The organism is Aliiroseovarius zhejiangensis (assembly GCF_014656375.1).
Lineage (GTDB): Bacteria > Pseudomonadota > Alphaproteobacteria > Rhodobacterales > Rhodobacteraceae > Aliiroseovarius > Aliiroseovarius zhejiangensis.
The window spans coordinates 1-57,671 of sequence record NZ_BNCH01000006.1; the positions used below are offsets into that span (position 1 = coordinate 1).

At 60.6% G+C, this 57,671-nt stretch carries 47 protein-coding genes and 1 pseudogene (1 of these 48 running past the window's edge); 13 read left to right on the forward strand and 35 right to left on the reverse strand.

The genetic code is table 11. The features are described from left to right. Nucleotides 1-157: 157 nt before the first annotated feature. From IE188_RS12875 to IE188_RS12885, 3 genes and pseudogenes are all read right to left on the reverse strand, one after another. Nucleotides 158-346 (reverse strand): annotated as a pseudogene (locus IE188_RS12875) (integrase core domain-containing protein); the annotation flags it as partial. Between the two features lie 89 nt (nucleotides 347-435). Next, nucleotides 436-1,107: an SDR family NAD(P)-dependent oxidoreductase gene (locus IE188_RS12880; protein ID WP_191286922.1), complete on the reverse strand. Its 672-nt coding sequence runs from the start codon at nucleotides 1,105-1,107 to the stop codon at nucleotides 436-438. An 86-nt stretch (nucleotides 1,108-1,193) separates the two neighbouring features. Beyond that, nucleotides 1,194-2,453, reverse strand: a complete 1,260-nt coding sequence (locus IE188_RS12885) for a urate hydroxylase PuuD (protein WP_191286923.1) — start codon at nucleotides 2,451-2,453, stop codon at nucleotides 1,194-1,196. A 103-nt stretch (nucleotides 2,454-2,556) separates the two neighbouring features. On the opposite strand from IE188_RS12885, the gene IE188_RS12890 reads away from it, so the two are divergent. Beyond that, nucleotides 2,557-3,462: a LysR family transcriptional regulator gene (locus IE188_RS12890; RefSeq protein WP_191286924.1), complete on the forward strand. Its 906-nt coding sequence runs from the start codon at nucleotides 2,557-2,559 to the stop codon at nucleotides 3,460-3,462. A 9-nt stretch (nucleotides 3,463-3,471) separates the two neighbouring features. Here the strand turns inward: IE188_RS12890 and uraH are convergent, their stop codons facing one another. Next, nucleotides 3,472-3,825 carry a hydroxyisourate hydrolase gene (uraH, locus tag IE188_RS12895; RefSeq protein WP_191286925.1) on the reverse strand — a complete coding sequence of 118 codons (354 nt, stop codon included), beginning with the start codon at nucleotides 3,823-3,825 and terminating at the stop codon, nucleotides 3,472-3,474. A gap of 145 nt (nucleotides 3,826-3,970) precedes the next feature. Here uraH and puuE point away from each other — a divergent pair, with 145 nt between their 5' ends. The 7 genes from puuE (at nucleotide 3,971) to IE188_RS12930 (ending at nucleotide 14,166) form a co-directional block, all read left to right on the forward strand. Beyond that, on the forward strand, nucleotides 3,971-5,386 hold the full coding sequence (gene puuE, locus IE188_RS12900) for an allantoinase PuuE (RefSeq protein ID WP_191286926.1): 1,416 nt from the start codon (nucleotides 3,971-3,973) through the stop codon (nucleotides 5,384-5,386). Next, nucleotides 5,383-5,871, forward strand: a complete 489-nt coding sequence (locus IE188_RS12905; protein WP_191286927.1) for an ureidoglycolate lyase — start codon at nucleotides 5,383-5,385, stop codon at nucleotides 5,869-5,871. Before puuE ends, IE188_RS12905 begins: the two co-directional genes overlap by 4 nt. Before the next feature lie 61 nt (nucleotides 5,872-5,932). Next, nucleotides 5,933-7,369, forward strand: coding sequence for a uracil-xanthine permease family protein (locus IE188_RS12910; RefSeq protein WP_191286928.1), 1,437 nt, complete (start codon nucleotides 5,933-5,935; stop codon nucleotides 7,367-7,369). A gap of 212 nt (nucleotides 7,370-7,581) precedes the next feature. Then, complete coding sequence (aceE, locus tag IE188_RS12915; protein WP_191286929.1) at nucleotides 7,582-10,239, forward strand: pyruvate dehydrogenase (acetyl-transferring), homodimeric type; 2,658 nt, start codon at nucleotides 7,582-7,584, stop codon at nucleotides 10,237-10,239. 24 nt (nucleotides 10,240-10,263) lie between these two features. Beyond that, nucleotides 10,264-11,535, forward strand: a complete 1,272-nt coding sequence (gene aceF / locus IE188_RS12920) for a dihydrolipoyllysine-residue acetyltransferase (RefSeq protein WP_191286930.1) — start codon at nucleotides 10,264-10,266, stop codon at nucleotides 11,533-11,535. A gap of 13 nt (nucleotides 11,536-11,548) precedes the next feature. Continuing rightward, nucleotides 11,549-13,291, forward strand: coding sequence for a dihydrolipoyl dehydrogenase (gene lpdA, locus IE188_RS12925; RefSeq protein ID WP_191286931.1), 1,743 nt, complete (start codon nucleotides 11,549-11,551; stop codon nucleotides 13,289-13,291). Nucleotides 13,292-13,413: 122 nt separating this feature from the next. Beyond that, nucleotides 13,414-14,166 (forward strand): sulfite exporter TauE/SafE family protein, encoded by a 753-nt coding sequence (locus IE188_RS12930; RefSeq protein WP_191286932.1) that lies wholly within the window; start codon nucleotides 13,414-13,416, stop codon nucleotides 14,164-14,166. Nucleotides 14,167-14,209: 43 nt separating this feature from the next. On the opposite strand, the gene IE188_RS12935 is transcribed toward IE188_RS12930, so the two are convergent. The 8 genes from IE188_RS12935 to bhcA all read right to left on the reverse strand — a co-directional run bounded on the left by IE188_RS12935 (nucleotide 14,210) and on the right by bhcA (nucleotide 23,572). Beyond that, the gene (locus IE188_RS12935; protein WP_191286933.1) at nucleotides 14,210-14,581 is read right to left on the reverse strand and encodes a VOC family protein; all 372 of its coding nucleotides are present in this window, start codon (nucleotides 14,579-14,581) and stop codon (nucleotides 14,210-14,212) included. A 37-nt stretch (nucleotides 14,582-14,618) separates the two neighbouring features. After that, nucleotides 14,619-15,125 (reverse strand): AmiS/UreI family transporter, encoded by a 507-nt coding sequence (locus IE188_RS12940; RefSeq protein WP_191286934.1) that lies wholly within the window; start codon nucleotides 15,123-15,125, stop codon nucleotides 14,619-14,621. A 78-nt stretch (nucleotides 15,126-15,203) separates the two neighbouring features. Beyond that, nucleotides 15,204-16,670 (reverse strand): nucleobase:cation symporter-2 family protein, encoded by a 1,467-nt coding sequence (locus IE188_RS12945; protein WP_308442456.1) that lies wholly within the window; start codon nucleotides 16,668-16,670, stop codon nucleotides 15,204-15,206. 117 nt (nucleotides 16,671-16,787) lie between these two features. After that, the gene (locus tag IE188_RS12950; RefSeq protein WP_191286935.1) at nucleotides 16,788-19,064 is read right to left on the reverse strand and encodes an NADP-dependent malic enzyme; all 2,277 of its coding nucleotides are present in this window, start codon (nucleotides 19,062-19,064) and stop codon (nucleotides 16,788-16,790) included. Between the two features lie 158 nt (nucleotides 19,065-19,222). Further along, nucleotides 19,223-20,188, reverse strand: a complete 966-nt coding sequence (gene bhcD / locus IE188_RS12955) for an iminosuccinate reductase BhcD (protein WP_191286936.1) — start codon at nucleotides 20,186-20,188, stop codon at nucleotides 19,223-19,225. 58 nt (nucleotides 20,189-20,246) lie between these two features. Next, nucleotides 20,247-21,413, reverse strand: a complete 1,167-nt coding sequence (bhcC, locus tag IE188_RS12960; protein WP_191286937.1) for a 3-hydroxy-D-aspartate aldolase BhcC — start codon at nucleotides 21,411-21,413, stop codon at nucleotides 20,247-20,249. Between the two features lie 15 nt (nucleotides 21,414-21,428). After that, a complete protein-coding gene (gene bhcB, locus IE188_RS12965; RefSeq protein ID WP_191286938.1) occupies nucleotides 21,429-22,382 on the reverse strand; it encodes a beta-hydroxyaspartate dehydratase BhcB in 954 nt (317 codons plus the stop codon). A gap of 20 nt (nucleotides 22,383-22,402) precedes the next feature. Beyond that, complete coding sequence (gene bhcA / locus IE188_RS12970) at nucleotides 22,403-23,572, reverse strand: L-aspartate--glyoxylate aminotransferase BhcA (RefSeq protein WP_191286939.1); 1,170 nt, start codon at nucleotides 23,570-23,572, stop codon at nucleotides 22,403-22,405. 200 nt (nucleotides 23,573-23,772) lie between these two features. On the opposite strand from bhcA, the gene bhcR reads away from it, so the two are divergent. Then, entirely contained in the window at nucleotides 23,773-24,582 is an 810-nt protein-coding gene (gene bhcR, locus IE188_RS12975) for an HTH-type transcriptional regulator BhcR (protein ID WP_191286940.1), read from the forward strand. A gap of 10 nt (nucleotides 24,583-24,592) precedes the next feature. Here the strand turns inward: bhcR and IE188_RS12980 are convergent, their stop codons facing one another. The 8 genes from IE188_RS12980 to IE188_RS13015 all read right to left on the reverse strand — a co-directional run bounded on the left by IE188_RS12980 (nucleotide 24,593) and on the right by IE188_RS13015 (nucleotide 33,956). Beyond that, complete coding sequence (locus tag IE188_RS12980; RefSeq protein WP_191286941.1) at nucleotides 24,593-25,426, reverse strand: bifunctional allantoicase/(S)-ureidoglycine aminohydrolase; 834 nt, start codon at nucleotides 25,424-25,426, stop codon at nucleotides 24,593-24,595. 117 nt (nucleotides 25,427-25,543) lie between these two features. Next, entirely contained in the window at nucleotides 25,544-27,859 is a 2,316-nt protein-coding gene (locus tag IE188_RS12985; protein WP_191286942.1) for a sulfatase-like hydrolase/transferase, read from the reverse strand. Next, complete coding sequence (locus IE188_RS12990) at nucleotides 27,856-28,629, reverse strand: hypothetical protein (protein ID WP_191286943.1); 774 nt, start codon at nucleotides 28,627-28,629, stop codon at nucleotides 27,856-27,858. Before IE188_RS12990 ends, IE188_RS12985 begins: the two co-directional genes overlap by 4 nt. After that, complete coding sequence (locus IE188_RS12995; RefSeq protein WP_191286944.1) at nucleotides 28,629-30,068, reverse strand: hypothetical protein; 1,440 nt, start codon at nucleotides 30,066-30,068, stop codon at nucleotides 28,629-28,631. The genes IE188_RS12990 and IE188_RS12995 overlap by 1 nt, the downstream gene beginning before the upstream one ends. Before the next feature lie 82 nt (nucleotides 30,069-30,150). Next, the gene (locus IE188_RS13000; RefSeq protein WP_191286945.1) at nucleotides 30,151-31,017 is read right to left on the reverse strand and encodes a hypothetical protein; all 867 of its coding nucleotides are present in this window, start codon (nucleotides 31,015-31,017) and stop codon (nucleotides 30,151-30,153) included. Continuing rightward, complete coding sequence (locus tag IE188_RS13005) at nucleotides 31,004-31,891, reverse strand: hypothetical protein (RefSeq protein ID WP_191286946.1); 888 nt, start codon at nucleotides 31,889-31,891, stop codon at nucleotides 31,004-31,006. The genes IE188_RS13000 and IE188_RS13005 overlap by 14 nt, the downstream gene beginning before the upstream one ends. A 31-nt stretch (nucleotides 31,892-31,922) precedes the next feature. Then, entirely contained in the window at nucleotides 31,923-32,651 is a 729-nt protein-coding gene (locus IE188_RS13010) for a class I SAM-dependent methyltransferase (RefSeq protein ID WP_191286947.1), read from the reverse strand. A gap of 93 nt (nucleotides 32,652-32,744) precedes the next feature. After that, entirely contained in the window at nucleotides 32,745-33,956 is a 1,212-nt protein-coding gene (locus tag IE188_RS13015; protein WP_191286948.1) for a glycosyl transferase family 90, read from the reverse strand. A 69-nt stretch (nucleotides 33,957-34,025) separates the two neighbouring features. Here IE188_RS13015 and IE188_RS13020 point away from each other — a divergent pair, with 69 nt between their 5' ends. After that, on the forward strand, nucleotides 34,026-35,033 hold the full coding sequence (locus IE188_RS13020; RefSeq protein ID WP_191286949.1) for a glycosyltransferase family 2 protein: 1,008 nt from the start codon (nucleotides 34,026-34,028) through the stop codon (nucleotides 35,031-35,033). Here IE188_RS13020 and IE188_RS13025 read toward each other — a convergent pair. Together IE188_RS13025 and IE188_RS13030 are read right to left on the reverse strand one after the other, a co-directional pair. Next, nucleotides 35,030-36,769 carry a glycosyltransferase family 2 protein gene (locus IE188_RS13025; protein WP_229836812.1) on the reverse strand — a complete coding sequence of 580 codons (1,740 nt, stop codon included), beginning with the start codon at nucleotides 36,767-36,769 and terminating at the stop codon, nucleotides 35,030-35,032. The two genes, IE188_RS13020 and IE188_RS13025, sit on opposite strands and share 4 nt — an antisense overlap. Nucleotides 36,770-36,830: 61 nt before the next feature. Next, nucleotides 36,831-37,637 (reverse strand): glycosyltransferase family 32 protein, encoded by an 807-nt coding sequence (locus tag IE188_RS13030; protein WP_191286951.1) that lies wholly within the window; start codon nucleotides 37,635-37,637, stop codon nucleotides 36,831-36,833. Between the two features lie 308 nt (nucleotides 37,638-37,945). Here IE188_RS13030 and IE188_RS13035 point away from each other — a divergent pair, with 308 nt between their 5' ends. Together IE188_RS13035 and IE188_RS13040 are read left to right on the forward strand one after the other, a co-directional pair. Continuing rightward, nucleotides 37,946-39,676, forward strand: coding sequence for an autotransporter assembly complex protein TamA (locus IE188_RS13035; RefSeq protein ID WP_191286952.1), 1,731 nt, complete (start codon nucleotides 37,946-37,948; stop codon nucleotides 39,674-39,676). Then, nucleotides 39,673-43,473, forward strand: a complete 3,801-nt coding sequence (locus tag IE188_RS13040) for a translocation/assembly module TamB domain-containing protein (RefSeq protein ID WP_191286953.1) — start codon at nucleotides 39,673-39,675, stop codon at nucleotides 43,471-43,473. The genes IE188_RS13035 and IE188_RS13040 overlap by 4 nt, the downstream gene beginning before the upstream one ends. A gap of 6 nt (nucleotides 43,474-43,479) precedes the next feature. Here the strand turns inward: IE188_RS13040 and IE188_RS13045 are convergent, their stop codons facing one another. From IE188_RS13045 to IE188_RS13090, 10 genes are all read right to left on the reverse strand, one after another. Further along, nucleotides 43,480-44,376 (reverse strand): FAD:protein FMN transferase, encoded by an 897-nt coding sequence (locus IE188_RS13045; RefSeq protein WP_191286954.1) that lies wholly within the window; start codon nucleotides 44,374-44,376, stop codon nucleotides 43,480-43,482. Then, the gene (locus IE188_RS13050) at nucleotides 44,373-44,891 is read right to left on the reverse strand and encodes a nitrous oxide reductase accessory protein NosL (protein WP_191286955.1); all 519 of its coding nucleotides are present in this window, start codon (nucleotides 44,889-44,891) and stop codon (nucleotides 44,373-44,375) included. Before IE188_RS13050 ends, IE188_RS13045 begins: the two co-directional genes overlap by 4 nt. Then, nucleotides 44,888-45,709, reverse strand: a complete 822-nt coding sequence (locus IE188_RS13055) for an ABC transporter permease (RefSeq protein ID WP_191286956.1) — start codon at nucleotides 45,707-45,709, stop codon at nucleotides 44,888-44,890. Before IE188_RS13055 ends, IE188_RS13050 begins: the two co-directional genes overlap by 4 nt. Further along, complete coding sequence (locus IE188_RS13060) at nucleotides 45,706-46,602, reverse strand: ABC transporter ATP-binding protein (protein WP_191286957.1); 897 nt, start codon at nucleotides 46,600-46,602, stop codon at nucleotides 45,706-45,708. Before IE188_RS13060 ends, IE188_RS13055 begins: the two co-directional genes overlap by 4 nt. Further along, a complete protein-coding gene (locus IE188_RS13065; protein WP_191286958.1) occupies nucleotides 46,592-47,863 on the reverse strand; it encodes a nitrous oxide reductase family maturation protein NosD in 1,272 nt (423 codons plus the stop codon). Before IE188_RS13065 ends, IE188_RS13060 begins: the two co-directional genes overlap by 11 nt. A 3-nt stretch (nucleotides 47,864-47,866) precedes the next feature. After that, a complete protein-coding gene (gene nosZ, locus IE188_RS13070; protein ID WP_191286959.1) occupies nucleotides 47,867-49,774 on the reverse strand; it encodes a TAT-dependent nitrous-oxide reductase in 1,908 nt (635 codons plus the stop codon). 24 nt (nucleotides 49,775-49,798) lie between these two features. Beyond that, a complete protein-coding gene (locus tag IE188_RS13075; protein ID WP_191286960.1) occupies nucleotides 49,799-51,940 on the reverse strand; it encodes a NosR/NirI family protein in 2,142 nt (713 codons plus the stop codon). A 35-nt stretch (nucleotides 51,941-51,975) separates the two neighbouring features. Beyond that, nucleotides 51,976-52,431: a DUF2946 family protein gene (locus tag IE188_RS13080; RefSeq protein WP_191286961.1), complete on the reverse strand. Its 456-nt coding sequence runs from the start codon at nucleotides 52,429-52,431 to the stop codon at nucleotides 51,976-51,978. A 298-nt stretch (nucleotides 52,432-52,729) separates the two neighbouring features. Beyond that, nucleotides 52,730-53,203 carry a glycosyltransferase gene (locus IE188_RS13085; protein ID WP_191286962.1) on the reverse strand — a complete coding sequence of 158 codons (474 nt, stop codon included), beginning with the start codon at nucleotides 53,201-53,203 and terminating at the stop codon, nucleotides 52,730-52,732. Next, complete coding sequence (locus IE188_RS13090; protein WP_191286963.1) at nucleotides 53,200-53,673, reverse strand: glycosyltransferase family protein; 474 nt, start codon at nucleotides 53,671-53,673, stop codon at nucleotides 53,200-53,202. The genes IE188_RS13085 and IE188_RS13090 overlap by 4 nt, the downstream gene beginning before the upstream one ends. 138 nt (nucleotides 53,674-53,811) lie before the next feature. Here IE188_RS13090 and IE188_RS13095 point away from each other — a divergent pair, with 138 nt between their 5' ends. Next, nucleotides 53,812-54,477, forward strand: a complete 666-nt coding sequence (locus IE188_RS13095; protein WP_191286964.1) for a rhomboid family intramembrane serine protease — start codon at nucleotides 53,812-53,814, stop codon at nucleotides 54,475-54,477. Here the strand turns inward: IE188_RS13095 and IE188_RS13100 are convergent. The 3 genes from IE188_RS13100 to IE188_RS13110 form a co-directional block, all read right to left on the reverse strand. Then, complete coding sequence (locus IE188_RS13100; RefSeq protein WP_229836814.1) at nucleotides 54,474-55,340, reverse strand: glycosyltransferase family 2 protein; 867 nt, start codon at nucleotides 55,338-55,340, stop codon at nucleotides 54,474-54,476. The genes IE188_RS13095 and IE188_RS13100 overlap by 4 nt on opposite strands. Beyond that, nucleotides 55,327-56,043, reverse strand: a complete 717-nt coding sequence (locus IE188_RS13105) for a CpsD/CapB family tyrosine-protein kinase (protein ID WP_191286966.1) — start codon at nucleotides 56,041-56,043, stop codon at nucleotides 55,327-55,329. The genes IE188_RS13100 and IE188_RS13105 overlap by 14 nt, the downstream gene beginning before the upstream one ends. Nucleotides 56,044-56,184: 141 nt before the next feature. Further along, nucleotides 56,185-57,671 carry the 3' portion of a GumC family protein gene (locus IE188_RS13110; protein ID WP_191286967.1) on the reverse strand. It continues 55 nt past the right edge of the window, so only the last 1,487 of its 1,542 coding nucleotides appear in the window; its start codon lies off the right edge, out of view; its stop codon occupies nucleotides 56,185-56,187.

A 57,671-nucleotide genomic window follows, 5' to 3' on the forward strand; every position in this document is an offset into this window, starting at 1 on the left:
CGTTGCGCTCAGAGTGACATTTCTGCTTTGCGAACCAGGTGACATTTCTACTTGGTTGCAACATGTATATAACCGGAAATTAATCCAAATTGGTGGACCACTTTCGGGGGGCTACTCCACAACTTGGTCTACCCCCACGGGTGGTCCAGTTTGGTTGTTAGTGTATCGTGGTCCTCTGGTCCATGCGAACGATGCTTTCGGATGCGGGCGGACGGTAACTCAAGGCGCTATGCGGCCTGAAGGTACTGCAGTGGATACGCCATTGCTCGATCAGGGTTTGCGCTTCCTGCAGGCTGTAAAAGGCTTCTTCGTTGAGCCGGTCGTCTCGAAACCGCGCGCTGATGCTTTACCACTGTCTTGAGAAACGGGGTGATCAGTGCTGGTAAACCAGAACCTCGCGCGAAATGCACGCCGTGATCATTCCAAGGCATGTCCTCACCACACCACCTCTTTCCCTGCCCAGTCAAAGAAGCAGCCGGTGTCTTCCGGGCTCAGCCCCTCCATGACATTCAGCAGGTTGTTGGCTGCGTCGCCGGGCGGGACGGATTTGTGTTGGGGATAGTCTTGGGTGAAGGGTGTGGCGACCGTGCCGGGATGCAGGGCGACGCAGATCAGTTGCTTGTGCGTCCGGCGCAATTCGATCGAGGCGGTTTTGATTAACTGATTCAGCGCCGCTTTTGAGCTGCGATAGGAATACCAGCCGCCCAGCCGGTTGTCGCCAATCGACCCCACTCGCGCTGACAGGGCGGCAAAGACTGCCCGCCGGTCGCGGGGCAAAAGGTGTTTGGCATGTTTCAGGATAAGCGCCGGGCCAATGGCGTTCACGGCAAACAGCACGGCAAGTTCATCTGCTGTTACGGCTTCGATGGATTTCTCGGGACCGGTCTGTTCGGCCAGAATGCCCGTGGCGACGATGATCTTGTCAAAGGGACCGTCGAGCTGACCGAACGCGTCGGACACGCTGTCCTCATCGGTGATGTCCAGCCCGTCGTCGGTGCGCGACAGGCCGGTGACGGCATATCCCCGTTCGGACAGGGCGGTCACAAGGGCCGTCCCCACCCCGCCCGAGGCCCCGATCACCAGCGCGCGTTTGTTTGATTCTGTCATGACGGGATCTTACGGGGCGCCGCCCGTGCGCGCAAAGGCCCTTGCCGGGACAAGAGCCTTTAGCTGATTGGCATGAGGGGGGTCGGTCAGTTCGACGCGATATAGAAGGGCAAATCCTTGGCCGCGTTCTTGTACCAAGCGATGATTTTTTTGCGTTCTTCTTCTTCCATAAAGGACACGTTGGCCGGTGGCATGGCGACCGAGACGCCAGCTTGCAGATAGATCTGGCGTGCGGCGTTGGCGATGTCGCCCGTGGTTTCCAGATGGATGCCCTTGGGCGCGCGGCGGATACCGTCATAGTAAACCTCGCGCGCATGACACATGGAGCAGCGGCCCAGGACAATGTCCTGGACCTCTTCAAACCCTTCGGCATTTGCGAAGATCTGCTCGGTCTTGCTCAGCGGGCGGGCTTCGGCCTCTTCCAACGTGTCATTCTCCAACGGTGCGGTGGACAGCCACATGATCATGATGAACAGAACCGCCGTCACCAGCCACGTCCACTTGGGGTCACTTGTGCCCGCATGGTTCGAGTTGAAATAGTGCCGAATCGACACGCCCATCAGGAACACCAGCGCTGCGATGATCCAGTTATACTCCGACGCAAAGGCCAGCGGATAATGGTTGGACAGCATCAGGAAGATGACCGGCAGCGTCAGATAGTTGTTGTGGGTCGAGCGCAGCTTGGCGATCTTGCCATACTTGGCGTCCGGCGTGCGGCCTTCCTGCAGGTCTTTCACAACGATGCGCTGGTTGGGCATGATGATGAAGAACACGTTGGCGGTCATGATCGTCGCGGTGAAGGCACCAAGGTGCAGCATGGTCGCGCGACCGGTGAAGATCTGGTTGTATCCCCAACCCATCGCCACCAGCAGGACGAACAGAAGCACCATCAGGACGGTCGGATTTTCCGCCAGCGGTGATTTGCACAGACGGTCATAGACCAGCCAGCCGATCGACAGCGACACCGCCGAGATCAGGATGCCCTGCCACAGCGCCAGGTCAGCTTTCTGCGCGTCGATCAGGTAAAGCTCGCCCCCCACCCAATAAACGATCATCAGAAGCGCCGCGCCTGACAGCCAGGTGGTGTAGCTTTCCCACTTGAACCAGATCAGGTGCTCGGGCATGTTTTCCGGCGCCACAAGGAACTTGCGGATGTGGTAGAACCCGCCTCCGTGAACCTGCCATTCTTCGCCGTGCGCGCCCTTGGGCAGATCCGGTGCTTTGCGCAGGCCAAGGTCCAACGCGACAAAGTAAAAGGACGAGCCAATCCAGGCCATGGCGGTGATGACGTGCAACCAACGGACCGCAAAGGCCAGCCAGTCCCACATGATTGCAAGATCTTGCATAGGGTTTTCCTCCGAGCTTTTGTAAAAAGGTAGCTCAATGAGGGATTATCGTATATTGGGAAAAAGTATCTAGCTGCTTCAAAAAAAGCGAAAGAATAGGGCCATGGCCTATCTGGACAACATCAGAACCTTCGTACGCGTCTATGAACTGGGCAGCATGTCAGCTGCCGCGCGCGATCTGCGCATCTCGGCGGCGGTCGCGTCTTCGCGAATTTCGCAGCTTGAAGGCCATCTGGGCATTCGCCTGTTCCAGCGCACCACCCGGCTTCTGAACCCGACCGAACAGGGCAATACGTTCTATAAAGGTGCCAGCAAGATCCTGGAAGCGGTCGAGGCCGCCGAGGCCGATATCAGCGACATCACACGGTCGCCACGCGGCACCTTGCATGTCGCCGCCCCGATCGGCATTGCGCAGCGGTTCATCGCGCCTGCGGTGCCGAAATTCAGGGAAACCTATCCGCTGATCAACATTCGCCTGCGGTCATCGGACCGCAAGCTGGACCTGGCTGCCGAAGGGCTGGACGCCGCCTTTTTCCTGGGTGTGCCCGAAGACAGCAACCTGCGCATTCGCAAGATCACCGATTGCCCGCGCGTTTTGTGTGCGTCGCCGGAATATATCCGCAACCACGGCATGCCGAAAACCAGTGACGAGCTGCGCACCGACATGCATGATTGCCTGAACCTGCGCTATCCGGGCGCGCCCGAGTTTCAATGGCCCTTGCAGTCCGCGGATGGTGTAAAACGTGTCACTGTGTCGGGGCCGTTCGAGTCGGACCACGGCGAAATCCTGACCAACTGGGCGTTGGGTGGGCATGGGATTGTCTTGAAAACGGTGTTCGAGATCTCGGACCATCTGGCCAAGGGGCGTTTGGTGCCGGTTCTGACCAACGAACCCCCCCTGCCCATCCAATTGGCCTGCCTTTACATGCACCGCCGCAGGCAGGACCCGAAGGCCCGCCTGTTCATCGACTTCATGGTGGATCACATTCAGGCGGCAATGCCCAAATAGACCTGACCCTTAGCTGCCGCGATAGGTTGAATAGCCGAAGGGCGACAGCAGCAGGGGCACGTGGTAATGGGCTTCCTCCGACATGCCAAAGCGCAACGGCACCTCGTCAAGGAAGCGCGGGCTTTCCGGCGGCGTGCCGATGGCATCCAGATACGCACCCGTATGGAACACCAGTTCATAGGTGCCAAGCGCAAACTCGCTGGCGGGCAGGATCTGTTCATCCGTGCGTCCGTCATCGTTGGTTTTCAGGCTGCGCAAATGGGTGCGTTTGTCGCCCTCGATCCGATACAGGTCGATCTCAAGCCCTTCGGCCGGGCAGCCTCGGGCCGTGTCCAGAACATGTGTCGTCAGATATCCGGTCATGTGGCATCTCCTTCTGAGTTGTCACATTAATGTCCATTCCGTGCCGATCAATACATAGGGAAGCGGCAAAAAGCTCTTTCAAAAATTATGCGAAAGTCGCCATAATTATTTTGCGGTATAAGAAAGAGAAAGAAGGAGATCCGAGTTGACACGCTACACCCGTGATATGCGCGGCTATGGCCCGAACCCGCCCGATCCGCAATGGCCGGGCAATGCCAAGGTCGCGGTGCAGTTTGTGCTGAACTACGAAGAAGGTGCGGAAAACTGCATCCTACACGGCGATGACGCGTCCGAGGCGTTTCTGTCCGACATTCCCGGTGCCGCGCCCTGGCCTGGTAAACGTCACTGGAACATGGAATCGATGTATGAATACGGTGCGCGCGCCGGGTTCTGGCGTCTGCATCGGCTGTTCACCGGCGCAGGTATTCCGCTGACCATCTATGGCGTCGCCCGCGCGCTGTCGCGCAGCCCCGAACAGGTTCAGGCGATGAAGGACGCGGATTGGGAAATTGCCAGCCACGGCCTGAAATGGATCGAACACAAGGACATGCCCGAAGACGCGGAACGCGCCGCGATTGCCGAAGCCGTGCGCCTGCATACCGAGGTCGTGGGCGAGCGTCCGCGCGGCTGGTACACGGGCCGCTGCTCGGAAAACACCGTGCGTCTGGCCGCCGAAGAAGGCGGGTTTGCCTATGTGTCCGATACTTACGACGACGATCTGCCCTATTGGATGGAGGTCGGCGACCGTGATCAACTGATCATCCCCTACACGCTGGAAGCCAACGACATGCGTTTCGCCACTGCGCCGGGATGGGTCACAGGGCAGGATTTCGGCGACTATCTGATTGATGCGTTCGACACGCTCTATGCCGAAGGTCAGGCCGGGCGCCCCGCGATGATGAGCGTCGGCCTGCATTGTCGTCTGGTCGGTCGCCCCGGCAAAATCGCTGGTCTGAAACGGTTTATCGACCATATTCAGGCCCATGACGGCGTCTGGACCCCGCGTCGCATCGACATTGCCGATCACTGGGCAAAGACCCATCCGCCCCAGCGGTTTGAGCGCCCCAGCCAGATGGACAAGGCACGGTTTGTGTCGCTTTACGGCTCGATATTCGAACACTCCCCGTGGATAGCCGAACGCGCCTTCGATCTGGAGCTTGGCCCCGCCCATGATAGCGCCGCAGGTGTGCACAACGCTCTGTCCCGCGCTTTCCGCACCGCGACCGAGGACGAGCGCCTTGGCGTGCTGACCGCGCACCCCGATCTGGCGGGCAAGCTGGCCGCCGCAGGCCAGCTGACCGCCGAAAGCACCTCGGAACAGGCGGGCGCAGGGCTGGACTTTCTGACCGATGAGGAACGCGAGACCTTCACCAAGCTCAACACCGCCTATGTGGAAAAGCACGGCTTTCCCTTCATCATCGCGGTGCGCGATCACGACAAGGCGTCGATCCTGGCGAATTTCCACACCCGGATCGACAATGATCGTGACACCGAGTTTGCCGAAGCCTGCCGTCAGGTCGAACGCATCGCGCAATTCCGCCTGAAGGATCTGCTTCCGTGACGCACACGCTATCGACACAGCCCCTGACCGCAGCCGCCTTTGCCCCCTTCGGCGAGGTGATCGAGGTATCGGGCACACCTGACAAGATCATAAACCAAGGCATGTGCGGGCGTCATCACGACCTCGCCACCCTTGATTTTGCGGATGGTCGCGTCGGGATCAGCCTGTTTGACGCCAAGGCGCGCACCTTTCCCTATTCGGTCGATATGGTCGAACGTCATCCCGACGGCAGTCAGGCGTTCATTCCGGTGTCCGGCACGCCGATGCTGGTCGTCGTGGCCGAAGACCGGGACGGTGTGCCGGTAAATCTGCGGGCCTTCGTTTCGCAGCCCGGCCAATCCATCAACCTGCATCGCGGGGTCTGGCACGGCGTGCTCGCCCCCATCGAAAAACCGGGACAGTTCATCGTCATCGACCGCATCGGTGACGGGCCGAACTTGCAAGAACACTGGTTCGACGACCCCTATATCGTCCAGTCAGTCTAACAGGGCACCCCGCCGCAGAAGCGGGGGCCTAGCGCGAACAGTCTAAATGGGAGGAAACCACATGGCTGACAACTCGATAGGGACTGCAGAACAACTGCGGGATCCAGATTATACGCCCCCGTTGCACAAGGCGATTCCGCTGGGCATCCAGCACGTCCTTGCGATGTTCGTGTCGAACGTCACCCCCGCGATCATCGTTGCGGGCGCGGCGGGTTTCGGGTTCGGGTCAAACTCGCCCGATTTCCCTGAACTGCTCTATCTGATCCAGATGTCGATGCTGTTTGCCGGTGTGGCGACGCTGTTGCAAACCTTCACGCTCGGACCCATCGGAGCAGCCCTGCCCATCGTGCAGGGCACGTCCTTTGCATTCCTGCCGATCATGATCCCGCTGGTGGCGGGCAAAGGTGTTGACGCGCTGGCGGCGCTGTTCACCGGGGTCATCATCGGCGGTATCTTCCACGCCTTCCTTGGCACGTTCATCGGCAAGCTGCGCTTTGCCCTGCCCCCGCTTGTCACCGGGCTTGTCGTCACAATGATCGGTCTGGCGCTGGTGCAGGTGGGCATCCAGTATGCCGCCGGTGGTGTGCCCGCGATCGGCACCCCGGAATACGGGTCGCTTCTGAACTGGTCCGCCGCGCTGGTGGTGATCATCGTCACGCTGGGGCTGAAATTCTTCACCCGGGGGATGCTGTCGATCTCGGCGGTGCTGATCGGGCTGATCGTCGGCTATGTTTATGCGATCATGATCGGCATGTTGTCGCTGGACGCCATCGCCGGATCATGGAGCAATGCCAGCGCCTTCGCCCTGCCGATGCCCTTCAAATACGGGTTCGAAATGTCCGCCGCCGCCATCATCGGCTTCTGCCTGATGGCGTTCATCTCGGCGATTGAAACCGTCGGCGATGTGTCCGGGATCACCAAAGGTGGTGCTGGCCGCGAAGCCACCGACAAGGAAATCCAGGGCGCGACCTATGCGGACGGGGTCGGCACGGCCGTTGCCGGCATGTTCGGCGCGTTCCCCAACACTTCGTTCAGCCAGAACGTGGGTCTGATCGCCATGACCGGCGTGATGAGCCGCCACGTCGTCACCTGTGGAGCGATCTTCCTGATCATCTGCGGTCTGGTCCCGAAAGTCGGTGGTGTCATACGCACCGTCCCGATCGAGGTTCTGGGCGGCGGCGTGATCGTGATGTTCGGAATGGTTGTGGCCGCCGGTATCTCGATGCTGTCGGATGTGGACTGGAACCGCCGCAACATGGTGATCTTCGCGATTGCCCTGTCCATCGGTCTGGGTCTGCAACTTGAGCCGGGCGCCCTTCAGCACCTGTCGGACACGCCGCGGATCCTGCTGACCTCGGGCCTTCTGCCTGCGGCCCTGATTGCCATCATCCTGAACCTGATTCTGCCGCACGAGCTGGCGGATGAAGCAACCGAAGAGGTTTCGGGCGGCCATGCAGGTCACGGGCTTGGCTCGATCCCGCGTGACGATCACGTTTGATATAAACATATTGGGCGCCCCCGGGCGGGGGCGTCCAACACTGCGAAAGATGCTGAACCTGTACTGTTTTTCCTTTTTGCGCGCCTTGCCCCTGACCAGGTGGCCTCAGGTGCGGATGAATTTTCGAACACCCCAAAACAGAAACCCGGTGGGAAAATACCGCCTGATGGACCAGTATTGCCCAATGAACCGAACAAAACGGAGACCGCGACATGGCTGATTTACCCAACGATATTGATCCCATTGAATCGCGCGAATGGCAGGAAGCCATCGAGGATGTCATCGCACGTGACGGACCGGACCGGGCGCATTTCCTGCTGGACAAATCGGTGCAGCAGGCGCGCGCCGCCGGGGCGAACCTGCCGTTTTCCGCGACCACGCCGTATCAGAACACCATTCCCGCGGATGACGAGCTTGAGATCCCTGGCAACATGGACATGGAATGGCGCATCCGCACGATCAACCGCTGGAACGCAATGGCCACCGTTGTGCGCCGCAACAAGGTGTCTTCGGAATATGGCGGGCATATCGCGTCCTTCGCGTCCTCGGCGGTGATGTATGACATCGGGCTGAACCACTTCTGGCGCTCGAAATCCGCGATCCACGGTGGCGATCTGGTGTTTTTCCAGGGCCACGTGATCCCCGGCATCTATGCGCGGTCTTTCATGGAAGGCCGCATCTCCGAAGAAACGCTGGAAAATTTCCGGTCCGAGGTCGACGGCAAGGGCCTGTCCTCGTATCCCCACCCGTGGCTGATGCCGGATTACTGGCAGTTCCCCACCGTCTCGATGGGGCTTGGCCCGCTGATGGCGATCTATCAGGCGCGGTTCATGAAATACATGCACAATCGCGGCCTGATTGACATGGCCGACCGCAAGGTCTGGGTCTTCCTGGGCGATGGCGAGATGGATGAACCCGAAAGCCGCGGCGCCATCGACCTGGCCGCCCGCGAAGGGCTGGACAACCTGATTTTTGTCGTCAACTGCAACCTGCAACGGTTGGACGGCCCGGTGCGCGGCAACTCGAAGATCGTGCAAGAGCTGGAGGGCGACTTCCGCGGTGCAGGCTGGAACGTCATCAAGCTGCTCTGGGGCAAGGGCTGGGACGAGCTCTTGGAAAAAGACACCTCTGGCCGCCTGCGTCAGTTGATGGATGAGACCGTCGATGGCGACTACCAGACCTTCAAATCCAAGGACGGGGCCTATATCCGCAAGCATTTCTTCGGCAAATACCCGGAAACCGCCACTCTGGTCGAAGACTGGACTGACGATCAGATCTGGGCCTTGCGCCGGGGCGGGCATGACCCGCAAAAGGTCTATACCGCGTTCAAACGTGCGACGGAAACGAAGGGTCAGCCCACCTGCCTACTGGTTAAAACCGTCAAGGGTTACGGCATGGGCAAGGCCGGTGAAGGTCAGAACATCACTCACCAGCAAAAGAAAATGGCCGAGGATCAGCTGCGTGCCTTCCGTGACCGGTTCGACATCCCGGTCAGCGACGAAGATCTGCCAAACGCGCCCTTCGTGAAGCTGAACAACGCGCAGAAATCCTATCTTCTGGACCAGCGCAAGAAACTGGGCGGCGCGTTCCCCAAGCGCGACTGGCGCGATACGCCCAAACTGGACATCCCCAGCCTGGACAAGTTCGAGGCTCAGCTCAAGGGGACGGGCGAACGTGAAATCTCGACCACAATGGCGTTTGTCCGCATTCTGACCACGCTTCTCAGGGACAAGAATATCGGCAAGAACGTCGTGCCCATCGTGCCGGACGAAAGCCGCACTTTCGGGATGGAAGGTCTGTTCCGATCCGTCGGGATTTATAACCCCGAAGGGCAGAACTATACCCCCGAAGATGCCGACCAGATGATGTATTACAAGGAAAGCACCTCGGGTCAGGTGCTTCAGGAGGGCATCAACGAAGCCGGTGCCATGGCCGACTGGATCGCGGCGGCAACCGCCTATTCCAATCACGGCGTGCCGATGATCCCGTTCTTCATCTATTACTCGATGTTCGGGTTCCAGCGGATCGGCGATCTGGCCTGGGCCGCAGGCGACAGCCGCGCGCGCGGCTTCATGCTGGGGGGCACCGCAGGGCGCACGACGCTGAACGGCGAAGGCTTGCAGCACGAGGATGGCCACAGCCACATTCTGGCAGGCACCATCCCCAACTGCATCAGCTACGACCCGACCTTCCAATACGAGGTTGCGGTGATCGTGCATAACGGCCTCAAACGCATGTATGCCGATCAGGAGGACGTGTATTTCTATCTGACCCTGATGAACGAAAACTACTCGCACCCCGATATGCCGATGGGCGTCGAGGACGAGATCATCAAAGGTCTGTATCGTCTTGAAGAGGTCAAGAAACCCGGCAAGAAACACGTGACCCTGATGGGGTCAGGCACCATTCTGGTGCAGGCGATGAAAGCCGCAGAGATGCTGAAAGAAGACTTTGGCGTCACAGCGGAAATCTGGTCGGCCACATCGTTCAACGAACTGGCCCGCGACTGTCAGGACGTGGCGCGCTGGAACCGCCTGAACCCGCTGGCCGAGCCGCGCACGTCTTTCGTGCATCAGCAATTGTCCAAGGCGAATGGCCCGATCATCGCCGCGACCGACTACATGAAAAACTATGCCGAACAGATCCGGGCCTGTGTGCCGGGGCGCTACACGGTGCTGGGCACCGATGGCTTCGGCCGGTCGGACAGCCGCGTGAACCTGCGCCGCTTCTTCGAGGTGGACGCAAACCACATCGCCGCTGCCGCCATGGTCGATCTTTATCGCGACGGCAACATTACCAAGAAGGTGCTGCAAGAGGCGCTTTCCAAATATGACATCGACGGCGAAAAGCCGAACCCGCGTCTGGTCTGAGCGCGTAAGAAGAGGAGACAGAGAATGACTGTTGAAGTGAAAGTCCCCGATATTGGCGATTTCTCGGACGTGCCGGTGATCGGCATTCTGGTCAGCGTGGGCGATGTGATCGCCGAAGAAGACCCGATTGTTGAACTGGAAAGCGACAAGGCGACGCTGGAAGTCCCCTCGCCCGCCGCGGGCAAGGTGGTCGAGATCAAGGTATCCGAAGGCGATACCGTGTCCGAAGGGTCGTTGATCCTGATGCTGGAAGGCGACGGTGCCGCGGCAGATGCGCCATCCCCCGCCCCTGCTGCCGACGCAGCCCCTGCCCCGGCCGCAACACCCGCAGCCGCACCGGCCCCTGCCCCGGCGGCAGCACCAGCAGCGGTGACGGATGCGGGCTTTGGCAAGGCTCATGCCAGCCCGTCTGTCCGCGCCTTTGCACGCCAGTTGGACATTGATCTGGCACAGGTCAACGGGTCAGGCCGCAAGGGCCGCATCCTGCGCGAGGACGTGACCGCCTTCCTGAAATCGAAATCTGCCCCTGCGGGCGGTGGAGCAGCGGTTAGCGGTGGCATGGGCATTCCGCCGATCCCCGCCGTCGACTTCTCGAAATTCGGCCCCACCGAAGATGTCGAGATGCCGCGCATCAAGAAGATCTCTGGCCCTGCATTGCACCGGTCATGGCTGAACATCCCGCATGTCACCCATAACGAAGAAGCCGACATTACCGATCTGGACGGCTATCGCCGTGAATTGGATGCGCAGGCCAAACAAGACGGCTATCGCGTGACGCTTCTGTCTTTCATGATCAAGGCCAGCGTATCCGCCCTGAAAACCCATTGGGAGGTCAATTCCTCGATCCATCCCGATGGCGACAAGCTGATCCGCAAGGATTTCTATAACATTGGCTTCGCTGCCGACACGCCCAACGGGCTGATGGTGCCGGTGATAAAGGACGCCGACCGCAAGGGGATCATCGAGATTTCCAAGGAGCTGGGCGAGCTGTCCGCCAAGGCACGCGACGGCAAGCTGAAAGGCGACGACATGTCGGGCGCGACCTTCACCATCTCGTCGCTGGGCGGGATCGGCGGCACGTCGTTCACCCCCATCGTCAACGCGCCCGAGGTCGCCATTCTGGGCCTGACCCGATCGAAAATGGCCCCGGTCTGGAACGGCGAGGAATTCGTGCCGCGCAACATGCAGCCGCTCAGCCTGTCTTATGACCACCGCGCCATTGACGGCGCGCTGGCCGCCCGCTTCTGCGCTACGTTGAAACACCTGCTCGGCGATGTGCGCCGGCTGATGCTGTAAGGGGGACGATCTGATGGATGTGAAAGTTCCTGATATTGGCGATTTCTCGGATGTTCCGGTCATCGGCATCCTCGTCTCGGTTGGCGATACGGTCGCCGCCGAAGACCCTTTGATCGAGCTGGAAAGCGACAAGGCGACGATGGAAGTCCCCTCGCCCGCCGCTGGCGTGGTGAAGGAAATCAAGGTGGCCGAAGGCGACACGGTGTCCGAAGGCTCGGTGATCATGGTTCTGGAAGGCGCGGATGCGGGCGACACACCAGCCGACGCTCCGAAAGAAGACACCGCCCCGGCCCAAGCCCCGGCCGCGGTTGCCGCCACAGGCACCGCCACCGGCCAGGGCGACATTCACGGCGAAGTCGTTGTGCTTGGCTCTGGCCCCGGCGGCTATACCGCTGCCTTCCGCGCCGCTGACCTTGGCAAAAAGGTCGTGCTGATCGAGAAAGACAGCAATCTTGGCGGGGTTTGCCTGAATGTGGGCTGTATCCCCTCCAAGGCGCTTCTGCACGCCGCCAAGGTGATCTCCGAAGCCGACGAGATGGGCGAGCACGGCATCAAATTCGCCAAGCCCAAGGTCGATCTGAAAAAGCTGCGCAGCTGGAAAGAAAGCGTCGTGAACCAGTTGACCGGTGGTCTGTCCGGTCTGGCCAAGGTGCGCAAGGTGCAGGTGGTGAACGGCTATGGTCGTTTCTCCGGCCCCAACATGATCGAGGTGCAGACCGATGACGGCCTGACCAAGGTCAGCTTTGATCAGTGCATCATCGCCGCCGGGTCTGAACCCGTCACCCTGCCCTTCATCCCGCATGACGATCCCCGCGTGATCGATTCAACCGGCGCGTTGGAGTTGGAAGACGTGCCCAAGCGCCTGTTGGTGCTGGGGGGCGGCATCATCGGCTTGGAAATGGCCACTGTCTATGACGCGCTCGGGTCGAAAGTCACGATTGTCGAGTTCATGGACCAGATCATTCCCGGTGCCGACAAGGACATCGTGAAACCTTTGCACAAGCGGATCGAGGGCCGTTACGAAGCCATCCTGACCAAGACGAAAGTCACCGCGGTCGAGGCGCAGAAAAAGGGCCTGAAGGTCACGATGGAAGGCCCGGACGGCGAGAAAACCGACACGTTCGACAAGGTTTTGGTCGCGGTGGGCCGTAAACCCAACGGGCACATGGTGGATGCTGAAAAAGCTGGCGTTGCCGTGGACGAACGCGGCTTCATCAACGTCGACAACCAGCAGCGCACCGGGGTGCCGCACATCTTCGCCATCGGCGACGTGGTCGGCCAACCGATGCTAGCCCACAAGGCGGTACACGAAGGCAAGGTGGCCGCAGAAGTTGCCGCCGGTGAAAAGCGGTTCTTTGACGCGCGCGTGATCCCGTCTGTCGCCTATACCGACCCCGAGGTCGCTTGGGTCGGCGTGACGGAAACCGAGGCCAAGGCGCAAGGCATCAAGGTCGGCAAAGGCAGCTTCCCGTGGGCAGCCTCGGGTCGGTCGCTGTCGCTGGGACGCTCCGAAGGCATCACCAAGCTGATCTTCGATGAGGAAGACGACCGCGTGATCGGCGCAGGCATCGTCGGCCCCAACGCAGGCGACCTGATTGCCGAGGTGGCGCTGGCGATCGAAATGGGCGCGGACGCCGTCGATCTGGGCCACACCATCCACCCGCACCCGACCCTGTCGGAAACGGTGAACTTCGCTGCCGAGATGTTCGAAGGCACGATCACCGACCTGATCCCGCCCAAGAAACGCAAGAAGTGACGCACCGCCCGAACCGGGCCAATCACCAGACAAGGCGCGCCCCGTCCGGCGCGCCTTTTTCCTTTGTTGCAGTCCTTACCCGAGCCTCCTAAGAATGGGGCACCCCAAAGACGAGCAGTTCCATGCAAGACTTCATCATCCTTGCCATCGCGGCTTACGCGGCGGGCGTTCTGAACACCATTGCCGGGGGCGGCACCTTCCTGACCCTGCCCGCTTTGGTCTTTACCGGTGTGCCGGTGGTCGCGGCGAATGCCACCAGCGCCGTGGCGGTCTTCCCCGGCTATCTGGGCGGGGCGCTGGGGTTCTTACCTGAACTGAAAAGCTTCGATCGCAAACGGATGATCAAGCTGACACTTGTCACGCTGGCGGGCGGCGTTGTCGGGGCCGGATTGCTTCTGATTTCGTCCGACAAAGCCTTTTCGGCGGTGGTGCCGTTTCTACTGCTCGCCGCGACATTGGTCTTCCTGTTTGGCGATCAGTTACGGAACTGGAGTGCCAAACACAGCCGATCCGTCACCCCTTATGGCGTGATGGGGTTGTTTCTGGTCAGCATCTATGGCGGTTATTTCAACGGCGGGTTGGGGATCGTCCTTCTGGCGCTGTTCGCACTCTGGGGCATGTCCAACATCCACCAGATGAACGGGCTGAAGAACGGGTTGTCCTTCGCGCTCTCCGCCATCTCGGTCGCGATTTTCGCATTGGCCGGGCTGGTGGCATGGCCGCAGGCGCTGGTGATGATGGTCGCATCCACGATTGGTGGATACACCGGTGCCCCCGTCGCCCGCGCAATCCCGGTTCCGGTCCTGCGTTTGATCATCGCCATCATCGGCTTTTCGATGAGCGCGGTGTTTTTCTACCGCTTCCTCGCTGGATGACGACAGAAACCTCAACCAACCAGAAAGATAGGGCTGATCCGGTTCACCCGTGGAACACCGCTTCGATGCGGTTGCCCTCGGGGTCGATGATGAACGCCACATAATAGGTCGCGTTATACTCGGGCCGCAAACCGGGGGGACCATTATCGCGCCCGCCTGCCTTCAAGGCTTCGGCATGGAACCGGTGCACACTGTCCCGATCCGGCGCGCGGAAGGCCACATGCGTGCCCCGGCGCGCGCGGCCTTCATCCGCCATCAGTCCGAAATCGTCCTCTCGTCCGATACCATAGGCAACCATGGACGGCTTTTCCCAAACGATATGGAACCCCAGCGCGGGCATGACACGATCATAGAACTTTCGTGTTTCTTCAAAATCAGAAACGCCAAGGGTCACGTGATCAAGGACAGTGGACATGCGATATGCCTTTCATGGAAGCCGGGGGGCCAGCCTATCACGGCGTTGCCCCGTGCAGATATAACAACCCCGGTAGCCAGCCTGTCAAAACGCCGGTGGCGAAGGTCGCGGCCACCGTCAGCTTGCGGATGTTCCAGCCCAGACCAAGTTCCAGAAAATAGATGAACCACAGCACAGACCACGCGGCCCAGCTTGCCGCCATCCACAGACCCCACAAAGACGGTGAGGCGACGATAAATACCATGGGCAACACGGTGATTGCGACAAACAGGCTGAACCATCCAAGCCCCCGCCCGTTGCACCCCGCCGCGCGGTTATAGGCAACCCAGCCATAGGTGATCGCAAACAACAGCGTCATCGCCGCGTCGCGCATTCCGGTCTGGTCAATCGCACCCAACGCCAGACCCAAGGCAACAGATATAGAAATCGCGGCAACCGCCACGTTGATCACGATGATCTCGCGATCTTCGATCCGGCCTGCCAGCCAGATGCTGTTCAACACCAGAACCGCACCGACATACAGTAACGTAATCCCCAGCAACATATGCGCGCCCTTCTTGAACGAGAAAGGGAAGGGACAAACGCCCCTTCCCCGGTTTTTACAAGCTGTCAGATCGTCAGATCAGTGACCGCCATCGGATTGTTTCGCGGCCTCGACCAGCTCCTCTTCCGAGATTTCCTTGGTGCCGTTGAAGGCCATGTTCAACACGACCGCAGCAATCGCTGCCAGCAGAATGCCCGAGTGGATCAGCGGCTCGATCGAATGCGGCAGCCACATGGTGAATTTCGGTGCGATCAGGGGGATCATCCCCATACCCAGCGAAATGGCGACGATCAGACCGTTATAGCGGTTGTGCTTGAAATCAACGCCACCCAGGATGCGCACACCCGTCGCCGCCACCATGCCGAACATCACCAGACCAGCACCGCCAAGAACGGCCACCGGCAGAGCTTCGACCAAGGCGCCCATTTTCGGCACCAGACCCAGCACGATCATGATGACACCACCGGCCACGCAGACATAGCGGCTCCGGATGCCGGTCACGCCCACCAGTCCCACGTTCTGGCTGAACGAGGTATAGGGGAAGGTGTTGAACACCCCACCGATCAGCGTGCCCAGACCATCGGTGCGCAGACCGGCCGACAGCGACGGACGCTCGATCTTCTTGTTGCACATCTCGCCCAGGGCCAGGAACATGCCGGTCGATTCAATCATCACCACGATCATGACAAGCGTCATGGTTAGGATCATGATGGGGTCGAAAATCGGCAGACCGAAGCGGAACGGCGTGATCAGGGCGAACCAGCCGGCATGACCGACGCTGTCAAAATGCATCATGCCGATCGAAGCGGCAAATACCGCGCCGACGATGATCCCCAGCAGGACCGAGATGTTGGCCAGGAAGCCCTTGGCGTATTTCATCACTACGATGATGGTCAGCAGAACGACGCCCGAGATCATCATGTTCTGCGGCGTTGCGTAACGCGGGTTGTCCACGGTCGGTGCGACTGTCAGCCCTTCCGGGATGGCCGGAATTGCGCCGCTTGCAAGCATGCCCCGCACTTCCTCAAGCCATGCCGTGTGGGCAGGATCGACAATTTCAGGTGCGGTGGGGCCGACGGGCAGGCCGAAGATCCAGTTGATCCCGACGCGCATCAACGTGACACCGATCACCAGGATGATCGTGCCCGTGACAACAGGTGGGAAGAACCGCAACATGCGGCTGACCAGTGGCGCGATCAGCATCGCAATGATCCCGGCACCAATGATGGCTCCGAAAATCATCCGTGCCCCGTCGACGCCTGGATTGGCCACCGCAATCGACACCATCGGCCCGACCGAGGCAAAGGTCACACCCATCATGACCGGCATCTTGATGCCGAACCATTTGGACGCACCCAGTGACTGGATGATGGTGACCACGCCGCAGACAAACAGGTCTGCGGAAATCAGGAATGCCACCTGTTCAGGGTTCAGCTTCAGAACACGTCCGACGATCAGCGGCACCGCGATGGCACCGGCATACATCACCAGAACGTGTTGAAGCCCAAGGGTAAAAAAGTCGCGCGGGCGGTAGCTTTTCGTCAACCGGATCCACGTCTGTGGTTACTGCAGACATTTGGGTTTTCCTCCTCCAAACTTAATTGTTGTGGCCGGGGGGAAGAGGACGCTCTTGCGACGTTTGCCGACCCCACGACCCGATGCTCAGCCATAGCTGGACACCGCAGATCCGGCCAAAGCAGCCGTATTCAAAAGCCCCCTTACGGTGATCGAGGGCGTCACGATATGCACGCGGTTGCCCATCCCCATCAGGATCGGACCGACCTCCAGCCCGCCGGCGACCGTTTTAAGGATGTTGCGCGTGGCACCTGCCGCATCCGTGTTGGCATAGACCAGCACGTTGGCCTTGCCGGTCAGACGCCCACCGGGAAACAGCCGCTCGCGCAGGTCAGGGTCAAGGGCTGCATCGGTGTGCATCTCGCCTTCGTATTCAAAATCCAGCGGTTGCTGATCAAGAATGTCCAATGCCCCGCGCATGGCCCGCCCGGACGCGCTGTCCAGATTGCCGAATTGCGAACCCGAACACAGCGCGATCCGCGGTTCGATCCCGAACCGTCGCACGTGGCGGGCGGCAGCCACGACGATCTCGGACAGTTGTTGAGCATCGGGTGTGATGTTCACATGGGTATCCGCCACAAACAGCGGCCCCTGATCCAGGATCATCAAGGACAGGGCACCGACCGGGTGCAGTTCGCCTTCCGCCAGCAGGCTGGTGGCATAGTTCAGGTGCCAGCGAAATTCGCCGAACGTGCCGCAGACCATGCTGTCGGCTTCCTCGCGCCGGACCATCACGGCGGCAATCGCCGTGGTGTTGGTGCGCAGGATGGCCTTGGCCAGATCGGGTGTGACCCCCTGACGGGCCATGACATCGTGATAGGTTTCCCAGTATTCGCGATACCGCTGGTCGCTTTCCGGGTTCACCAGTTCGAAATCCTGCCCCGGCTTGATCTTCAGCCCTTCGCGTTCAAGGCGTGCCTCGACCACTTCGGGACGACCGATCAGGATGGGGGTGTCCACGCCTTCTTCGACCATCGTCTGGGCGGCGCGCAACACGCGCTCGTCCTCGCCCTCGGCGAAAACGATCCGGCGCTTGGCAGCACGGGCGGCGTCGAACACGCGGCGCATGATGGAGTATGACCGGAACACCTCGCCCTGAAGGGTGGTCTTGTATTCGTCCAGATCAAGCTCGCGGGTCGCAACCCCCGACTCGATGGCCGCACGCGCCACCGCAGTGGCAATCGTCGGCAACAGGCGCGGGTCAAACGGTTTGGGGATCAGGTATTCCGACCCGAAGGTCAGACGCTCGCCGCGATAGGCCACCCCGACCTCGGCCGAGGTCGTTTCCCGCGCCAGCCCGGCAATCGCCTCGACACAGGCCAGCTTCATCGCGTCATTGATCTCGGTCGCGCCGCTGTCCAGCGCGCCGCGGAAGATGAACGGGAAACACAGGACGTTGTTGACCTGATTGGGATAATCCGACCGGCCGGTGGCGATCAGGGCGCCGGGCGCGACCTCGCGCGCCTCTTCGGGCATGATCTCGGGCGTGGGGTTGGCGAGCGCGAAGATGATCGGATCATCCGCCATCTTCTTCACCATGTCCTGGGTCAACAGGCCCGGGCCCGAGACACCCAGGAACAGATCCGCCCCGACCATCGCATCATCGGTGGTGCGCATGTCGGTGTCGCGGGCGAATTCCTGCTTTTGCGGGTTCAGATCGGTGCGGCCCGTGTGGACCACGCCCTTGCTGTCCAGCATGGTGATATGCTCTTTCTTGACGCCCATCACCATCAGCATTTTCAGGCAGGCAATGCCCGCCGCGCCTGCGCCCAAGGCGACAACCTTGATATCCTCGACCTTCTTTTTGGCCACGATCAACGCGTTGAACGCGGCAGCCGAGGCCACAATGGCCGTACCGTGCTGATCGTCATGGAACACCGGGATGTTCATCTTCTTCCGGCACAGTTCCTCGACCAAAAAGCAGTCGGGTGCCTTGATATCCTCAAGGTTCACCGCGCCGAAGGTGGGTTCCAGCTTGGCAACGATCTCGGCCAGTTTTTCGGGATCGGTTTCATTGACTTCGATGTCGAAGCAATCAATGCCAGCGAATTTCTTGAACAGAACCGCCTTGCCTTCCATCACCGGCTTCGACGCCTGCGCGCCGATATTGCCCAGCCCCAGAACCGCCGTCCCGTTCGAGATCACGGCAACAAGGTTGCCCTTGGATGTGTAGCGCGCCGCGTCCGCCGGGTTCTTCTCGATCTCAAGACAGGCTTCAGCCACACCGGGGCTATAGGCGTTCGACAGATCGCGCCCGGTGGCCATCGGCTTGGTCGCGCGGATTTCCAGTTTTCCGGGCTTCGGAAACTCGTGATAATCCAGTGCTTCTTGTCGTTTGTCGGCGCTTTTATTGTCCAGAGCCATGTTCTGTTCCTCCTCCAGAGCGGGCCGGAAAGGCGCCGCAATCAGCATGCTGTGGGTTTGCCCCACCTGTTGTCATGCTGATACTAACCATAAATCGGTTGGTCATGTTGCACTGTAATTTCGTGCTGGTCGCCCGCCACGGGGCGACCTTTGCAACATCAGAAATCGACCTCGATCGCGATGCCCTTTTCGATCGCCAGATCGACAACCTTCGAAGCCACCGCCAGGTCTTGCAACCCAACACCCGTGCCGTCGAACAAGGTCACTTCGTCATCGGACCGACGCCCCGGATGGTCGCCATTGATGACCGCCCCGATCTCGGCAATGTCAGCCTGTTTCAGTGACCCGTCGGCAATCGCGTGCTGCGCCTCTCCGATGCTGATCGACTGGGCGATTTCATCGGTAAACACCGTCGCGCGGGCGACCAATGCGGCCTCGACCTCTTGTTTGCCCTTGGTGTCTGTCCCCATGCAGGCGATGTGTGTGCCCGGCTTGACCTGCCCATCCTTCAGGATTGCTGCCTGGCTGGAGACAATCGTCACGATCACATCTGCCTGCGCGCCCAGCTCGTCCAGGCTCACGCTTTCAAACGGCAGGCCCAATTCCTTTGCGACCTTCTCAAGCGAAGCCAGTTTCTCGGGCGTCCGGTTCCACGCCACAACCTTCTCGAAATCGCGCTGCTCGGCCACCGCCTGCAACTGGAACGTCGCCTGATGGCCTGCCCCGATCATCCCCAGAACCTTGCTGTCCTTACGCGCCAGATGCGCGACGGACACGGCGGCGGCGGCAGCGGTGCGCAGCGCGGTCAAAAGATTGCCCCCGACGACAGCGCGGCATTTGCCGGTGTCTGCGTCAAACAGAAACACCGTCGACTGGTGGTTGGTCAGGCCCTTTGCCGCATTGCCGGGCCAGTATCCGCCCGATTTCAGCCCAAGGTTCAGCGCCGCGCGGTCAAAGCCGGATTTGAACCCATAAAGCGCATCGGCATGGCCGATGGCTTCGCGGATCACAGGGAAGTTATAGGCCGACTTGCTGGCCATCGACGCGAACACCTGTTCAACCGCGTCGAAATTGTCTTTGCGTGTCACAAGGGCGGCGATTTCTTTTTCGGGGACGATATACATCTGGTTCTATCCTTAAAAAGCGGCGGGGCCGAAGCCCCGCCAGTTCAGGGAAGTCAGCTTAGTAAGCCTTGCCGCGTGCCGACACCGGCCACACGGTTTCGACTTTGCCGTTCCGCACGCCCACATACCAGTCATGGACATTGGCGGTCGGGTCACAGTGGCCCGGCACCAGCTTCAGCTTTTCGTTCACCTTCAGAACGCCGTTGGGGTCCGCCACAACGCCGTGTTCGTCGGAACATTTGATGTATTCCACATCGTCACGGCCATAGATGAACGGCAGGCCGCTATCCACCGATTGCGCTTTCAGGCCCGCATCGACGATGGCCTTGTCGGGTTTCGCGTGGCTCATCACCGAGGTCAGGATGAAGAACGCGTTTTCCCATTCGCCCGCGTCGATCCGGTTGCCGTCCTTGTCCAGAATGCGCCCGTAATCTGCGTCCATGAACGCATAGGAACCGCACTGCAGTTCATTATAAACGCCGGAATTCGCTTCGAAATAATACGAACCGGTGCCGCCGCCCGAAACCAGATCGGTTTCGATCCCTTCGGCCTTCAACGCCTCGATCGCGTCCGAGACCTGCGCCACGGCGGCGTCGATCTTGGCTTTGCGGTCATCGAAGCTGTCCATGTGCTGCATCGCGCCCTGATAGGCCTGAATGCCGCGATAGGTCAGGTTCTTCGCGTCGCGCACGGTCTTGGCAATCTCGACGACCGCTTCGGTGGTGGTTACGCCGCAACGGCCCGCGCCGCAGTCGATTTCGATGAACACGCCCAGATCCGTGCCGTGCTTCTGCGCGGCTTCGGACAGGTCGGCAATGTTGGCCACGTCGTCGACGCAGACGATGATCTCGCCGCCGCTGACCTTGGGAAGTTGCGCCAGACGGTCGATCTTGGCCGGGTCGCGCACCTGGTTCGACACCAGAATTTCCTTGATGCCAGCGCGGGCGAACACCTCGGCTTCCGAGACCTTCTGACAGCAGACGCCAACCGCGCCGCCCAGCTCCATCTGAAGCTTCAGCACGTCCACGGATTTGTGCATCTTGCCATGCGCGCGGTGGCGCATCCCGTGGGCCTTGGCATAGTCGCCCATTTTCTTGATGTTCCGCTCAAGCGCATCAAGATCCAGAACTAGACAGGGCGTCTGGATGTCAGCTTCGTCCATGCCGGGCACGGCGGGAACGTCAAAACCCACTTCCAGCTTCGAAAAATCAGTCGGTGCATTCATTGTTCAGTCTCCCAATCAGGTGTTCAGCCACGGCAGTTTGTCCAGATCGACATTGCCGCCAGTGATGATGATGCCAACACGCTTGCCTTTGAACGTGTCGGGGTTTTTCAGGATCGTCGCCAGAGGCACGGCGCTGGAGGGTTCCATCACGATACGCAGATGTTTCCAGATGATTTTCATTGCCTCGATGATCTCGGGGTCGGACGCGGTATAGATGTCGGACACGTGGTTCGATACGAAATGCCAGGTCAGATCCTTCAAGGGCACCAGCAGACCATCGGCGATGGTCTTGGGTGCGTCATCGGCAATGATGTGGCCGGCCTTGAAGCTGCGATAGGCGTCATCCGCCTGTTCCGGCTCTGCCGCGATGATCTTGGTTTCCGGCGCCAGGTTGGACAGGGTCAGGCAGGTGCCCGAAATCATGCCGCCGCCCCCGATGGGCGCAACCGCAAAATCCAGTCCGTCCACCTGCTCGATCATCTCTTTCGAGCACGTCCCCTGCCCCGCGATCACCCGCGGGTCGTTGTAAGGGTGAACGAAATCGCCGCCAGTTTCGGCCTGCACCTTGGCGAAGGTCTCTTCGCGCGAGGATGTCGACGGTTCGCATTCGGTGATCTTGCCACCATAGCGGCGCACCGTGTCTTTCTTGGCCTGCGGTGCAGTGCGTGGCATGACCACGTTGCACGGGATCCCACGCAGCATGGCGGCATAGCTCAGACAGGACGCATGGTTTCCGCTGGAATGGGTCGCCACGCCCTTCTTTGCCTGTTCCTCGTCCAGCCCAAACACCGCGTTCGAGGCACCGCGCACCTTGAACGCGCCCGGCTCCTGAAAGTTCTCGCATTTGAAGAACAGCTCGGCACCGGTCAATTCGTTCAGGTAATCCGACGTGCGGATCGGGGTGCGGCGGATATGCGGCTTGATGCGCTCGTGCGCGGCCAGCATGTCGTCAAGCGTAGGGATATACATCGTCGTGGTATCCTTTCCGATCAAACGGCGTTGTTGCGATAGTATTCCTGCGCCGCAGCAACACCCGAGCCCAGTTTGATATCCAGCCCCAGATCGACCATCACCATTTCGGCGGTGGCAAGTCCCGACAGGGTCATTACGTCGGTCAGGCTGCCCAAATGGCCGATGCGGAACACCTTACCCGCGACCTCGCCCAGACCAACACCAAACGCGACGCCGTATTTGTTGGCGGCATGGGTCACGATATCGGTGGCGTTGAAGCCCTCGGGCGTGCGGATGGCGCTGACCGTGTCCGACTGCACATCGGGCGACACCGCGCACAGCTCCAGCCCCCAGGCACTGACCGCCTGACGCACGCCTTCGGCAATCCGGTGGTGGCGGGCAAAGACATTCTCAAGCCCCTCGTCCAGCAACATCCTGCACGCTTCGTTCAACCCGTTCAGCAGCCCCACGGCGGGCGTATAGGGATAGGCGTTGTTGGCATAGCCTTTGCCCATGTCACGCACGTCAAAGAAGGTGCGCGGCAAGGTGGCGGTTTCCAGCGCGTCCATCGCCTTGGGCGAAAAGCCGACAATCGCCAGACCGGCCGGCAGCATGAAGCCCTTCTGCGACCCGGTCACGGCAACATCCACACCCCATTCGTCCATGCGGAAATCCATCGACGCGATCGAGCTGACGCCGTCCACAAACAGCATCGCCGGGTGGCCTGCGGAATCCAGAGCCTTGCGCACAGCCCCGATATCCGACCGAACGCCGGTGGCGGTTTCGTTATGCGTGGCCAGAACGACCTTGATCTCGTGGTTCGTGTCGGCCTTCAGGATCTCTTCGTATTTGTCGGCAGGCAGACCTGCGCCCCAAGGGGTTTCGACAACTTGCACGTCCAGCCCGTGACGCTGACACATATCAATCCAGCGGTGGCTGAACATGCCGTTGCGGGCGGCCAGAATCTTGTCGCCGGACGACAGCGTGTTGGTCAGCGCGGTTTCCCAGCCACCAGTGCCGGTTGACGGGAAGATGAAGATCTTGGCGGTTTCGCTTTTCAAAACCTTCTTCACACCGTCCAGAGCCGGGTGCAGGATTTGCCCGAACAGCGGCGAACGGTGGTCCAGTGTCGGCATGTCGACAGCCTTGCGCAGGCTTTCAGGCATGTTGGTCGGACCAGGAATGAAAACGGGGTTCTGGAAGCTCATCTATCTGCCCTCCTAATGGCGATCAGCTTTCAGAGTAGCGGCTTGTGGCCTCGGGCGATATTTTTTTGAAAAAGTATTTCAAAACTCGATTACACGGGCTAATATCAATGTAAATCAAGGCTTTGCCTTTTTTCACTCTGACCCGTGCATTATCAAGAATTTCCGAAAGGTCTTGCTTGTTACAGCCAAAGGAGACGAAAATGCAACCCACGCAACGGCGGATGGGACGCCCGAAAAGTTTCAATGCCAGCGAAAAGCAGACGACGATTCTGGCGCTCGATCGGGCGCTGGACGTGCTTGATGCGCTGGCGGGCGCAAGCGGGATGACCTTGTCGGATCTGTCGACGCATCTGGACCAGTCGCCCGCCACCATGCACCGGGTGCTGGCAACGCTGCATGCCCGAGACGTGGTCGAGATCGACCCAAGAACACAGGCCTGGCACATCGGTTCGGCCGCATTCCGCATGGGGTCGGCCTTCCTGCGGCGCAGCAGCATCGTGGAGCGTAGCCGCCCTGTCATGCGCGAGTTGATGGAGGCAACCGGCGAGACCTCGAACCTTGGTATTGAACGCAATGGCGAGGTGATGTTCATCAGTCAGGTGGAAACCCACGAGAACATCCGCGCGTTCTTTCCGCCCGGCACGTTGTCGCCCATGCATGCCTCGGGTATCGGGAAAGCCCTGCTTTCCTGCTATTCGGATCAGCGGATCGAGAGGTATTTCCAGTCAGCCCGGCTGAACGGCTTTACCGACAAAACCATCACCCGGCCTGACGTGCTGCGCGACGAGCTGGCCCGCATCCGGAACCGGGGCTGGTCTTTTGACGACGAGGAAAAAGCGGACGGGATGCGCTGCATCGCCGCCCCGATCCGGGACATTCATGGCGAAGCGGTGGCGGGCATTTCGATTTCGGGCCCGACCCACCGTATGCCCGAAAGCGCGATCGACCGGATCGGCGCGCTTGTGGCGGATGCGGCCGCGCAGGTGTCGCGCGGCCTTGGGTCGTCCTAGGTGCTTGCCCCTAGACCCCCGCGTTGCCCAGCGTCATGTGCCGGTTCACATCCTTGTAAAGCAGATAGCGGAACGGCCCCGGCCCGCCTGCATAGCACGCCTGCGGGCAGAACGCGCGCAGCCACATGTAATCCCCGGCCTCGACCTCGACCCAATCCTGGTTCAGACGGTAAACCGCTTTGCCTTCAAGCACATAAAGCCCGTGTTCCATCACATGGGTTTCTGCAAACGGAATGACGCCGCCGGGCTGGAAGGTCACGATGGTCACATGCATGTCGTGGCGCAGGTCGTTCGGATCAACGAACCGGCTGGTCGCCCAGGCTCCATCGGTGTCGGGCATCGGCGTCGGGGTCACGTCGTTTTCGTTGGTGACAAAGGCGTCGGGGGCGTCCAGTCCTTCAACGGCTTGATACTGCTTGCGAATCCAGTGGAACCGCACAGGCGCGGACCCGGTGTTGCGCAGGCTCCACTTGGCTTGCGGGGGCAGGAATGCATATCCGCCCTCGTCCATCTCGTGCGCCGTGCCGTCAATGGTCAGGGTCATCGCACCCTCGACGACAAACAAGACCGCCTCGACCCCCGCTTCGGTTTCGGGCCGGTCACTGCCACCGCCCGGCTGAACCTCGGCGATATATTGCGAGAAGGTCTCGGCAAACCCCGACAACGGCCGCGACAACACCCAGAACCGCGCATCGTCCCAGAACGGCAGAAGGCTGGCGACGATATCGCTGTATGTGCCCTTGGGGATGACGGCATAGGCTTCGGTGAACATGGCCCGGTCGGTCAAAAGCTGGGTTTGCGGGGGCAATCCGCCATGCGGGGCGTAGTAGCTCGATTTTGTCATACCGGGACATCCTGCTGAGTGGTTCATTTCGCACCCATAATGCCGCGCGGTGAAGAATAAATCTTTCCCATAGTCTATGAAGGATTATCAGGAAAAATTTGAAAATGACCTGGGTGCTTATGGTTGGCGCGCGGAAGCATCCCCTTGTGTGATCTGGCTTTCCAACCGGTGTTGGTCAGCGCCGTTCTGAATTCTGATGAACGAAACCCCCAGCTGGATCAAAGCCGAGCCATCTTCGTTCATGCGCATCTCTGGCGCTGTTGGCCAGTCGCTCAGGTCAAGCGAATAGCTGTCCTGCCATGTCGCAAATTCGGTCACACCGCCATAGGCGACGTGAAACACCGCCTTGCCCGGTCCCGGCTCAACCCGGTTGCGACCCGTGCCGATGAAGATGCGATCATCCCCACCCGCCGAACGCACCGTGTTGCGCCCCGGCCCGGTATGGATTTCCGACCCGCCTTCGCCGTCCGAGATGTCGTCATTGCCCGGACCGCCATAGATGGTGCTGTGCCCGTCGCCGCCCTTGATCACGTCATGGCCGGACCCGCCGTCCAGAATATCCCGCCCGTTGCCGCCGATCAGCGTGTCATTGCCAGCGCCGCCATAGAACTTATGCACATCCTTGCGCCGTCCCGATACGGCGATCAGAGTGTCATCTCCACCGCCGCCGTGAAACTCTGCACCGCCGTATTTTGGCCCGATCATCACATCATCGCCCCGGCTGCCGCGCACGTTCACCGTCACCCGTTCAGAGGTTTCGAAATTGATCGGCGTGTCGGGGTGGGCGACGATGTCCAGACGCTTGGACTCGGATGGGTTGTCCTCGTTACGAGACACCACCGTCGCAATGCGGATGTTCTCGACATAGGCGGGCGCGTGCAGCACGTAGTCATCCGGCCCGCCCATATACCACAAAGTATCCTCGCCGCCGTCCAGATCTTCGCGGATGTTTTCAGCATGTGCGCCATAGGCCCAGTAGCTGTTGTCGGCATTGCCGCCCGCCATGACCACACTGCCATCCAGTGACATCATCGCGTTGACACCACGTTCGGGGTTCTCAAAACCCCGCAGGTCAAGGCCCAGTTCCAGCGCGTTGTCGACAAGCGCCTGACGCAGCTCCTGCAGCGGGCCTGTCTCGGCTATATTCGTGGTTTCGCCGGGGTCGTCGATCAGGTCATAGACATGCTCTTCCCCGTTGGGATAGCGGAAGTAACGATAACGGCTCAGGTCTGCGGTCGCCGGGCGGATTGAGAGGGTGCCGAATACGCTGGTGACGGGGGATTTGGTCCGGTCGTAGTCTCCGAAACTCGTGTCGATCAACGGCAACAGGCTTTGTCCCGACACCCAATCCGGGCGATAGGGCAGGCCTGCCAGATCAAGGATGGTTTTCGGCACGTTGTGCAGCGAAACGGGCATGTCCACGACCTGCGGGTCCAGCCGCGCGCTCCAGATTCCCAAAGGCACATGGGCGGCGCTGTCCCACTGGCTCATCTTATGGAAGCTGTCATGGGTGCCAAGGTTGAAGCCGTTATCCGATAGCAGAATTACGGTCGTACTGTCGGCCAGATCAGACACCCGCAACGCATCCATGAAACGGCCAATTTCATGATCCACGTGCGAGATCGCCGCGAAATAGGCGCGCACCACCTCGCGCCATGCATGATCGCCGGCCTTCTCGGGCGTCCACGGCCCGTTGGTGATATAGGCGGCTTCATAGACCGCCATCCCCTCCTGCGGGCCGAAGTAATCCTCGGGCGCAGCGGTCGAGGGCCAGACAATATCCGCCGGGTCATAGGTCTGATAAAACCGATCCGGGCATTGCAGTTTGTAATGCGGGTGCTTGAAGCCAAGCTGGATCAGGTGGCGGCGCGCGGGGTCGGCGCGGTCGAGATACTCGATCGCGTTTTGCGCGACGGTGTAGTCATAGAATTTGCTGTCCTGCGATCCGTCATCGTCGGGGTGATTCACGCCCGAAATGCCCGGCCCCTTGTCCAGATAATCCTTGACCTTCGACCGCCGCCCCGCATCGCGCGCCTCTGGCTCTTCGTGGAACAGGATGCGCTTGTAGTCCTCGGGCATCGGTTTGTAGTTGCTGTCCACCTTGCCGGTCGTGAAGGTGCGAAAGCCCGCGCGGCGCAGGTCGAACTGCCAGCCAGCGGTGGGCGGCAGTACGTCGCGCCAGAAGCGGTTCAGGTCCACCAACCCGGTGCGGAAGGGCGACAGGCCGGTGGCCAACTCTGCCCGGCAGGGCGCGCACAGCGGGATGGTGGCATAAGCATTGGCGAACCGCACGCCTTCGCCCATGAACCGATCGATATTGGGGGTCGAGATCGTCAACCCGAACGCCGTGCGCCATGTGAAGATGTCGATCATGTCATCGATCCAGATGACACAGATATTGTCGTCCCGGATACTGGCGCGGTTGAAACTCATTCCGGCGCTCCTTCGGTTTCGGCATGGCGGCAAACGGCGTTCAATTCAGCAGCCGCGCCCGGAGTCAGAACAAAGCTGTCGGACCACAACAGCACATCCATGATCCGCGATGTGCCCAGCGTTTTCAGGATGCCCTTGCGGTGCGACCGACACCCGATGAACAGATCGCTTGACCCGGAAAGGTCAGTGTCCAGCCGCGGGTTGTTCCCGGTGCTGGCAACAGGGGCGCCAAGCGGGCGGTCTTCGCTGGCTGCCGCGATGCTCAGGCGACCCGCCTCATAGCCGACGACCACCCATGCGGGCGTGGGCGGCGATGGAATGGCAACTGCGACCGATCCCTTTTGATCTTGCCACGTCAACTCGCCTTCCTTCTCGTTCAGGAACAGATAGTTGTCGGCGTCGGACGGATTAATGGTCACCAGCGTGCGTGCCTCGCCCTTCGGGCTGTCAAAGCGCACCGCACAGGTGAACTGCCGGGTTTCCGACAACGCCCCTTCGGCCACCAGCCCGGTATTCGTTGCCGCCGTGAACGCGATGCTCCCCTCGGGATGGCGTTTGGCGCCTGTTGCGTTTGGCTTGACAGGATAGGCAACGACGCCCAAGCCCTCCTCGGGTGTCCATTCGGTGATCACGGATGTGGTGTGCCCACCCCGATACCATACGGCGCCGCATTGAACCGGGGATCGCGACCGGGGTGGCGCCGGGGTGGTGTCGAGCAGCACCGCCTCGGGCACCTCGACATCCACGAAATATGCGTCGCCCTGCCCCATCAATGCACCGGCAGGGCTGCGGGCAAGGCCCAGCGATGCAGGATGCGTCCGGTGCGGCTGGTCGCGTGCCAGTCATCGCGCAGGGCGCCGCGATTTGCGGGCATTTGATCGGAAGATGCCGGATGCCCCAGCGCATAGCACAGGGTCAGGTTGTCGCCCTTGGGGGCCTTGTCGAAGCGGATCAGCAAGTCGTTCGGGTCGTCTGCATCAACCGAAACTGCGGTGATCTTCGCCCCGTTTTCGCAGCCCTCAAGCCGGAAGCCACATGAAGGCCCAGCATTCAGCAAATCATCCGGGTCCAGCACAAACGCGCCAAGCGCCTGCCCCCGGCAGCGGATCAGTTTCGGATCGACTTCGCGTTCGGCCAACAGAAGGACGGGGCACGACCAGTCCTGATCGGTATTTGCCGCCTCGATCGCGAAAGCATCCATCTCGGCAATCTGTTGGCGGGCTTCGGGGGTCGGACGACCAAACTCATCCTGGGCAAACATATATCCGGGGGCCGAAAAAACGTGATCATGTCCAGCCTTGTTCCAGGCCAGTTCCCACTGCGCGCGCAGGATCGGGTTGTCTGAAAGGCTGTGCGTCCCCGCATCGAAGGTCGAAACGAACAGCGGCTTGCGCAGCCCGTTGTCGGCAAAAATGTCAGTGACCCGCGCCATGATGTCATAAATCCCATTGCGCCAGGCCGTGCCGTCTTGATCCAGCGCCTCCAACGTGAAGTCCAGCCCAACGGCCAGCACCTTCGGCGGCACACCAAGGCTGGCGGCAGCGGCACACAGGTTTGAGACCGTCCGGGCGAAATTCGCGAGCGCAGGTCCGGTCGCAAACGCGGTGATCGAAGCGGAATTGTCCGTCTCGCTGCGGGCATAGATCACCGGCAAGGCGCGAAACTCGGCATGCCGGCGCGCAATGATTTCATCCGCAATCAGGCTGTCGCGGCTTTGTTCGCTCAGCCGCTGCAGGTCGGGCGTGGCGGTCACGGTTTCGGTCCCCGATGCCCCGGCCGGACCCAGATCATCACCCGTCGTCAGCACGTGATAGGGATAGCGCAGAACCTCGTCCGAGGTCGTGGCCCGCCGCGTGCCGCCAACGGACAGGATCGCGAACAGGCCGCCGGACGGGTTGGCCAGAATGTCAGCGGCCGTGTCGCCCAATGGCTCGACCCGTCTGCGGAAGTTGCAAATCCCCTGTTCGCCCGGCAAGCGGGCGGTGAACAGATACCAGTCACCAGACCGGCGCACATCCCATGCCTGAACGTCCCCCAGAACGGACGGGTCCACCGGCGTGGGCGCGTGGGTCATGTTCAACCGGCCGCCAATATCGGCGATCACCTCGTCCGACAGGCGCATCCGCAAACCGGTTTTGTCGAAGCCGATCACGTTACCGTTGCGGGCTTTCAACAAAACCCCGCGCGCTGGTTTGTCTGAGTCAGTCATACAAGCTCATCCCCATTTCGGCTGTGATTGTGTCGGGGAGCGTGGCGCATCGCAAGAGCGGTTTGTAACATCGGCGGCGCACCTAGTCATAATAGGGTCGCCATTTCTTGGTCAGCCGCCGAAAGCGGCGAGCCCTGGCCCAATCCATAAACTGCGGCGCCATGGGATGTGCGCGCTTGTGCAGGCGCGTCCCCACCTTGCGCAGATAGCGAAACCCTTGCCGCCGGTTCTGCCGATAGGCCCATCGCAGATCACGCGCCGAAGCATCGCCACGCAGCAGATCAAACAGGACCTCGATAATCCCCATCTCGCCCAGCGTCTGTATGCCCGCATGCCCCGCCCCATGGATCAGGCACCGGGTATGGACCGCAGGTTTTGGAAACAGGGCTTCCTGTTTGCGGTCCAGCCGATGCAGCGGATCCAACAGCACGATCACCTCGCGCCCCGCATCGCGGCGGTGTTCACGCAGATCGTGTCGCCACGGCCCCATCGCGGCCCATTCCGTCTTGTATCGCCGCTCGAACGGCACAACGACCGGGTCGATGGAAAACTGCGGTGACACAGCAACCGCCCGTCGCGCGTTCAGGGCGTCTGCGGCAAGGATCGCGCCATAGCCATCCATGCTGAACCCATAGGTGGTCAGGTCCATATCGTCGCCCAGCACTGCCCGGCACCGCGCCATCGCCGCAAAAAATGCGTCGTCCTGATACCAGTCAGGCGCGCTGTGAAAGACGCAGACATGCGCGATCCCGCGCTTGCGAAACGATCGCGACCCCCAACCGTCGCCACCCGCGTCGAAGGGGAAATCCACCGGGGCAAAGGCCACTACAACATGGGCCGGACGGCTGGCCGGGTCGGTCAGGTCCGGACCGACATATTCCAGCCTGAGTGTCGCGTCGACATGGATGACGACCGGGTCAGGCCAGCGTGTCGTCTCAGCCTCCGTCATCTGGCTCATCCACCGGGAAGCTGGACAGGCGGCGCACGCCGGTCGCCTGCTCAAGCATGTCCTTGGCCATCCCGCGGCATTTCACCTCGCGCAGGATATCGAAGTTGCGGTAGTGGATCATCTTGATGTCCATATCGGCAGGCAGCGGCTCGCCCCTCAGCGAGCCCCCCAGGATATAGTGCTGCTCTTCCGGCAGAATGTTCCAGTTCAACCCGGCGGCGCGGATGGCCAACGGCAGGCTCATCTGATCCAGATAGGGGCGTTTCTTCACGATATCGATTTGATCGATCCGCTGCGCCAGCCGCATCCAGACCTGCGCGAAACTTTCGCCGTCGTCTGTCAGCGGTCCTTCCGGAAACACGATCAGACCGGCATTGAAATAGGGCATCAGCTTGCGCCGGCGCTGCCGCGACAGCCAGATCCGATCTTCGGGCATCGGCATGTCGCAGGCGGCATAGATATCTTTCCAGATCGTCTGCCCCGACCAATACATTGACGTCGCCGCCGCGACGGAAACATGGCCGGGCCGCACCATCGCATCGACCGTGTTCTTGCCGATGAACAACATGTCGGAATCCATGAAGGCGGAATACGGCGTGTCGCGCGGCTCCAACGCTGACAGCATCTTGTTGCCATGCGGATAGGGTGGATCGAACCGCCCGGCGGTGTCGATGGGGCGAACGTCGACGCCCAGTTTGTTCAGGATACCCACAGCCCTCGGGTCCATGTCGCCGATGGTATCGGCCGGGCAATACCCCACCAGGTCAATCGGTTCATCAAACTGACACCGGATCGAGGCCGCGAGGAAACACGCCATATCCTGATATTTCGGCGGCTCGACCACGAAGAAAATCGTCAGTTTGGCGTCACTCATACCGGGTGTCCCTGTTTCTTGCGTCAATGCGTCAGTTCGCCGGATCGCTGATCCCGCGTTTCTTGTCCCAGTTGCGATAGATCTGGTGAAACTCGTTTTCGACCAGACCCAGCTCCGGCTCGACCGGGCGGATCATCCGCAACTGCGTCTCGTGCCGGATCGCCTTTTTCACCGAGGTGATACCCGTGTCGTCATGGATCACAAACGCATCCGGCGTCAGCACCGGGCGAATGCCGCACAGCTCGCGAAAATGCGTGACCTTCGCCCCGTCCAAATGCACCGCGTCAATATGGCGCTTGGGATTCTCGATCGCATAGCGCGGGGTTTCGATCAGCGAATGGCCCTTGATGAACCTGACGCGGCCGGGGAAGTTGATCTCAAGCCACTTGCCCGCCACATCCACATAGACTTCGACCGGTGCCCATTGTTTCTGCACCCGTTCACACAGATCGACCCCCACGACCTTTAGATCAGGGTTCGCCATCAGCATCAGAAGCAGGCTGTGCCCGCCATTCACCCCGATCTCGAAAATGTGCGAGCTGTTCTGCGCCACGATGAACAGGTTGCGGCGTTTCACCTCCATTTCGGGGTCGGGTGAGGCGGTCCAGAAGTTTTCCTGAAAGCTGTGATAGAACACATTGCCCTGCAAAACCGGCTGCTCACCCGCCGCCAGCAGGCAATCGCGCAAGGTGTGGTTCAGATCATTCAACTTGTCCTGCCATGCCGTGCTGGCCATCAAGTCGTCGTAGGATTCAATCACGCTTCGCTCCTGTCATCGACGTGTTCATTTGGCGGACCATAGGCTGCAACGGCCGGGATGCACAACGGATGACGCGCGTACATGAGGATGCATCTAGATCGCAAGTTGCGCCCCCACCTGTCGGACGACCCGGCCCATGATATGATCGCGCAGCTCGGGATCCGCCAGAAGGGCACAAACTGCGTTGGCGCGCTGCACCATGTTCTGACATTCCGCGGGATGATCCTCGCACCAGGCCAGGTTCTGTTCCAGATCACGCAGATCGCGGCGGAAGGGCACGTAATGCTCCCACGGTTTGAAATGGGCCGAGGCGAAGCTGTCAAATTCGGGCGTCATCACCAGGCCCAGCGAGTTGCTGTTCATCACCCAATAGAAATTCGACCCCACATCGGCCCCCGGCAGAACTGCGAGGTATTTGAACTGGCCAAACTCCGGGCGCGCAATGCGGTCCCGCCGGAAGCTGCCGATCAGCGGCATGTGATCCAGATCAAAGGGTCCGAAATGTGTGTAGCCAAGATCGAACCGAGGGTCGTCCTGACAGGCCGCCAGCAATTTGTGCCGATCCACGGTCAGCAACGCGCGTGCTGTGTCGGTCTCGGAAATCTCGCCCCGATGGTGCTTTTTCAACAGGGCGTGCATCCGGATCATCCGCCCGTGCCCATGCTTGCCCAGACGCGCCCACCCCCCGGCAGAGCCGCGCCAGGCCACGACGGATCTCTTTTCGGACCACGGAATATCGCGCAGGTTGGCGCCGCCCAGAAATTCGTCGGATCCATGATCCTGATACCCCGCCAAAGGCCACAGGATACGGCCTTGACCATTCACTTTCTTGCGGTTGAAGCAGAACACCGGGGCGGCTTGTCCGTCTGCGGTCACCAAAGACCGCGCCCGGTGATCCGCCATGTCGATCATGAACGAAAAATCCGGCTGGTGCGCGAGGATCGAGGACAAGGCCCCCGCGACTTTGACGCGATTGACCTTGGTGCCGGACTTGCGCAGTTCACCGCCGTTGATATGCCATCCGTTGAACGGATCCGGCGCAGCGATGTTGTGATCCCATTGCAGCAGCATACCCGACGACACCGCACGGGCATGCGCAATCGTGGCATCGTTCATGGCAAGCTGCACATCACCGAAATCGCCCAGCTGATGGCGCACCGAGGCTTCGATGAACTCGTCCCGTGTCACCATGTACTGCGCGCCCTCGTCCTGAATGGGTGGCTCTTGTGATTTTTCATCCGGCCGTTCCGGCGCAAGGATACAATGCGGGCGCCGCTGCAACAACCACCAAGCCGGGGCTGACATCCCATTGATCTTCCAATGCGATCATGAAACATTCCGCCGCAGCACAATCCGGGATACAGGGGCCGCGCGATGACCATCGGCAAGGAAAAAGTACTTCTGCTCAGCGTCATGCGCAATGAAGGGCCGTATATCCTGGAATGGCTGGCGCATCATTTCACGCTGGGTGTCGATGACCTGCTGATTTTCACCAATGGCTGCACAGACAACACCGACAAGATATTGGACCGTCTTGAGGTCATGATGCCCCACCGCGTCAAGCATCAGCCGAATCCGAAGGTGATGTTTCCCGACCGCGGCAAATGGCACATCATGGCATTGCGTTATGCGGGTCATTTCGGACGCTGCAAGGCGGCAGACTGGCTGTATGTCACGGATGCGGACGAGATGCTGAACCTCAAAAGGGACGTGAACACGCTCGACCAGTTCTTTCAGGCGACCGGCCCGGCGGATGCGGTGTCTTTCACCTCGGTTCCATTCAACAGCAACGGGCACAAGGCGGCGGGGCGGGAAAACGTCGTGGAACGCTTCACCCAGACCGCATCGCAGTTTCAGGCGGCCGAAGACGCAGGCACGCCCGTGATCACCGCCGTCAAAACCCTGTTCCGCAACAAGGTGGAAGGCCCCCGCCGTCCGCATCGACCGGTGACCAAGGACTTCTCGAAACATGGGTTCAAATGGATCAACGGATCGGGGGATGCGATGCCGCCCGAATTTACCGATGAGCACAACAAGGCAATCGACGCGATTGGCAGCCGCAAATACGCGCAGTTGAACCACTACTCGATCAAAAGCGTGGCCGAGTTTCTGTTGAAGGTGGATCGCGGCGCCGCAGTCTCTTCCGCACGTCTTGGGGCATCGGAACAGTATTGGAACCACGCCAACCGGCCTGGCGACACGGACACGTCGGGGGCCACGCTGTCATCTGACGCGCAGGAGATGTATGAATTTCTGATGTCTGATCCCGAACTGCGCGAACTGCACGAAGAATCCTACGTCTTGCGCGAGGCGCGGCTGGCTGAGATTCTGAAAACGGAGTCCGGTGAAAGCCTTGCCCGCGCGATCGGGTATTTCGACTAGGCTTTCTGTTCCAGAACCACGATTTCCGGCACGGATACATCCTCATTGGGGTGCAGGCCGGCGGTTTTGACCTTCTGTGACGCCAGGTGAAACCCGCGCGCCGCGCCGCCGATCAGCACCACCTGTTTGACACCGGCAAGGTTCAGATTGCCCAGCACCCCTGCCCCGATTTCGGCATAGCTGATCCGCAGAACGTCGGGTTTATACCGTGAAATCAAATCGTTGATCGCGTCCGCCGTTTTATTGGGATCATCAGGCCAGATCACCTGCGTGACGTCGAACGACAGCCGTGTGCCGAACGCAAACCCGTTGTGATCCAAAATGTTGCGCGCGATCACAAGGCGCGAGGCGTTGTCCTCCTGCGCAATCACCGTCGCGCGGTCGAAAATGGTGCAGGTATAGATCGACAGGAACCCGACCCCTGCCCCAAGGTCCAGTACCGTGTCCCCGTTTTCGACCATCCGGCCCGACAGCCGCGCCAGCTTGCGCTGGTATTTGCCGCGCAGCACCATATCCAACTGACTGGGGGAAAAGATGCGCACATCTGCCGGCATGTCGATCCCGTGATTGGTGACCCAGTCCACCGCCGCTTCGGCGGACACGTCGATATCGCCCACAACGAACCCGTCGCCCCCTTCGTGCGTGTCGATGAACTCGGCAGACGGCTTGGTGCGCCGTTCCTCGATGGGGCGCGCGGCGTTCTGCTTTTCCACCTTCGACATCAAGGCGGCAATCTCGGCAGGGTCGCGCGCCTTTGGTGGTTTGGCCGACACTTGCGTGATTGGCACTTGCGACGCCTCGATCAGTGATTGCTTCAGCTCTTGATAGGCGTCGGTCTTGCGATACTCTTCCAACCGCGCTTCGATCCGGTCCAGCGCGTCGAAATGCAGCTTGTTCAATACCGGATCGGTCAGCAGCTCATCCATGATCGCCTGCCGTTTTTCGCGATAGCGCAGGATGTTTTCGTCCCGCACCTCGTTACGGTCCTGAAGCGCCCAGTAATCGGCGTTATACTTGTCTTTCTTGTTGTTCACGTTGCCGCGGAACTTGCGCACCGCATAGCTGTCGACCGACTTCACCGCATAGTGGTTCATCTGCGCCCACTGATACCCCACCGTGCGCCGGATCGACCGCCAGCCGCGAAACTTGAAATAATCCTCCATCGGCAGGCCAGAGCCATTCAGCCATTTCACACTGTCGGGAAAATCGGTTTCAAGATGCTTGTTCTTGATCGACGGGCGGTGGATGCCAAGTTTCCATTTGTCGTGATCGAACTTGAACAGGGTCTTGACCCCCCAGCCCTTGTTCCACGTGGGCGGCGCGGCATAAAGGTACTGGTCGGTCACCGGCGCGCGGCTCCAATCGACGATGTTCCCGGACCCGAAAATACGCCAGGTGATGACGATGCCGTTCGCATCCCCCGCCGCGTCCAGCATCTGGTCCAGCGTGCCGTCGCCATAGTTGATGCACAAAAACTCGTCCGCATCGAACAACAGCACCCAATCGGCGCCCTGCACGATCGGTTCGGCTTGCGCATAGTTTATGGCAGACGGTTGCGGCTTCGCCCCTTCGGGGATGTCGTTGCGGCGGTGATAGCCCAGCCCCAACTCCTCCAACCGGATCAGCATATCGTCGGTGCCATCCGAGCAATCGTTGGTATAGACAAGGATCTTGGTGAAGCCGACCGCCAGATGATGGGCGTACCATTCCAGAAGGAACGGCGCTTCATCCTTCATCATCGACACCGCAAGCAATTCGCCGTGGGGGCTTTTATGTGGCTTCAGTCTGATGCGTCACCTAGCGCAAAGCCTTGGTCGGATCCACGCCGACCTGCTCGCACATCCGGGCAGCATATGACCCCGGCAGCGGCGCATGTTTCTGCCACCACGGCTTGGTGCCGTTTGTGTAAAGATGCACCGACAAGGTGTTTTCCGTGAAATGCCCTTCGACGCGGCCGTAAGGATCATAGAAAATGTCGTTCAGTTGGAACGGCACCGGATACAGAACGTCGCGGTCGCTGGCCTGATCATACTGCCCGGTCTGCTTGGCGAAATAGGTGAAGGCCTGCGGGCCGAACGCTGTCCGCTCGGCGTTATAAATCCGCGCGGCGTGCGACAGGTTCGGGTCTTGCCGGTCGTATTTCCTGCGTTGGTTCTTGTTCCACCACGCGGGATAGTCGGGCAGGTTGTCATAGTAATCCAGAAGCTGGTCCATCAGCTCGCATTGCTGTGGCAACCCGACCACGCCGCAGTTCAGCGCACCCGACATGCCGTGGCGACCAAAGATATACTCCTGATCCTCGGGGAACGGACGATGGCAGAAGGCGTCGCAATCAATCCAGATCGCCCCGATCTTGCGGATCATCTTGTAACGAAACACATTGGACAGAAACGAGGCGCTGGTCGCTTCGATCAGGGCGCGGTCAAGATCCATGATCTCGGAGGCCGGGCGCACCTCGATCCCGTCGGGCACGTTGTCGACCTTGTCGGCGCAATATAGGATCGTCCGATGCCCTGCGCGGACATGCGACAGCAGGCATAACTGGTTCAGGTAATGAAGCTTTTCGCCTATCCAGAGAGAGGCCACCGCCCGCCGTTCACTCATCCATCTGCCCTTTCCATCGTCCGCCATTGGTGACGTGTTCCCCCGGTTGTTAGCTTAGACGCCAAGGCCTTGTAAACAAGCGAAGCCGGGGTGGGCGCGGCGGCTGATCGGCAAAGTCACGCCCAACCTCGCGTCCAGCAATTTCCCGCCGATGTCGCAAAACCGGTGGAGGCTTCTTTCGGTTCACGTTAGGCTGAAAGGGAACGACAACGCGATTTGCACAGGAAGGGAGTTGGGGGTTGCGGTTCACCTTTGGTAAGGCCCTGTTATTCCTGACTTTTACGTATTGTGGGCCGTTGCAGCCCGCCATGGCGCTGGACGTTGTCAATTTCTCTGTCGCGGGTGCTGACGACGAGCTGGAAGATGAGCTGAAATCAGCCTCGTTGGTGCTTTCGTCCGAAGGCGATGCCGAGAAAGACAGCCGCGATGTCTTTGCCGCTGCGCTGGCCGAATATGGGCAGTTGGTGCAGACGCTCTATGCGAACGGGTATTATGGTGGCGTGGTGCGCGTGCGCGTAGACGGGCGCGAAGCCGCGCAGATACCGCCCTTCGATGTGCCCGGATCCATTCGCCGGATCGACATATCGGTCAACCCGGGCCCGCAGTTCCGGTTCGGCACCGCAAAGGCCGCGCCGCTGGCGCCCAACACCGAGATGCCCGACGAATTTCGCACAGGCGAAATTGCCAGAAGTGTCACCGTGCAACAGGCGGTGGATGTCGCCGTGCTGGGCTGGCGCGAGGCGGGATATGCCAAGGTTGATCTGGCCGGGCAAACGATCACCGCCAATCACGCCAACGCGCAACTGTCGGCATCACTGGCCTTTGCGCCGGGGCCGAAGGTTCGCTTTGGCAAGTTGCGGCAAAACACCGAAAGCGCCGTGCGCACAGACCGGATTGCGCGCATCGCGGGCTTCCCCGAGGGCCGCGTGTTTTCCCCCGATGATCTTGAAACCGTGGCCAAACGCCTGCGCCGCACCGGTGCGTTTTCGTCCGTTACACTGACCGAGGCGGACACGCTGGGGCCGGGCAACACGATGGATATCGGGCTGGCATTGGTCGATGAAGCCCCGCGCCGCTTCGGCTTCGGGGCCGAACTTGGGTCGATCGAAGGGCTGCAACTGACCGCCTTCTGGTTGCACCGCAACATGTTTGGCGGGGCTGAACGGTTCCGCGTCGATGGCGAGGTTGCGGGCATTGGCAGCCAACATGGCGGCATCGACTACTATCTGGACGCGCGGCTAGATCAGCCCGCCACATTCGGGCCCGACACACACGCCTTTGTGTTTGGTAGCCTCGCCTATGAGGACGAGCCGGGCTATATCTCGCGCAGCGCCGGTTTGGGCGGCGGGGTGAAGCGCATCTTTTCGGACACGCTTGAGGGCGAACTGGGCGCGGCGCTGCTGTATTCCGAAACCACCGATGTGCTGGGCGACCGCCGGTTCTTCCTGTTCGCCCTGCCTGCCTCGCTGACATGGGACCGGCGCAATGACAAGCTGGATACCACCCGCGGCACCTATCTGAAAGCCGAAGCGATCCCCTTTGTCTCGGTCGATACGGGCGGCACGGGGGCGTGGCTTTATGGTGATGGGCGGGCCTATCGCGGGTTCGGAGCCGAGGATCGGTTTGTGCTTGCCGGACGGGTGCAGGTCGGATCGGTCTTTGCTGGCAACAGCAATGATATTCCCCCCGACTATCTGTTCTATTCCGGCGGCGGCGGCACCGTGCGCGGCCAACCCTACAAATCGCTGGGCCTTGACGCGGGGGGCGGAGAGATCACGGGCGGCCAGTCCTTTGCTGTTCTGTCCGCCGAACTGCGTGCCCAGATCACCGACAAGATCGGGGTCGTCGGTTTTGTCGATGCCGGTCACGTGGCCGGGGGCAGCCTGTTTGACGGGGACGGCAACTGGCACACGGGCGGTGGCATCGGTGTGCGGTACAAAACCCCCATCGGCCCGTTGCGGCTGGATGTTGCTGGCCCCATTTCGGGCGACACCGGCGACGGCGTGCAGGTTTACATCGGGATCGGGCAAGCGTTTTGAGCCTTCTGTTCAGGATACTTGCTGCCATAGCGGCGTTTTGCTGGATCGGTCCTGCGCTGGCGCAAACCGAACTGGAGGAGCAGGACGACCGCGGCTATCTTCAGGCTATTCTGGAAGACAACCTGTCAGATGTGGGCCGCGATATCCGCATCATTGGATTCCGGGGTGCGCTCAGCTCTCAAGCGACCGTCGATCAGATCACCATCGCGGACGAAGACGGGGTCTGGCTGACCCTGAACGAACTTGTGCTGTCCTGGACGCGCGCCAGCCTGCTGCGCGGGGCGATCAATATCAACGAGATCTCGGCCAGGGAAATCATCATCGCGCGCCGGCCCGTGCCCGTCGACAGCGGCGTTCCCGCCGCCGAAGCCTCCGGGTTCTCGCTGCCCGAACTGCCGGTCTCGGTCGAGATCGGCGTGATCAAGGCGGATCGGGTCGAGTTTGCCGAACCCGTCATCGGCGAAGCCGCGGTGGTAAGGTTGGAAGGATCGGCCAGCCTGTCAGAGGGGGAAGGCACCGCAAAGCTGGACATTGTCCGCACCGATGGCCCCAATGGGGCGTTGCGGTTTGACGGCAGTTTCAGCAACCTGACCCGTGTGCTGGACCTGGCCCTGGCGGTCGAGGAAGGCGCAGATGGCATCACGGCCAACATGCTGGACCTGCCAGGGCGGCCCTCTGTCGGGCTGACCATCGCGGGCACCGGCCCGTTGTCCGATTTCGTGGCCGAGATTGACCTGTCCACCGATGGGGCGCAGCGACTGGCCGGGCAGGTCGAGGTCCGCGACGCCCCGGACGAAGAAAACTCGACCCGCGAAAACCCGGTGACCTTGACGCATTTCACCGCCCGGGTGTCTGGCGACATTGCGCCGGTTTTCCTGCCCGAGTATCGCGACTTCTTCGGCCAGAACGTCGCGCTGACCGCGCAGGGGCGCCGCTTCGCCGACGGGGCGCTGGCGATTGAAGAGCTGGCCCTGACCACCGAAGCCCTGACACTTGAAGGCGATCTGACGCTGACGTCGGGCGGGTGGCCGGATCGGTTCCGGCTGGAGGGCAAGATGGCCCATCAGGACGGAACACCGGTTCTGCTGCCCATGGGCGGCCCCAAAACGCAGGTGCGCAGTGCCGATATCGCCATCGGGTATGACGCGGCCAACGGGTCCGGATGGCAGGCCGATTTCAAGCTGAACACCCTGACCCGCGACGATCTGGCGCTGGACTCCGTGATCGTCACCGCCACGGGGACGCTGCTGCGCGGTGAAAGCGCGGCTGTTGGTCGTGTTGAAGGCGACGTCTTGCTGGACGTGTTGGGGATAGCACCCGCATCCGATGACCTGGCCCGTGCCATCGGCCCGGCCCTGAGCGGCAACCTGTCCTTTGACTGGCGCGAGGACGCGCCGCTGCAAATCACCAGAATTGATGTCGCCGGGACGGATTATCAACTGACCGGCAGTCTGTCCGCAGGCAGCCTGGAAAGCGGCATCACCGTCACCACCCGCGAGGATTTCGTCCTCGTCGCGCGCGACCTGTCGCAATTCGCCGGTATCGCGGGCACGCCGCTGACCGGATCGGCCACCGTCGGGATCGACGGAAATGTGAACCTGCTGGGCGGGTCGTTTGACCTGACCATCACCGGCGACGGCGCCGACCTTGGCGTTGGCCAGCCCCGGTTCGACCCGCTGATCGCCGGGGTTAGCCGTCTGGATATGAAAGCGGTCCGGGATGAAACCGGCACAAGGTTGGAGCGGTTGACCATCACAACCGATCAGACCACGGCCACGGTCTCGGCCGATCTGAAAACCGATGCCTCGTCCGTGCAGTTCGATCTGCGGATCAAGGACAGTTCGGTTGTCGACCCGGGCCTCTCAGGCCCCGCGACGGCGAAAGGCACGGCCACCCAGACCAAAGACGTCTGGGCCGTTGTGACCGATGTGACGGCACCGGGCGGGGTCGAGGCGTCGATGGATGGCACGGTGCAGATCACCAAGGACGGCCCGGGGCGGATCAGCGGCACGGTCTCGGCCAGGGCGACATCGCTCGCGCCCTATGCGCAACTGGCCGGGCGGCCGATTTCGGGTGGTGTCAACGCAACGGCCAAGGGCAGCTATGACCTTGCCAGTGGCGATTTCGACGGCGAGGTGGACGGATCGGCCAGCAATCTTGGGCTGGGTGTGGCCGCGCTGGATGACCTGATCCGCGGGGCCAGCACCTTCAGCGCCAAGGCACATGGCAATTTCGACAAGGTGGTGTTTCTGGACGCGCTGTCGATCACGACGCCAGAGGTCACAGCCTCCGCGACAGGGCAAGAGGTGGATGGCCGCAACACCGTGACCTTCCAGCTTAATCTGCGCGATGTGGGTGTCGTTGCGGTCGGGATCAACGGACCCGGCTCCGCCACCGGCACAGCGACGCTTGTGGATGAGAACTGGCAGCTTGCGATCACCGCAACGGGGCCGGGCGGCGCGACCGGATCCATAAATGGCACCCTGCGGTCAGACGCCAGCAGCGCCGATCTGGCGATCAACGGCGCCGCCCCGCTTGAACTGGCAAACCGGTTCATCCAGCCACGCCTTCTGACCGGGCAAGCCACCTATGACCTAGTGCTGAACGGCCCGCTGGCGCTGTCATCGCTGTCAGGCCGGGTGCAAAGTGCGGATGCGCGGCTGACCCTGCCAACCTTGCGGCAGGCGCTGGACATTCCCACGGCAACCGCCACCCTGTCGGGAGGTCGCGCTGACCTGAACATCCTGGCCTCGGTCGTGAATGGCGGACAGATCACTGCCCGTGGCGCCGTCGCATTGGAACGCCCGTATCAAGCCGATCTTGAGATTGACGTGAACCAGGTGACACTGACCGACGGAAATCTGTTCGAGACCTCGGTCAACGGGGCGGCCAGCTTGCGCGGGCCGCTGATTGGCGGGGCCACACTCAGGGCGGACATGACGCTGGGGCGCACCGAAATCCGCATCTCGGACGTGCCGGCCAGCACGGTGCCGATCCTGGAAGACCTTCGGCATATCAACGAACCGGCTGCCGCGCGTCAGACCCGCGCCTTTGCCGGTCTGATCGTGGAACCCGACCCCGCCAATGCCGAAACCGTGCGCCCCTATCCCATCGACATCACGCTGCGTGCCCCCAGCCAGATCTTTGTGCGGGGTCGCGGGCTGGACGCAGAGTTGGGCGGTGAGTTGCGCCTGACCGGGACCAGCGCCGATGTGCGCCCTGTTGGCGAATTTGATCTGATCCGCGGACGGCTCGACATTCTGGGCAAACGCCTGACCCTTACCGAAGGCCGGATTGGCCTGCGCGGCGCCTTTGACCCGTTTCTGCGCTTTGCCGCCGTGTCCCAGTCCGATGACATCACCGTCACCATCAATGTGGTCGGCCCGGTTTCAGCGCCAGAAGTGACGTTCACATCGTCGCCCCAGTTGCCCGAGGACGAGGTGCTGGCGCGGCTTCTGTTCGGGCGCAGCATCTCGGACATTTCGGCGTTGCAGGCCTTGCGGCTGGCTGCGGCAGTCAGGACGCTGGCAGGCAAGGGCGGTGACGGGATCGTGGGCAACCTGCGCCGGAACTTCGGTCTGGATGATCTGGACCTGACCACCGATGCAAGCGGCGAGACCACGTTGAAAATCGGCAAGTATATTTCCGAAAATATCTATACTGACGTGAATATCGGTGCCGATGGCGATACCAAGATCAATCTGAACCTGACCATCAGCCCCTCGGTCACGGCGCGGGGCACGGTCGGGTCCGATGGCGAAAGCACCATCGGGATCTATTACGAACGCGATTACTGACCGGCGTCAGGCGCGGGTCATAACCTCGACCTTCGCATCGGGGAAGGCGGCGACGATCTCTGCGCCGGTGGCGTCGTCGACCAGGCAAAGGGCCGTGGACAAGCCGTCGGCAATCATCGCGGTCGGGGCCGACACGGCCACCAGGGTCTGCACCGGCTGATCGCCCGTCGGCGACAGGATATGACCCCTCGCGTCACCGATTTCCATCGCAGCCGGGACCGAGGTGGCAACCGCGCGATCTGTGGCCGTCAGGCGATGCACCAAGGTGCCATCGGTCTGGGCAACCCCGATCGACCACGGCCCGTTCGGCCCCTGCCCTTGCGCGGAAATCTCGCCCATATCAACCAGCACGTCGCGCAGGCCCTGCCCGCGCAGAAGCGCCGCGATCCGGTCGGTCACCGCCCCTTGGGCGATCCCGTTCAGGGTCAGCGCGCCGCCTTTCGGCAGCTCGACCCGATGGGCGTCAAAAGCGACGTTCGACCAGCCCACAACCGCTTGCGCCGCTGCGATGGCATCATCACCCGCTTCGTTTGCAATCGCCAGCCACAGCGGCTGCACGGTCGGATCGAACTGTCCGTTGCTGGCCGCATTCAGACTGGCGCAGGCGCTGAGCACATGCAGAAGCTCGGCCGAGGGATCGTCCAGCGAGCCGAAACGGTTCAGGCGCGACAGCTCGGAATTGTCGCGATACAGGCTGAAGATATCCTCAAGCCGGTTCAACTCGGCCTCGACCATGGTGAAGGTGGTGTCGGCCTGGGGTTGAGACACGCCCACAAGCTGCATCGAAACCGGCCCGCCCAAAGCATACCCGGTCCAGCGGGCTACCGATGCCGCAGCGCCGGTCGGAACCGCCAACGCGGCGGCAGAAATGGCCATGAAACGACGGCGGTTCAGGATGCTCATGATGGGGTCTCCAACGTCATGTTCAGGTCGACGGCGCCAAGGGCTGCGTCATCGGGAATAGTGTCCAGTTTGTGTACCTCGCCGCCGTAGTTGGCGATGAAGGCGGCGGCGCCGGCGTCTTCGGCAAATGGCACGATCTCAGGGGCACCCATGCCCCCGGCCACACCCGCGCCCACAACATATATCGCATCCTCGGCCGCGATCCAGTTGCCTTTGCCCGGATCGGCCCAACTTTGCGCAGCACCCATGTCGCTGACATAGATTGCAGTGATATCAGCCTCGCGTTCGGGGCTTTTCAGGTAGGCGACGAGGTCACGCACCTGCGCGAAAAACAACGGTGCTGCGTGGCCGTCCAGGTGGATTTGGCCCTTCGGTCCGCCGTGTTCAAGCACGTTCATCTGGCAGAAATAGCTCAACGCCTGTTCGGTCAGGTCAACAGGCGCGGGGGGGGCTTTCGCCTCTTCCTCGTTGCAGGCGACCAGCGCCAGCAGGCAAAGTGCGATCAGACGTTTCATGGCTCGACCCGTTTGAAGGCGGCGCGCGCCAGTGCGAAGGCCAAAAGCGGCCAGAGGATCAGCGACAAGGGCGCGGCCCATACGGGCAAGGCTTGCGCCGCCCCCACCATGCCAGATGCCATCGCCACGCCGTCAGAGGCCGAGATGTTCCAGACCCGGAACGCATCCGCCGGGTTCGCCACCATCAGCCATGGAAAGATGGAGCGTGTGAAATCTCCGCTTGCGTCCATCACAACCGCGCCCAACAGGCCAAGGTCGTAAAGCACCACAAAAACCAGCCACAGCCCCGCTGAAAGACCCGCCGCCGCAGTCGCGCTGCGCGACAGGGCCGAGACCAGATAGCCAAGCGCCAAAAACACCGCGCCCAGCAGGATCGAGGTGCCGATCAGGCGCGCCAGCGCCATCAGGCTTTCGGGCCCTGCCCCACCGAACCAAGCGGCAATCGCGCCGGCCGAGCCGAACCCGATGGTCATGGCAAAGGCAAGGGCTGCCAGATGGGCGGCGAACTTGCCCAAGAGGATTTCGCCCCGCCCGGCAGGATAGGACAGAAGCAGCGACAGGCTGCCGCGCTCCGCCTCGCCCGCGATGGCGTCAAAGCTGATCATCAAGGCTAGCAGTGGTGCCAAATAGACCGACAGGGTGGTCATCGACGTGACCGAGACCGTCAGCATATCAACCCCCACCGACCCGGTGGGCGCACTGCCCGCGAAGGTCAGCGCAAGGGCGAACAGAAGCATGATGATCGTCGCCATCAACAGCCAGCGGTTGCGGCGCAGGATCAGCATTTCGGTCGCGGCGATGGACAGGAAACGGGTCATTGCGCGCCCTCCTTCGCATAATGTCGATACAGGTCTTCCAGCCGTGGCGGGGTCATCTCGATGTCAGCGACAACATCGCCCATCGCGGCAACGCGGCGCAGCTCTTCCATCTTGCGATCGGGCGGGCACAGGATTTCGACCGCCGCACCGTTGATCCGTGTGCCACCCGTAGCCTGCGCAATCTGTTCGGCATGTTCCCCGGTCGCGCGAATGCGCAAACGCGTGGGCAGGCCCGCCCGCGCCGACAGGTTTGCCAGCGTATCATCGGCCACCTTGATGCCCTTTCGCAAAATGGCGATGCGGTCGGTCTGGGCCTCGACCTCGGTCAGGGCGTGGCTGGCGATCAGGACGGCGGTGCCGCCCGCGGCCAGTTCATCAATGATGGTGTAAAGGTCCTGGCGCGAGATCGGATCAAGTCCGCTGGTCGGTTCGTCCAACAGCGCCACCTTGGGATTGCCCAGAAGCACCTGCGCCAGGCCCAAACGCTGCCGCATCCCCTTGGAATAGGCGCCAATCCGGCGGTCCATCGCATCGCCCAGACCCACACGGTCCAAAAGTCCAGCCACATCGGCCTTCTGCCCATCAAGGCGGGCAAACAGGCGCAACTGTTCGCGCCCCGTCAGTGCTGGATGAAAGCTGACAGCTTCCGGCAAATATGCGGTCGTGCGGCGGGCAACCGCACTTCCGGGCTTCGCGTCTGCGACGCGAATTTGGCCATCCGTGAGTGGTGTGAGGCCGAGTATGAGCTTGATCAGGGTCGATTTTCCGGCCCCGTTGTGACCCAGCAGCGCGACCCGCTCACCGGGCGCAACCCGCAGCGACACGTCGTCCAGAACCGTGGTCTTGCCCCGGTCCTTGCGCACGCTGTCGATGGTCAAAACACTATCCGTCATAAGGCACCTTTTCGCTGGCGGCCGGTTTCACAGGGCGCATTAAGGGGTTCGAGTCAATCACGCCACCGGGCAGAAGTGCTGGGAAAGCCGATTGCGACCACCGCACTAGCTGCACGGCCGGCGACCCAAGAAGCAATTTTGCGGCAGGCTGGGTCCAAAGCACATGGTCCATACTGTCATTGGGACGATATGGCGCATCCGCGATCCCGTCACCGTCTACGTCAAAGGCGGCAAAGTCGCTCCAATAATTGCCGCGCCCGTCTTCGGACCATTCAACCCACTTGGTCGAGACATATTTCACCTGCGTGCGGTTGCCGATAAAGCTGTTGCCGACGATGCGGTTCCGTTCGGACCCGGCGGTGAAGTGAATGCCGATATCGCAGCCCTCAAACCAGTTGTCGGTGAAGGTGTTCTTGTTGGCATTATAAAGGAACGTACAGCGGTCGGCGGCATTCTTGACATAGTTGCCCACGAACTCGCTTTCATTGGCATAATTCAGCATCACGCCATGATCGCGGTCGTTGATCGACACGTTGTTCAGCACCTTCACATGGGTGGTGAACATTACCGCATAGCCAAGGTGGTTCCCGATCGAGACATTTTCCGACACCTCGCTGCGGTCTGCATACATGTAATGCACCGCAAAACGCAGGTCGCGAAACAGGTTCCCCTTGAACAGGTTCTTTTTCGAGGTGTTGACGAAAATTCCATCGCGCCCAAAGCGGATGTCATTGTTCAAGACCTGCGCGCCGGGGGCGTTCCAGACGTAAACCCCATTCCCGCGCGAGTTCATGTGGCGATCCTGCCGGCCTTCAATCGTGTTGCCGCGCACGATGCTGTCCTTCGCACCGTGGATGTCCACGCCGTAAAGATTGCCCAGAATTCTGTTGTTTTCGACAATCGCGCGCCGGGCTGTTTTGGTCAGCTGCACGCCGCTGTCGATGGTTTCGTGGCTGCTGCCAGAGCCCACAAGCTCAAGCCCGCGCACGATGATATCTTCGCCGGTCACAGTAATGACCGATCCGGTGCCACCCGCGTCGATCACGGCCTTGCCGCGTCCGTCCAGCGTGATGGGCCTGTCCAGCACCACGGGGCCGGCATGGCGTCCCGGTGCCAGGATCAGCACATCGCCGGGGGCAGCCCCGGCGATGGCGTTTGCAAGCGCGCCGTCCTCGGCGGGCACGATCCGTTCGGCTGCCGACGCCAAAGGCGCGGCGAGAGCCGTGAAAAGAACCGTCAGAAGAAGGCGCGCGATCTGCATGGTTTAGGCTTTCGGTTTCACCAACATCCGGCCGCGCATCTCCATGTGAAGTGCGTGGCAGAACCACTGGCAGTAATACCAGTAAACGCCCGGCTTCGCAGCGGTGAACGTCACCGACGCCGTACCCTGCGGGGGCAGTTCCATCGCGACGCCGTGGTTGTTCAGCGTAAAGCCGTGGGTCAGGTCGTCGATGTCATCCAGGTTCGTGATGATCACCGTCACCTCGTCGCCCTCGTTCACTTCGAACGATTCAAGCGAGAAGGTCGGCGCCTGGCTGGTCATATAGACCCGCACCTTGTTGCCGTCGCGAATGACCGTGTCCATGTATTCGTCGATATTGACGCCATCGGCTTCGGCCTGTTTGCGGGTCTCGGCCCACATCGGGTCGTTCCGATCCCAGACGTCCACAGGGTTCACGATGTCACGACGCACCAGGATGACGTCATGCGGTTCGGCAAAGGTCGGGCCGTCATGCACAACTTCCATATCATCGGTCGAAATGTCGATGATCTGCTCGTTCTCGGGCTTCAGCGGACCCACGTTCAGGAACCGGTCTTTCGAGAACTTGTTAAGCGAGATCAGCCATTTACCATCCGCATCCTTGGTTTCACCCATCGTGGTGTGGTTGTGGCCCGGCTGATAATGCACATCGACCTTCGAGATGATCGGATCGACATCTTCACCGGCATACGCCTGAACCGCTTTTTCCAGGTCCCATTTCACCATCTGGCTGTCCAGGAACAGGGTGGTATAAGCCATGCCCTTGCCGTCAAACGCGGTGTGTAGCGGCCCAAGACCCAATTCAGGTTCTGCAACCACGCACGAACGCGGATCGGTGCCATCTTCGAAGATCGCATCGACCTTGCGCACGTCAATGACCGAGCATGTCGGCGACAGCTTGCCGTTGATGACGACATAGTTGCCATCGGGCGCGGTGTTACAGCCGTGCGGGCTGTTCGGGATCGGAATATAGCGCGTATATTTCTTGTTCTGACCCTTGCGGCCGTCGATGACCTTGACGCCGTTCATTTCCTCGAAATCACCGTTTTCGATACCTTTTTCGATTTCAGCGATGTTGAAGACAACAACGTGGTCCATCTCATTTTCTGTCATCTCGGCAAGGTTCATACCCATTTCCGAGTTGTACGAGGTCGAGAACGCGAATTTACCTTGATAGTCACAGTCGGTGTTATCAAGGTTGCCCGACACCATGACCTGCCACGCGATTTCCATCGTGTCGCCGTCAAGCGCGGTGAAGAAGTTCACGTATTTTTCCGGCTCGTCCAGGATTGACCCGTCGTTCACGATCGGTGTTTCGTCTTCGCCATTGGCAAACACGTAACCGGTGCGCGGGAATTTCTGCGGACGCAGGCCGTGGATGGCTTTTGCGTTCGGAATTTCCACGATCTTGTCGGTCTTCATCACGTCACAACGAATACGGGCCACACGGGTATTCGCCTTGTCGTTCATGAACAGGTAACGACCGTCATAGGTGCCGTCGGTAAACGACATATGGGGGTGGTGAAGGTCGCCATTGTCGTGGATGCGCTTGCCGTTTGCCTCAAGGAAGGCTTTGGTTTCGGGCAGCATCCCGTCTTCGAAAATCTTCAGGCTTTCGTTGGTCTGACCCCAACCGGTGGCCGAGCAGCGGTTGAACACCGGCACGCGCATCAGTTCGCGCATCGACGGGAAACCAAGGATGCGAAGCTCGCCGGTTTGGCCTGACGACCAGAAGCCGTAGTATTCGTCCAACTCGCCGGGGGCGAGGTTCAGCGCAGACGCAGCCGCGCGTGCAGGCGCAGGCGCCATCGACGAGCCGCCGATGCCAGCGCCGGCGGCAACCGCACCAGTTGCGGCAGCCCCCAACACGCCCCGGCGTGTCATGGAAAGTTTGTTGGTTTCGTCAGTCATGGTCTTTTACCTCCTTCAAGGAACTTATGACGTCTTGGCGTTCGGATGGTTCGCCGGTGGGTTTTTGGGCGGAATGTTCAGATCCGCCGCCCCGATCTTCTCGCGTCGCTTCAGCTTGCGGATCACGACCGGGCATTTGTCGGTCGACTGATACAGAACCTGGCAATGCAGGCAGTCGACACACTCGTTTGGATTGATCTCGCCTGTCGGGTGAATGGCCTGAACGGGGCATTCATTTGCACAGGTCTGACAGGGATTGCCGCATTCCTTGTAGCGTCTCAGCCAGTCGAACATGCGGATACGCGCCGGGATCGCCAGTGCACCGCCAAGCGGGCAGACGTATCGGCAATAGAACCGTTCAACGAACAGGTTCGCGACGATAATCGCGACGGCAAAGACCACGAAAGGCCAGTCGCGCACGAATTTCAGGATGATCGCGGTCTTGAACGGCTCGACCTCGGCGTAATGTTCGGCTGTCGACAGCGACACGATGCTGATGCCAAACAGGCCGAAGAAGATCATGTATTTGATCGGCCACAGGCGTTCGTGCAGGCCCCATGGCAAGGTCCATTGCGGCACCTTGAACGCCCGCGCGATGCGGTTGGTCAGCTCTTGCAACGCGCCGAACGGGCATAGCCAGCCGCAATAAGCCCCACGGCCCCAGAACACCAGAGCGGCGGCGACCGCGAACCACTGGATAAACACCAGCGGGTCCATCAGGAAGGCATCCCAGGTGAAGCCGCTGCGCAGACTATTCACCAGCGCCAGCAGGTTCACCACCGACAGCTGCGCATTGGCATACCAGCCAAGGAAGAACAGCGTGAAGGTCAGGAAGCCCATGCGGAACCAGAAGAACACGCGGGCGTTCACCGTGGCCTGAAACTGGAAGAAGAACGTCGCCGTCAGCACCAGCAACATGGCCCCCAGAATGCCGATTTCGACCGTCTTGTCCTTCCAGATGCGTTTCCACAGTTGCGACTTGGCAGCGGCTTCGTCATCGACATCGTTCAGAACCGGGGCGGGTGCCGCCACGGGCAGCAGATAATCCTGCGGCAGTTTGTAATCCAGATCGAAGGTCAGGAAGGTCTTTTCAACCGCACCCACGGCCCGTTGCACCAGAAGCTGCACGCGGAACGGCGCGGCCGGATCAAAATCCGCCTCCACCGGGATTTTGAACAGGTCGGTTTCGGTGAAACTGGGGCTGTCGGAGGTGGCAAGACCACCCACACGGCGGTGTTGCTTGTCAAAGAACCGCGCCGAGGTATCCCCCTGTATCAGGTGGATACGGTCGAAGATCCCGCCCCGCACATAGCCCGAGCCCTTGAAGCTGTAAGTGCCCCGTCCCATGACCAGAATGGCCTGTTCGCCTTCGTCCAGCCAGTTCAGCATGTTCTGGTACTCAGCCTCGCCCAGCAGGGTCCTGCCAATCGCGGGCACCGAGACCAGCGCCACATGCATGTCGATGAACGTGTCCTCAGGCGCGCCCTTCTCGGGTCGCTTGATGGCGCGCGGGTCGCCGGTTGCCTCGAACGCGGCGTTGATCTGGCCGATATCCAGTGTCATCCGCCGGATCGAGCCGTCACCCGACAAGGTGGTCCAGTCGCTCACCTCGTCCTTCGACATGTCCACTTCGCGCTTCGGCCCGTCTGCCTGCGCCGCCGACAGACCGCCCAGCCCCAGACCCCGCGCCACCTTGATGCCCGCACGCACAAGGCTATCGTCGATCACCATGATCGTCACGGTCGCGCCCGAGATGATGTCCAGATCATGCGCCGTGCCGCCCGCGGCGACCTCGGCCTTCAGGTCAAGGCCGGTGTAGCCTTCGGTGACCTTCACCATCTTGCTTTCGGGAATACCAATCAACACGATCGGTTCCGAGTGCTTGACCAACTTGACGCCCGTCAGCACTGCATCCGTATCAATCGCGGCGACCACATGGATGGGTTTGCCCGAATAGCCCGTCGTGCCCACGAAATCCGAGGTCAGAAATGCGTAAGCTACCGTTTCGCTGCCCTTCAGAACGGGGGCGACCGGCACGTCTTCGCGGATCGGGCCGAACGCGTCGGCGCCTTCGGCAAGATCAGCAGGGGACAGATCGGGAAGGAAATTTGCGAGGCTTTCTGCGTTCGCCTCGCCTGCCACGATCCCGGCAAGGATCACGACCATGGCTCTGAGCCAATTATGAATTGCGCGCTTTACGATCACAGCGCACCTCCGTTTACTTGGATTGACGCCATGATCGCGCTGAATGCGCGGTCAGCTTTATTCTTTGTCGCGGCTGGAGGGCCACGGGTTTCGGGCCAGGCCCGCCGAACCGGAACACCGATGGTCTGAGGTTTCAGCCGCACGATGTCTTCGGCCATCAGAACCGGCATCGCGGGCGGTTCATATGTGCCAACAACCGCAACAAGGGTCGCTGCACACAGCACACAGTCAAAACAATCGTGGCGATCACCGGTCTGATCCGGGGCAGAGGCATCCGACAGATCGACCTGCACATACTCCGTGCCGAAATCCGAACAGATCTCGATCCAGGTGCCTTGGGAGGCATAGCCCATCGACGATGTCAGAAGTTGCAGAACCAGCGCCAGCACAGAAGCCGCCAACACACCATCGCCGGCAGGCCGGCAAACGGCTCCCGCAATGATCTTTGACATCTTCCACACGCGGCGCATCGCCGAATCCCTTCACGCGTTTCAGCCAGAGTTTTGCGGGAGAGAACACCCCGGCTCCTTGATCTAAGTCATGCGAAGACCGGAACCGGGAAACTTTTTACCTGTTGGTCAGACATTATAAAAACTTCCATCCAAAGCAACAGCTTGTTCGGGTTATCACCGAATTGAATGAAATGGGCATCGTAGACAACAAGAGTTGATGGACGGGCGAAACTGTCGCGCAGATGACCGTTTCTGTGGATGGTGCCTCGACCAACGCCGGGGAAACCAAGTTTCTTGTTCAGGCTTCGTAGACAAAATTCCGCAGAAACTGCTGCAAGCGCGTCTTCTCGGGTGTGTCGCGAAAGCTGGCGGGGGTCAGGTCGTTCCGGTTCAACAGTTCAGAAAGCGTGGCGCGGTCATGGGCGATATAGACGCCTTCCTGCCCCTCAAGATGGCGGGCAGTGGCCAGTTGGTGTTCGTTGCGATGTTCGCCCAGTGACGCCTTGCGTGGCATCACGATCACCGGTTTCTCGACCTTCTTGGCCGTCAGGATGGTGCCGATCCCTGCATGACCCACAAGGATGGTCGTGCGTGCGATGATATCGTCATATTCGTCGGGTGTCAGATACGGGGCATGATCGATATGCTTGTAAGACGCCCCCGGGTCAGCAGTCTGGGCAAAGACCTGCAGCGCGTGTTTCCCGGCCAGTTCGTCAATCATCGACACCAGGCGGTCAAACGGCAGTTGGGTGCCGACCGTCACGAAAATCATAACAGCGACCCTTCGTATCGGCCGCCTTCGGCCTGCGCCACACTTTCCCATTGCGACAGCCAAAGGGTTGCGAAGCGTTTGGCCAGCTTGCCGGAGGACGATGCTTCTTCGGCATTTGCGATACTGTCCACCCAGATGGTGCGGCGGCGCATGACCCAACCCAGCACCAGGGCGATCACACCGGGCAAGGCACCAGTGGTGATGATCACGTCCGGGCGCGTCCGCATCAGGACACCGGCCATCTGGATCGTGCAGCGCAGCGCCTTCACCGGCGCATTCTTGTTGCAATCCTGTACAAGCGCGAACCGCTCAAACCCCGACTTTTGCGGCAACCCGTCCAGCGTGGTCACATAGGTCACATCCGCCGGGTCGAACGCCGCGCAGATCTGTCCCAGCTGGTGCCAATGCCCCCCCGCCGATGCGACGGCCAGGATGCGCGGAGCGGAAGGCGATGAAGGTGATAAGGTCATGAAGCCGAAACCCACGCCAGTGGTGCATTGAAAAAGACGATAACTATGCCGCGCTTATAGCAAGTTTTGATCTCTGCCACCAGTCGTCAGAGATATTTGAGCCTTGTGCATCGCCGGGCAAGAGGGCAATCCTGCCTCATGATTGCCCGTCCGCACCTGACCCCACCTGCAAAGGCCCTGATCACGGGTCTGATTGCCGTGAATCTGGGCATCGAAATGGTGCTTCTTTCCGCTGATCTGGGACTGATCGGCACCTCGCAATGGCGGCCACTGGCCTATCAGAACGGCGCGTTCTGGGCTGGGCTTCTGCACAACTGGCGCCCAAATTATCCTGTGCAACCGTGGACGATGTTCGTCACCTATGCGTTTCTGCATGGGGGCATCATGCACCTTCTGGGAAACATGCTGACGCTGTGGCTGATCGCGCGAATGGTGATCCTGCGCGCGGGCGTGAAGGGATTTGTGCTGATCTATCTGCTGTCAGCAATCGGGGGCGCCGCCTTGTTCGGCGCCCTGACCTTGTCGGCACGGCCGATGGTGGGGGCGTCGGGGGCGCTGTTCGGGTTGGTGGGGGCGATCCTATACTGGCGATGGTCGGATCGGAGACGGCGGCGGCTTGATCAGTGGCCGGTCTTGAAAACCGTCCTGATCCTTGGCGTTCTGAACCTGCTTTTGTGGTTGGTAATGGGCGGTCTGCTGGCATGGGAAACCCATCTGGGCGGTTTCATCGCCGGATGGTTGGCGGCGGCCATACTCGCCCGGATACGTCGAAAACGCCGCGCACATGGCAGGGCGGCCAGCTAGATCTCGTACCCCATGGCCTGTTTGAGCATCCAGAACATGCGCTGAACGCGCAGCCGGAACAGGGTGCCCACAGCGCGCAATTTTTCACCCCAACCGCTCAGCTTGTCGCTATGTAGAACCTTTGGCGTGTGGACGATCGCGCTGACCGGCATCGCCAGCGCCCGCAAGGTCCACTTCAACCGGTCGCGCGGCGTGTTCCCGTTCACGCCAAACAGTTCCTGCGTCAGGCGACGCCATTTGTGCTGTAAGGCTGCCCAATCGGACCGAGAGGGATGGCTGACAACCAGATCCTCGCGATAGATCAGGTCATAGCCCTTCGATACGGCCCGCGTGCTCCAATCCAGATCTTCCGAGACACCGCCACGGAACCCGCCGACATCTTCAAAAACCTCGCGGGTCGTGACCAGATTGCCAGACCCGGTAAAGCCCTGAACCTCAATATAATTCTGGAAGTTGAAGGCAAACACGGCCTCGAACGCCTCGGCGCCGCTGCGCGGCGGCGGGGTTTCGTCGAACACATCGACCCGCCCGCCGATCAGGTCGGCCAAGGGCGCAACCTCGTGCGCCTTAGCAACCCAATCATCGGCGGCCACGCAGTCGGCGTCGATGAAGAACAAAAGGGGCGCATCGGTTTCCGCCACACCGCGGTTGCGCGCAGCGGCCGCGCCCTTCTCGGTCTCGGTCACGAAACGGACATCCCGAAACCGGGCCTGCACATCGGTCAGGGGTGCGGTCGAATTGTTGTCGACCACCAACACCTCGACCCGAGACAGATCGTTGCGCGTCAAGGCCGTCAGGCAACGTGCCAGCCGGTCCGGGTCGTTGTAGTGGGGGATGATGATGGCAGCGTCAGGCGTAGCCATATCCGTATCCGTAAGCCCCATCAGTGTAATGGCTTTTGTTCAGAACAATGCCCATCACATTGGTCAGCTCCGACAACTGGCGCTCGGCAATATCCACCTGTTCGACGGTCGAGCGTTCGGCTTCGGCCAGCAACAGGGCGCAATCAACATTGCCCAAAAACCCGAAATTGTCATCGGTGCCAATCAGTGGCGGCATGTCCAGAATCATGATGCCCGGCTCATAGTCTTCCTGAAGCTCGTCCAGAACGACTCGTGTCTGACTGCTTTGCAATATTTCCGAGGCATTCTCGACGACTCCGCTGTTCAATCCCACCGCAACGTTTTCACCATATCGGCGACCGTGTTCCGCAAAGCTCTTCTGACCCTTCAGCACGAGACCCATATTGCCGTCGCACTGCAGACCCAGCACTTTGGCCAGCCCCTGCCGTCGCAAATCGAGGTCAAGAAACAAAGTGCGCAGATCCGATTGACGCCCAAAACTGAAGATCAGGTTGGCCGCGGTGGTTGTTTTTCCGCAGGCACTGTGCGGCGAAACCAGTGCAATCCGCTTCCAGCCATTGCTGGCAGCCTGCTGCAAGATCCGTGTGCGCAGCATGTCAAACGGACCAGCAGCCGCACCACCATTCAGCGACACCAACCGGTTTTTCTGAGCCAATGATGCAGACACCTCGAACGGCTCCAGTTCTGCCCAGGCTTCAGACATGGCAACCGTTGGTTTTGCCGATCTGTCCTGCGCGCGTGGTCTTGGGGACTTCCCATCTCGTTGTCTGCGTGCCTTTTCGATGGCGGCTTGTAATTTTTCCATCGTATCAGATCCCCTTGGAACAGTTGTTCTTTCCCATCCTCACCAGCGCACACCAATCTTGTCCATGATCCGTTCAGCCAACAAATCAAGCGGTTGATATAAAGTATGCACCGCATAAACGGCGAAAGGAACGCCCAACAATATGACAATCACACCAAGAATGCGCAGCCTGCGACGACGTGCATTTTCACCGGTCGTGGTGATGTATGGAATGGTCGCCAACGGTGCGATACCAAGCTTGGACACAAGATCCTCGGGACGACGGATGGATTTGTTCAGAAACTCCAACAGAACGATCAAACCGATACCGGCCAGAACGCCGAAGATGCTGCCGCCACCCGCAATCAATGTCCGGTTTGGTTTGCTGGGGCCGCTTGGAACCGCAGGGGGGTCAATAACCGATATCCGCTGACCGCGAGACATGACCTCGATCCGCTCACCGGTACTGGCGCGCGACAGGCGGTCAACGGCAGTGTTGTATTGCAACTGCAGGTTCTCATAATCCAACTGAAGCTCGTCCAGGCGGATCGCATTTGTCGGAGTACGCTCGATCGATTTGGTTAACTGTTCCAACTGTTGCGTGGTGTTCTTTTTCTCTTCTTCCAGGATGTTCTGGCGCGCCGAGATCTCGGACAACTGAACATCCAGAAGCGAGTTTCCCGTCAAGGGTTGGGCATTTTCTTCCGGCGGCAAAGATTGAAGTGTCTTTTCCAAAGCGGCCACCCGAGCCCGAAGCATTTTCACGCGCGGGTTTTCTTCTGAATATACGGCAAGCGCGTTGTTCAGTGCAGCGCGCATTTCATCCAATTGCTGCTGCTCGGGGGACAAGGCGGGGCCGGCCAGACCGCCAACCTGTCCTGTGGTTTCAAAGATGCGTACAAGCCGACGGCGTTGCTCCTCCAGGCTGACGGTTTCACGCTCCAATTGCGCAAGACGCTCCTGCAAGAGTGACTGCTGACCCAGCCGATAGTCCAGGCTTTCAGGAAGCGCGCCGACATTTTCTGTTTTGAATTCTAATATCCGCGCGCTGCTTTCCGCAAGCTCTTGATTAAGCCGTGATACTTCCTGCTTGAAGAAATCAAGCGTCTGCGACGCACGCCCGGTGCGCGATTGCACATCTTCTTTCTGGATCAGAGTCAGGTATTCATTCAGGACACCCGCTGCTTTTTGCCCTGACGACGCCTCAAAACTGATCGACATAAGCGCCGCCTGATCGCGCCCGGCAGAGCTGCGGATCGACGTTCGCGACCGCATTGCCTGCGCGATGCGGTCAGGAGACAGCTCACTCTGGTTTTCGAGCACTTGGAACTTGTTGGCGATCTCAAGAAGGTTGGCGCGAGTCATTAGCTTTTGCTCAACCACCTGCAGTTGCTCCTGCGCTGGTGTACGGGCAGTAGAGGCGGCCAGTTCATCAGGGATTTGCGGCGATTCCACGATCAGCGTCATCTGCGAAACGAAAGCCGGCGGCAAGGAAATCGCCATAATGACAGATGCGGCAGAAATAACGGTGGCAACTGCCAGGAAAT

Excerpts from the sequence above, each read along its gene's own strand:
- IE188_RS12980 (WP_191286941.1), bottom strand. The coding sequence starts at position 25,426 with ATGACAAAATCGAGCTACTACGCCCCGCATGGCGGATTGCCCCCGCAA.
- IE188_RS12935 (WP_191286933.1), bottom strand. The coding sequence starts at position 14,581 with ATGTCCACTGTCCTTGATCACGTGACCCTTGGCGTTTCTGATTTTGAA.
- IE188_RS13105 (WP_191286966.1), bottom strand. The coding sequence starts at position 56,043 with ATGTCTGAAGCCTGGGCAGAACTGGAGCCGTTCGAGGTGTCTGCATCA.
- IE188_RS13060 (WP_191286957.1), bottom strand. The coding sequence starts at position 46,602 with ATGACGGATAGTGTTTTGACCATCGACAGCGTGCGCAAGGACCGGGGC.
- aceE (WP_191286929.1), top strand. The coding sequence starts at position 7,582 with ATGGCTGATTTACCCAACGATATTGATCCCATTGAATCGCGCGAATGG.
- IE188_RS13050 (WP_191286955.1), bottom strand. The coding sequence starts at position 44,891 with ATGAAACGTCTGATCGCACTTTGCCTGCTGGCGCTGGTCGCCTGCAAC.
- IE188_RS13065 (WP_191286958.1), bottom strand. The coding sequence starts at position 47,863 with ATGCAGATCGCGCGCCTTCTTCTGACGGTTCTTTTCACGGCTCTCGCC.
- IE188_RS12910 (WP_191286928.1), top strand. The coding sequence starts at position 5,933 with ATGGCTGACAACTCGATAGGGACTGCAGAACAACTGCGGGATCCAGAT.
- IE188_RS13030 (WP_191286951.1), bottom strand. The coding sequence starts at position 37,637 with ATGAGTGAACGGCGGGCGGTGGCCTCTCTCTGGATAGGCGAAAAGCTT.
- IE188_RS13000 (WP_191286945.1), bottom strand. The coding sequence starts at position 31,017 with ATGACGGAGGCTGAGACGACACGCTGGCCTGACCCGGTCGTCATCCAT.
- IE188_RS12995 (WP_191286944.1), bottom strand. The coding sequence starts at position 30,068 with ATGACTGACTCAGACAAACCAGCGCGCGGGGTTTTGTTGAAAGCCCGC.
- IE188_RS12985 (WP_191286942.1), bottom strand. The coding sequence starts at position 27,859 with ATGAGTTTCAACCGCGCCAGTATCCGGGACGACAATATCTGTGTCATC.
- bhcA (WP_191286939.1), bottom strand. The coding sequence starts at position 23,572 with ATGAGCTTCCAGAACCCCGTTTTCATTCCTGGTCCGACCAACATGCCT.
- bhcR (WP_191286940.1), top strand. The coding sequence starts at position 23,773 with ATGCAACCCACGCAACGGCGGATGGGACGCCCGAAAAGTTTCAATGCC.
- aceF (WP_191286930.1), top strand. The coding sequence starts at position 10,264 with ATGACTGTTGAAGTGAAAGTCCCCGATATTGGCGATTTCTCGGACGTG.
- bhcD (WP_191286936.1), bottom strand. The coding sequence starts at position 20,188 with ATGTATATCGTCCCCGAAAAAGAAATCGCCGCCCTTGTGACACGCAAA.
- uraH (WP_191286925.1), bottom strand. The coding sequence starts at position 3,825 with ATGACCGGATATCTGACGACACATGTTCTGGACACGGCCCGAGGCTGC.
- IE188_RS13045 (WP_191286954.1), bottom strand. The coding sequence starts at position 44,376 with ATGAGCATCCTGAACCGCCGTCGTTTCATGGCCATTTCTGCCGCCGCG.
- IE188_RS12990 (WP_191286943.1), bottom strand. The coding sequence starts at position 28,629 with ATGGGGCAGGGCGACGCATATTTCGTGGATGTCGAGGTGCCCGAGGCG.
- IE188_RS12930 (WP_191286932.1), top strand. The coding sequence starts at position 13,414 with ATGCAAGACTTCATCATCCTTGCCATCGCGGCTTACGCGGCGGGCGTT.
- nosZ (WP_191286959.1), bottom strand. The coding sequence starts at position 49,774 with ATGACTGACGAAACCAACAAACTTTCCATGACACGCCGGGGCGTGTTG.
- IE188_RS13095 (WP_191286964.1), top strand. The coding sequence starts at position 53,812 with ATGATTGCCCGTCCGCACCTGACCCCACCTGCAAAGGCCCTGATCACG.
- bhcB (WP_191286938.1), bottom strand. The coding sequence starts at position 22,382 with ATGTATATCCCTACGCTTGACGACATGCTGGCCGCGCACGAGCGCATC.
- IE188_RS13075 (WP_191286960.1), bottom strand. The coding sequence starts at position 51,940 with ATGGTCGTGATCCTTGCCGGGATCGTGGCAGGCGAGGCGAACGCAGAA.
- IE188_RS13025 (WP_229836812.1), bottom strand. The coding sequence starts at position 36,769 with ATGAAGGATGAAGCGCCGTTCCTTCTGGAATGGTACGCCCATCATCTG.
- IE188_RS13035 (WP_191286952.1), top strand. The coding sequence starts at position 37,946 with ATGGCGCTGGACGTTGTCAATTTCTCTGTCGCGGGTGCTGACGACGAG.
- IE188_RS13085 (WP_191286962.1), bottom strand. The coding sequence starts at position 53,203 with ATGATTTTCGTGACGGTCGGCACCCAACTGCCGTTTGACCGCCTGGTG.
- IE188_RS12885 (WP_191286923.1), bottom strand. The coding sequence starts at position 2,453 with ATGCAAGATCTTGCAATCATGTGGGACTGGCTGGCCTTTGCGGTCCGT.
- IE188_RS12890 (WP_191286924.1), top strand. The coding sequence starts at position 2,557 with ATGGCCTATCTGGACAACATCAGAACCTTCGTACGCGTCTATGAACTG.
- IE188_RS12940 (WP_191286934.1), bottom strand. The coding sequence starts at position 15,125 with ATGTTGCTGGGGATTACGTTACTGTATGTCGGTGCGGTTCTGGTGTTG.
- IE188_RS12950 (WP_191286935.1), bottom strand. The coding sequence starts at position 19,064 with ATGGCTCTGGACAATAAAAGCGCCGACAAACGACAAGAAGCACTGGAT.
- IE188_RS13080 (WP_191286961.1), bottom strand. The coding sequence starts at position 52,431 with ATGTCAAAGATCATTGCGGGAGCCGTTTGCCGGCCTGCCGGCGATGGT.
- IE188_RS13100 (WP_229836814.1), bottom strand. The coding sequence starts at position 55,340 with ATGGCTACGCCTGACGCTGCCATCATCATCCCCCACTACAACGACCCG.
- IE188_RS13015 (WP_191286948.1), bottom strand. The coding sequence starts at position 33,956 with ATGTCAGCCCCGGCTTGGTGGTTGTTGCAGCGGCGCCCGCATTGTATC.
- bhcC (WP_191286937.1), bottom strand. The coding sequence starts at position 21,413 with ATGAATGCACCGACTGATTTTTCGAAGCTGGAAGTGGGTTTTGACGTT.
- lpdA (WP_191286931.1), top strand. The coding sequence starts at position 11,549 with ATGGATGTGAAAGTTCCTGATATTGGCGATTTCTCGGATGTTCCGGTC.
- IE188_RS13055 (WP_191286956.1), bottom strand. The coding sequence starts at position 45,709 with ATGACCCGTTTCCTGTCCATCGCCGCGACCGAAATGCTGATCCTGCGC.
- IE188_RS13020 (WP_191286949.1), top strand. The coding sequence starts at position 34,026 with ATGACCATCGGCAAGGAAAAAGTACTTCTGCTCAGCGTCATGCGCAAT.
- IE188_RS13005 (WP_191286946.1), bottom strand. The coding sequence starts at position 31,891 with ATGAGTGACGCCAAACTGACGATTTTCTTCGTGGTCGAGCCGCCGAAA.
- IE188_RS13090 (WP_191286963.1), bottom strand. The coding sequence starts at position 53,673 with ATGACCTTATCACCTTCATCGCCTTCCGCTCCGCGCATCCTGGCCGTC.
- IE188_RS12880 (WP_191286922.1), bottom strand. The coding sequence starts at position 1,107 with ATGACAGAATCAAACAAACGCGCGCTGGTGATCGGGGCCTCGGGCGGG.